Genomic DNA, 56802 nt, shown 5'->3' on the forward strand with positions numbered 1-56802 from the left:
GTCAGGATAATCTGGAGCAACCAAAGCGAATCCACGTCGTCATCGACGAGAAGGATGGTAGACATTTCAAGAGTCCGAAGATATTCCGTTTTTCCGCAACGCCCATGCCTGCCGACCTGTCTGAGGCCCGCGTCGCTTTCGAGTTATGCCTGCTTAGTGATGCCTGCTCAGGTGGCCGGGCCGATCTGCGGCATGAGAATTGCGCGGGACAGAGCGCGGTTTCACACCTTCCGATGCTAACGACCGCTACGCGTCGAGGAGAATGCCATGCGAGGGAGTCCAATTCCCTAGGGGAACGAAGGCAAATCCGGGAGCGGTTCTTGCTGCTTTCAGACGAGTCCGCCTGTGCCCGGATCGAGCCGGCTCGATTCATTGGCGCGCCCTCCAGGTGGCACCTCATGAAGCGAATATTGCGAGCCTGTTCCCAATAAAGCTTGCAACGCTGTTTGCGTCGGAGATCATGCCGCGTCGCGGAACGGCGCGACACGGACGGACTGTCGGCGCCGACTGACGGTTAAGGAGACATCTGTCATGGACAACGAGAACAAGGTGAGCCACCCCTACGACCGTCGCCGGTTTCTTGCTGGCGTCGCTGCGGTTGCGGGCAGCGTTGCGCTGACGGGTTGCGGCGGTGGAGGCGGAGGCGGCTCAAGCAAACCGAACGGCAGCGCACCTGCGTCGTCGACTGTCGATGTTCCCTCACCGGACGGCGGCGACCGTTACAGCCTTGCGCGTCCGGCGTTACCGGAACCGTCCAGTTCCGGCATCGATTTCATCGTGCTCGTGACGATGGAGAATCGCTCCTTCGACCATTTTCTGAGCTGGGTGCCCGGCGCCGAGGGGATGCCCGCGAACCAGCAGTTCAAGGACGCATTTGGCACGGCGCAGACCCCGTTCCTGCTCTCCGCGAACCCGTCGTATGGCTACCAGGCGTGCGCCTTTCAGGATCCCAATCACAGTTATCAGGGCGGTCGGACGCAACTGGCTTCCGGTGCGATGAACGGATGGCTGCTGACGCCCGATACGAGCGAGGCGCAAGGCGATCTGCTGCCTATCGGCTATTACGCATCCGCGGATCTCGCCTTCTTCAACGCTCTTGCAGGAAGCTACACGATCGGTGACTTTTACTTCAGTGGCGTGCTGACCAGCACTTATCCCAATCGCATCTATCTGCACAGCGGGGCGACCGACCGACTCACCGACACGGTCGATACGTCGACGCTGCCGACGATCTGGGACAACCTGAGTGCGGCGAACGTCGGCTGCAACTACTACTATCACGACGTGCCGTTCACGGCGCTGTACGGCACGCGCTATCTTGGCATTTCACATCTGTTTTCGGACTTTCTCTCCAATGCCGCGGCGGGCACGTTGCCGCCGTTTTGCATGGTCGACCCGATGTTCGCTGGAGAAGAGCAGGGTGTTTCCGCCGACGATCATCCGCACGCGGACATCCGCAACGGCGAAGCATTTCTCGCGCAGGTCTACAACGCGCTGAGCGCGAGCCCGAACTGGAGCCGCACGCTGATGATCGTCGTCTATGACGAATGGGGCGGCTTTCTCGAACATGTGGTGCCACCGATACGGCCGATCAGCAACAACGAGCTCGCGCTCGGCAACGATGGAACGCTCGGATTCCGCGTACCGCTTGCACTCCTCGGTCCGCGCGTTCGCGCGGGCTCCGTGACGCGCTATCCCTTCGATCCGAGTTCGATTCACGCGCTCCTGCAATGGCGTTTTGGGCTGTCGCCGCTCGGCGTGCGCGGCAGCGATTCCGCGACGTTCAATCTCGCTTACGCGCTAGACTTCACCGACGCGCCGCGCACTGATGCGTCGGCAATCACGGTTGCTCAAGGCCCGTTCGGAGGCCTGTGCTCGGGTGCGGCGGCGCCCGCGTCATCGAGCTCGGTATCGTCCGTCGATAATTCGCAACTCGCTGTCAACCCGACGGCGGACCGCTTTGCGGATCTGCGTGCCAAGGCGGCCTCATTGGGATTCAAGACGGGATCGTAACGCTAGGTCACAGTCAGTCTTACCGATACGTCCACCACCGATGCGCAATGAACGTAACAGGGGGGACGACGCAGACCACCATCGCAATGCCCAGTCCCGCACCGCCTCCCGCGACTGCCGTGGCATGAGATACCAGCGCTGTCAGCGTAAGGCCGCCTAGAGAAACAATGGCGAAGCGCCAGACATTCGCCAGAGCAGGAACAGACGAAAAGCTCCAGAAGGTGTTCAGCAGGTAAGAGCCTCCGGTCGAACACGCAAAGGCGAGCGCGTTCGCTAGCGCCGGCCCGGTACCGGCGTACTCGATCAAAGTTATGGCGACGGTGACGTGCAGACCGGTGACAAGCAGGCCGGACAGGCCAAATCGCAGCAACTTGATCCGTTCGGTCCTATTCACCTGCGTCTTCCCGAGGCTTGCGGAGAATGGCGAGCAAGGACACCCCGTAGGGCAGCGCGCCGTGCGCAAGCCAGTGACGTTCAGCACTGAATATCCTGTAAAGCGTGGCGTTGACCGGTTGGACCGGAACGGCGTCGCCTGTCGATCTGCTGCGCCCAAGACGGCGATCGAACCAACGCGCGGCCACTGCCAGGGGGAACAGCAGCGTGTTGAAATACGTCACGCGTTCGACTTCATAACCGGCCGCAGCGATACATTGCGTCAGCGAGTTGCGGCTGTAGCGCCGGTAGTGCCGCAGAAACACATCGTGAGCGCTCCACAGACGCTGGCAGGCAGGCACCGTCACGACGATGGCGCCGCCTGGCGCCAGCAACGATTGCATGCGCGCCAGCGAGCCGACGTCGTCGGCGATGTGTTCGAGACAGTCGAAGAAGCAGATCAGGTCGAAGCGCTCGCTGCTATCGCTGCCAAAGGGCACATCATCAGGACAACGCCCGGCGCGGATAGTGAAGCGGCCGCTGGTCTTTTGCGAGCACAACATGCGCGCCGTGCTGTCCATTTCGAGACCGCTTACGGTACCGAATTCGGCCAGCATGTCGAGGTTGCCACCCGTGCCGGAACCCACTTCGAGTACGCGTGCCTTGGCCGGCAGGGCCAGACGGCGCAGTACGGTTTGCAACACGTCGCGCCGGCCGCGGAACCACCAGTGTTCGGCTTCGGTTTCGGCCATTTCCAGATAGGCATCAGGGGACATCACGGGCTCCTTGCGCTGATAACAGGCTGATTGAGCGGCTCATTGACCGACGATCCGCACGCTCGGCACCACGCGCCTGCGGACGACTTCGGGACGCGGGGCATGTACCGTGCGTGTCGGGATGCGGTCGCGATGCAGGACACTGACCTTGCTCTTGGCCTGATAGCGCCGGCGCACGAGATAGACCGGGCGCTTTTTCGACTCGTAATAGATGCGGCCGACGTATTCGCCCACCACACCGATACCGATGAGTTCGATCCCGCCCATAAACAGCATCAGGGAGATCGTGGATGCGTAGCCGGGTACCGGATTGCCCGACCACAGCGTACGGCCGACGATAACGCCACCGTATATAAAGGCCAGTGTGGCAATCACCAGGCCGATATAAGTCCAGCTTCGCAACGGCACGGTGCTAAAGCTCGTGATGCCTTCGAGCGCGAAATTCCACAGCTTCCATCCGGAGAACTTCGAGTGTCCGGCGCTGCGCGCCTCGCGTTCGTATTCCACGATGACGGTCCGATAGCCGACCCATGCAAACAGGCCTTTCATGAAGCGTCGGCGTTCAGGCAGGCTGCGCAGCGCGTTGACGACCTGGCGATCGATCAGGCGAAAGTCGCCGACGTTTTCTGGCAGCTTGACCTCGGAGAGCGCGTTGTGCACGCGGTAGTAGAGCGCCGCGGCAGTGCGTTTGGCGAACGTGTCACAGGCCCGGTTGGTTCGTTTGGCGGCCACGACCTCGGCGCCCGCGCGCCAGTGTTGCACCATCACGGGGATCAGGCTCGGGGGATCCTGCAGGTCCGCATCGATCGGGATCACGGCGTCGCCGACCGCCTCGTCGATGCCGGCCGTCAAGGCCGCTTCCTTGCCGAAGTTGCGCGTCAGGTCGATGACCCGGATGCGCCTGTCCTGAATGCTGGCGGCGACCAGCTTGTCGAGTGTCCCGTCGTTGCTGCCGTCGTTGACGCAGACGATTTCGAAACGCGAGTCTTCGATCGATTCGAGTATCGGCACGACGGCGGCGAAGAACCGGTCGACTGCCTGATGCTCGTTGTAGAACGGCACGACGAGCGAAATCAATGGTTTGCTGATATGTGTGGACATGACATTTCCCCGTTTATCCCTTTTGTCTTTCGTATGTGATGCAATGCGTCGGCATTGCATGGTCCTAGTTGCGGCAGCTTGTGCGATGACTGCAGGTTCATGACGACACCTCCTCGGCGATTCGCGCGCGACGCAGGATAAGCAGCAGCGTCAGTAGCAGGACGACCGGTCCGATTTGCGGCAATTCGCTCAGGCGGTTGAAGAACTCATAGGCAGGCAGCAGCCAGGCGAGTACCAGCACCGCCTGTTCGCCGCGTCGCCATCCCTTATCGAATCCGATTGCCGTGAGACAGGCGATGGCGATGCCGAGCCACGCCAGTTCGTAGTGCCACACGTAGGGGTTCGCGAGCAGAGTGGCGACGGCCAGACTCGCGCCGCGCAGGCGGGCGTCGCGTGTGGACCTCCAGATGTGACACGCTGCTGCTGCTACGATCAGTGCAACGCATGCTTGCGCCGCATAAGCCAGGGCGACGGTTGCGCCGCCTTCGCGCAGAACCGCGAACGTGGTGGGCGAGGAGAGCCAGTAATGACGCCCATGTTCGAGTATCAGTTCGCGTGCGAGTCTGGTGTCTGCAAGGAACAGTGGCAGCGACTGCGTGCCGCAGATCATTACGCTAAGCGCACCGAACAGCGCCGCGCTCAGCGTGGCGACGCCAAAGGCGCACCACGCACGCGCCGCGATCAGCACGAACGGCAACAGAAGTGCCATTTGCGGCTTGATCGCGAGCAAGCCGATACACAGTCCCGCGCGAACCGGGTGGCGGGCGATCCAGTGGACGGCGAGCGCAGCAAGCGCCGCGGTCAGGAGCGAGTTTTGCCCGAAGACAGCTGGCACGAAGACGCACGGACAGGCTGCCACGAGCAGCCAGCCAAGGCGTGAACTGCCCATGCTGGAAGCGAGCCGGGAAACGGCAAGCGTGGCGACGACGAACAGTAGCGCGCTGACACCAACGAATAGAAAAAAAGCGACGACAGGCGGCACCAGGGCGAGTGGCTTGACGAGCACGAGGAACGTCGGCGGATACAGCCACGGCAGAAAGCTGCCACGCGGAAAGTGGAACAGTGTCTCTTCGATTTTATCGAAGGAGGTGAAGTCATAGACCTGCCATGCCGTGCCGTGCAGGGCCGCATACGACGCCGACCAGAAAACCGAAAAATCGATACCCGGCTTCGTGAAATCTCCAGCGGTGAAGCCGTTGCTCGCTCTGGCCCAGGTCACCAGAAACAGGGCGTACAGCACCAGCATCGCGACGCTGTACACGACCACACGTTCAGGAGTGAGGAAGCTGTGAACGCCGTTTTCGCCGCTACGATTGTCTGGTTGTGAAACGTACATGATCCCTGCCTTCTCTGTTATCCGGATGTGATCCAGTGGACCATCCAGTCACGCTGATCATTGATCCAGATTCCTAAACGTCGATCCAGAACGTTGCGTGAAGTACCTCGTTCGCGCGTGACCGGTTAACGCATTGTTGGAAGAAAATTAATCGACTTGCAAGGTCGCGTTTTCCTTCGTGAAGTGCGAGAGCTGTCAAAGGCCGCTCATTGAGGTGAAAACGGAAGCGCCTATGTGCGCAAGCGCACGTTCCGTTCTCAGGGCTGCGACAGTTTGTGCGGATGCCGTTCGCGAGGCGTGCCCGTTTTCATCGGAATTGACGCCTGCGATGAATCAGGGTATGTCCTGAGCAAATCGCTCAAAGCCTTATCCCGTGGGACTCTTCGGCGATTCCACCGTCGGCCGGTGAGGCTGAAAAATGTCGCGGACGCAAGACGTTCTGTGCGGAGGCCGGGGGGGGCTGGCCCAGGCCATCGGGCTGAGAGCCTTGTATTTCCTGCATTTGCATGTGGCTGGCCCCACCCTTGCTATGGAGAGAGTGCGGAAGTCGACGGCGTGACGACCGGACGATTCGAAGAAGCAACCAGACTGGAAACGAATCGCCACGCAAGCAACCCTCGGGGTTGTCCCGCTCAGTTCGAAGCTGCGGAGCTCAACCGGCAGCGCGAACGCAGGTAGGACACAGGGTGTGTCGTCGACTGACCGCCAGTTTTCTCGTAGTGCCGGTAGTACGTTCCCTCAAACCAATCTTGGTTAAGGGCATTTATTTAGACATCCGAAGGAGTAGGTCATGACGAAATTTATCGCTCACGCAGCACGCTTTGTCCGCGACGAAGATGGCATCTCGGCCATCGAATATGCTCTTCTCGCGTCGCTAATCGCCCTCGCTATCGTCGGGACTGTCAGCACGCTTGGCACGACCCTGAGCGGTATTTTCACCAAAGTCGCGGGATCGATCTAGTGCACCCGCCGGCGGACGAACGTGGGCTTTCGGTTCGTCCGTCGACTTCCGGGTGTCTCTGAACCCGGGATGGTCTTTCAGATCGGGGCGCGCCTTGCGAGGCGCTGCCACCGACAACGGAAGACTGAATTCTATTCGGTGTGTAGCGGGTCGCATTGCTACCGCCATGGCGTGAAAAATCAGTCCGACGGATCGAGGCCTCTCATGACACTGCCACCCCTGCCGCCGCAACCCGTGCCGCTGTGCGTCATCGTGCTGGTCATCGTGGCTGCGAGCACCGATATCACCACGCGGCGCATTCCGAATCGCATCCTCGCGATCGGCCTCGTCGCGGCGCTCTGCGTGCAGGTCTGGTTACACGGACCGCTAAACGGCGGCATCGAATGGCTGGCGGGTGCCGCGTTTGGCTTCGCGCTGTTGTTGCCGTTCTATCTGCTGCGCGGCATGGCCGCGGGCGACGTCAAGCTGATGTTGACGATCGGTGCATGGGTGGGCCCCGCGATGACTTTCCGCATCGCGCTCGCCACCTTTCTGATCGGCGGGGTCTGGTCGTTGGCTCTGGTGGTGAGCCGCGGTCGCGTCCGTCAACTGATCGCCAATCTGCGGCAGACCGCGAGTTCGTGGCGCTCGGTGCCCTTGCGGGCGTCTGAGAGTGGCGTCGCGTTACCCGCATCGGTTGGGGCGATCCCTTACGGCGTCGCAATAGCGGCCGGAACACTGGGCGTGTTGTTCGCGGCCACCGTCTAGCCGCACGGCTTTTATCTAGATATGTAACGGAGTAAGTCATGAAAAAGTTTATCGCTCAGGCAGCACGTTTCGTTCGCGACGAAGACGGCATCTCGGCCATTGAATATGGTCTTCTCGCCGCGCTGATCGCCCTCGCCATCGTTGGGGCTGTCGGCACGCTTGGTACGAACCTCAGTACTATTTTCACCAATGTCGCGGGATCTGTTTAGCGCGCCTGGTCGGCCGTCTATGTTGAACCACGCAGGAGTGTTGCCATGAAAAACAGTCGCGCTTTAGTCATGCTCGCGTTTGCCCTGCTAGCGGGCCTCGCTGCCGTGGTACTGGCCTCGCGATGGCTGCTGCAGACCTCGTCGAGTGCCGTCACGCCGGTGGCTGTGGCCGCGGGCGCCGTCAATCTGGGCGAGCCGCTGACGCAGGGCCAGCTTCGTACGATCAACTGGCCGACAGGGAGCGTGCCTCCCGGTGCCTTCACAGATGAGAAGGCGCTTGAAGGGCGCGTGGTGCTGGCGAGTCTTGCGCCGGGCGAGCCGGTGCTCGAATCGAAGCTTGCGCCGATCGGCACGAAAGGCGGCTTGTCAGCGGTGATCGGCTCGGGCCACCGGGCGATTACGGTGCGCGTGAATGACGTGGTCGGTGTCGCCGGTTTCGCGTTGCCGGGCAACTACGTCGACGTGATCGTGAATACGCAGCAAGCCGGCAAGACAGATACCCAGCAGAGCATCTCGAAGATCGTACTCGAGAAGATCCTCGTCCTCGCGGTGGCCCAGCAAGTGAGCCGCGACGACACAGCGCCGAAAGTCGTCAACGCGGTCACGCTCGAAGTGACGCCCGATCAGGCCGAGAAGCTCGATCTCGCGCGCAGCGTCGGCACGTTGTCGCTGGTTCTGCGCAACCAGGTCGACAAGCAGACACCCTCGACGGATGGTGCGACGAAACTCACGTTGTTCGACATGCCGGCGTCGGCGGCGGTGGTCGAGCCGGTCCATCCGGTGCGTACGCACTATGCCGCTCGCCCGGCCCCGAAGCGCGACTGTGTCGGTGTGCTGTCGGGCGTGACGGGCAGTGTCGAATGTTTTTAGGTCGGCCGTGGCGGGTCTGCTAACCAGGCACGCGACCGGCACAACACAGGCAAGAACGAAAGTCTCGGGCTACACGCATCGAGCAACGGGGGCATAAAGACATGAAAACAGAACTGGGGTTCTCATCGGGCAGCCACGCGCATCGCCGCTCGCTGAGCGGCACGGTACTCGCGGCGGCACTGTGCGCCGGCATGGTCGTCGCGCAGAACGGCGTCGCGCAAGGGATCAATGGCATGCCCGCGACCGGCAAAGGTGGCGCGAACGCACCGTTGCCGGTGGGGCAAGGGCCGGTGCCGATGATGATCAGCATGGCGCCGATGCCGTCCGGTCCGGGGGCCAGCGGCAAGTCGGTCGGCGCCGTGCCGTTGAGTGGGCCTAACTGCAGCGGGGAGATTCGTGATGAATCGAGCGTCGCCGTAGCGGTGGGCAAGTCGGTGCTTGTGCCGCTCGCCGAGCCGGCGCGCAACCGCACGCTCGGCAATCCCACCGTCGCGCAAGCCACGCTGGTGTCGCCGCGCACGCTTTACCTCGTCGGCATGACGGTCGGCACGACCAACATGATCGTCCAGGGACGCAGCGGCCAGTGCCAGATCATCGACGTGATCGTCAATATCGACGCTGACGGGTTGCAGAGAACCCTGCAGCAACTGTTGCCGGCCGAACGCGGCATCAGGGTGTCGACCGCCGCCGGCAACCTCGTGCTGGCGGGCCGCGTGTCAGGTGCGCAAGCTGCCCAGCAGGCGATGGAGATCGCGAATGCCTATGCCGGTGCGCAACCTACCCAGCAGCAGCAAGCGAGCACCGCGAACTTCGGCAACACCGGTTCCAGTCTGACCCAGCAAAGCTCGAGCGTCAGTAAGCCTTCCGAAGTGATCAACATGATGACGGTGGATTCGCCCCAGCAGGTCATGCTCGAAGTGAAGGTTGCCGAAGTGTCGAAGACGCTGCTCAACCAGCTTGGCGCGGCGGTCAACATCCAGGGCGGTTTCGGCTCATGGACGGGTGCGCTGGTGAGCAGCCTGCTTGCCGGCGTGGGCAACGGCATTGCGGTCAGCAAATCGAACAATCTGCCGTTCAACGTGGCGGTCGACGCCCAGAAAACCGACAGCCTCGGCAAGATTCTCGCGGAGCCCAACCTCGTGACCCTCAGCGGACAGGAGGCATCGTTCCTTGCAGGCGGCAAGGTCTTTATTCCGGTGCCGCAAAGCAACGGGACCGGCGGCTCGACGATCACGCTTCAGGAAGAAGAGTTCGGCGTTGGCCTCAAGTTCACGCCCACGGTGCTGGCGGGCAGCCGGATCAACCTGAAGGTGGCGCCTGAAGTGTCCGAACTGTCGCCGACGGGGGTCACGGTCACCTCGACCGGGACCAGCGGAGCGGCAATCCTGCCGCTCATCACGACGCGCCGTGCCTCGACCACGGTGCAGATGAACGACGGCGAGAGCTTTGCCATCGGCGGGCTGATGCAGAACAACATCACCGGGTCGCTCAAGGCAATCCCCGGCCTCGGTGAGGTGCCGGTGCTGGGCGCGCTGTTCCGCAGCACGTCGTACCAGCAGGATCGCACGGAACTCGTTTTCATCATCACCGTGCATCTCGTCAAGCCTCTGCCGGCCGACAACTATCCGCTGCCGACCGACAGTTTCCACGCGACCTCGGACGCCGCGGTCTATGCGACCGGCAACATGGAAGGCCGTCAGCCGCAACCTGCCGCCCCGGCCTCCGCGACGCCGAACGCACCGCAGACGCAGCCGCCGGCACCCGCACCCGCACCGGCAGCAGGGTCGAACACGCCGGCTGCGCTGCCGCCGCGTGATACGCAGGCCGACCGGCCGGCTCCGGTCGTGATCGGTTCGCCCGACGGTACGACGGCCCCCGTGGCAACACCACTGCCCGCCGCCGCAACGCCCTCCGTAACCGGGGCCGTGAGTCCCGGGGGGAATCCCACTACGGCGAAGCATGCCGCAGCTGGCAGCCAGCAGATGGTCGCCAAAGCGGGCGTGACCACTCCGGCAGATGAACATTGATGCGTGGCTAGGGGAATCTCATGAAACTCGAACATCTTGGTTTGACGGGTCGTGCGGCACTCATGCTGACCTTGGGCGCGGCGCTTGGCGGTTGCATGACGAGCACGCCCGTGTGGGACGCGCATTTCGGCGAAGCGGCGCGTACCGCCAGCCAGATGCAGATCATCGATCCGCACGCGGCCGAGCATTCGCCGTCGACACCGGGCGTCGACGGCAAGGCGGCCGTGGCGGCTCAGGACACGTATGACAAATCGTTCCAGCAGCCTGTCACCAGCCCGAATGCTTTCGTGATCGGCATTGGTAGCGGCAGTGGCGGCGGGTCCGGTGGTCAGTGATCGCCCAATGTGCGGGAGACCATCGTGCTTCGCGATGACCTTGCGCTCCCGGCTGACGGCAACGTCCTTCAGTCACCTTCGTTTGTCCAGTTGAGAACATCATGATCAATGTATTGGCTCTCTCTGAAGACGGCACGCGGCTCGCGCAGATCGTGCGTCAAACCGGCGAATGCGGCGATTGCCGTACCACCCGCGCGAGCGGCAAGCCGTCGCTGCTCAGCGACCGGGGGGATAGTCTCGATGCGTTCGATGTCCTGATCGTCGACGCAGCGTCGCTCAATGACGCCGAGCTCTCCGCTTTCGAAAAGCTCCACCATGCACACCCGCGACTCACGTGCATACTCGTGATTCCCGACACGTCGTCGCAGACGTTGATCGCGGCGATGCGCGCGGGCTTTCGCGATGTGCTCGGCTGGCCCATCGATCAGCGAGCGCTAGGCGAAGCATTGCGGCGCGCCCAGGCCCAGTGCGTGCCGGGCAACGCGCGCGACACGCAGATCCTGTCCTTCATGTCGAGCAAGGGCGGGGCGGGAACCAGCTTTATCGCCTGCAACGTCGCGCACGCGATTGCCAGTCTCGCGCAAAAGCGGGTTTTGCTGATCGATCTGAACCAGCAGTTCGCCGATGCGGCTTTCCTCGTGTCCGACGAGACGCCGCCCTCGACGTTGCCGCAGATCTGTTCGCAGATCGAGCGCATGGATCTCGCGTTCTTCGATGCGAGCCTCGTGCACGTCAGCGACAACTTTGACATCCTGGCGGGCGCGGGCGATCCGATCAAGGCAGCAGAACTCAAGGAAGACCGTCTCGAATGGATTCTGGGCGTTGCCGTGCCGCGTTACGACTTTGTGCTCTTCGATCTCGGACAGACCATCAATCAGCTGTCGATGCTGGCGCTCGACAGCAGCGACCAGATCCATATCGTGCTGCAAGCGAGCATGGCGCATGTGCGCGCCGGCCGCAGGCTTCAGGAAATTCTCGGCTCGCTAGGTTATGCGTCCGACCAGATGCGGCTGCTGCTGAACCGCTACACGCGCCACGCCGAACGCGCCCGGGCGGCGCTCGAGCAGGTGCTGGGCATGCAGGCCTGGCAGGTCATTCCGGAGGACCCGGTCGCCGTGTCCGATGCCATGAACCAGGGACTGCCGATTTCGAAGACCGCGCGCAACTGCGGTGTCTCACGCAGCCTGCAGACGCTCGCTGAGAACATCGTGAGCGGCGCATCGAAGTCGGACCGGGGGCATGCCAGAAGCGCGTCCTTGTTCTCGCGGCTGCTCGGCCGTCAGGCGCAGCCGAAACTTGAAATGATGTAAGGCCAAAGGGGACCATCATGTCGCTTCGTGAGCAGATTTCCGCGCAACGCATCCAGCCTTTGGGCGAGTCTTCGGGTCAGTCGAATCCACAAGCCGGCATGATGCGTGCCGCGTACCAGAAACTGAAACGCGAGATTCATCAGGCCGTGCTCGACCGCGTCGAGCTTGAACGCCTTTCGCGGCTGCCCCCTGAGCAGGTTCGCCAGGAAATCTCCGCGCTGATTGGACGCATCCTCGAGGATCAGAAAGCACCGGCGAACGATCTCGAACGCCGGCAGCTCGTCGTCGACGTGCATGACGAGATGTTCGGCTTCGGACCGCTGGAGGTGCTATTGCGCGACCCTACCGTGTCCGACATTCTGGTGAATACATACAGCCATACGTACGTCGAGCGAAGAGGGCGTCTTGAAGCCACCGATGTGACGTTCTATGACGACGCGCATCTGATGAAGGTGATCGAGAAAATTGTCTCGGGCGTTGGACGGCATATCGACGAATCGAGCCCAATGGTCGATGCGCGCCTTCCAGACGGCTCGCGCGTCAACGCCATCATCCGGCCGTGCGCAGTCGACGGCCCGCTGCTGTCGATACGGCGTTTCGCCGCCAACCCATTGCAGGTCTCCGACCTCGTCGAACTGCAAAGCCTGACGCCGCCGATGGCCGAAGTGCTCGATGCGTTGGCGCGCGCCAAGGTGAATATTCTCGTGTCGGGCGGCACGGGCAGCGGCAAGACCACGCTGCTGAACGTCCTGTCGGGCTTCATTCCCGGCGACGAACGCATTGTCACGATCGAAGATGCTGCCGAACTGCAACTGCGCCAGGAGCATGTGCTGCGGCTCGAGACGCGTTCGCCGAACATCGAAGGGCGCGGCGAGATCACCCAGCGCACGCTGGTGCGCAATGCGCTGCGGATGCGCCCCGATCGCATCATTCTCGGCGAAGTGCGCGGGGCCGAGGCGCTCGACATGCTCAACGCGATGAACACCGGGCACGAGGGCTCGCTCTCGACGATCCACGCCAACACCCCGCGAGACGCGCTGACGCGCCTTGAAAACATGATCAGTATGGGTGGGCTTTCGTTGCCGACCAAAACCATGCGTCAGCAGATTGCTTCGGCGATCTCGGTGGTCGTGCAGGCCACGAGACTGACCGACGGCCGGCGCAAGATCGTCAGCATTTCGGAATTGACCGGTATGGAAGGCGACATGATCAACATGCAGGAGATCTTCGTCTTCAAGCGCTCCGGCGTCGATTCGAAGGGAATCGTTCGCGGGCATTTCTGTGCGACTGGTGTACGGCCGAAATTTGCCGAGCGGTTGCAGGCGTTCGGTGTCGCACCGTCTGACCAGGTCTACGACCCGGCGCGGCACTTCGAAACGACATGATGCGCACGGCATTGGAGCGTAATCCGATTGCCTGCTGTTTCAGGAGACTCGCATGACACCGATTTTCTATGCGTCGATCATTCTGCTGTTCGTGGCCGTGGCGCTGGCGCTGGAAGGCGCCTACGAATACTGGAACAGCCGGCACGGACCGGTCGCGCGCCGGGTCGATTCGCGGATTCGCGCCGTGTCCGCAGGCGGACACGTCAGCAAGGAGCAGCTCTCGATTCTCAAGTCGCGCATGCTGGCCGGCTCGTCGGGGCTGGCGAGGTTCCTGCAGAGTGTGCCGCGCGTGCATACGATCGATCTGTTTCTGCAGCAGTCGGGCCTGAAGTGGACTGTCGCGCGACTCATTGGAACCTGCCTCGTCTTGCCGCCGATCGTATTGCTCGTGGGCGCATTGTTCGGGGTGCCGCTCGTTTTCGCGGCAACTAGCGGCGCGTTTTGCGCCATGTTGCCGGTCCTGTATGTGCAGCACCGGCGCAACAAGCGCATCCGCATGCTCGAACGGCAGTTGCCGGACGTTTGCGACATGCTGGCCCGCGCGTTGCGCTCGGGGCACGCCTTTACCGGCGCAATCGACATGGTGAGCACCGAGTTCGCGGAGCCGATGAGCGGCGAGTTTCGCATCACGTTCGATGAGATCAACTACGGCGTCTCGATCGGCGAAGCCCTGGCGAACCTCGCCACGCGCGTGCCGATCCGCGACCTGCGCTATTTCGTGATCGCCGTAGTGATCCAGCGCGAGACGGGCGGTAACCTTTCGGAGGTACTGGAAGGCATCGCCGTGCTGATTCGCGAGCGATTCAAGCTGTTCGACAAGGTTCGCGTCCTCTCTGCTGAAGGCAAGATGTCCGCCTGGGTGCTTGGATTACTGCCGTTCGGCACGGGGGCGCTGATGATGCTGGGCAATCCGGGCTTCCTCGATGTGCTGTGGCAAGACCCTGCGGGGATCAAGATGGTCGAAGTGATGCTCGTGTCCATGGTGTTCGGGATGTTCTGGATGCGGCATATCGCCAGGATCCGGGTCTAGTTGCGCCTGTTGACCGTAGAGCGCACCACACAATATCGAGGAGGGGTCATGCAGACGCTAAACACCACGCAGATTCTGTTGCTGATCGGTGTGTTCGCCGTTGTGTTCGCCGTCGCGTTCGGTGCGATGCATGTTTTCGCGCCGCGCGACTTGCGGCGCCGGATCGAGCAGGCCGGCGGCACGAATATCGCGTTCGGGGCGGACAAGAGCCCCGAATTGCCGGAGATCGCCTGGTTCGAAAAACTCGCGGAGATTTCCCAGCCCTTTTCGAAGTTGTCCGTTCCGAAGGAAGGCTGGGAGAAGTCCACTCTGCGCCTGCATCTGATGAATGCCGGCTGGCGTTCGCCGAGCGCCGCGCCAATCTATTTCGCTGCCAAGACTGCCATGGCGATCGTGTTACCGCTGCTGGCGATGCTCTGGCTTGTCGGTTCGTCCGTGGCAGCGACGACCCACGAGCGCTTGATGTTCCTCACCGCACTTGGCGCAATAGGTTACTACGTGCCGAATCTCGTGCTGACAAAACGCATTACCTGGCGCAAGCGCGTACTGGTGGAAGATTTTCCCGACGCGCTCGACCTGATGACCGTCTGCGTCGAGGCGGGACTGGGTCTGGACGCGTCGCTCATGAAGGTGGGCGACGAAATCAGGATGCGCAGCCCGGTGGTCGCGAGCGAGCTTGAACTGATGCTGCTTGAAATGCGATCCGGCTTTTCCAAAGAAACGGCGTTGCGCAATTTTTCGCTTCGCACGGGCGTCGAGGACATTGATTCGTTCAGTTCCATGCTGATTCAAGCGGAACGCTTTGGTACGGGCATCGGCGCTTCGCTGAGGGTGCTTTCCGACACGCTGCGCACACGGCGGCGGATGCGCGCCGAGGAAAAGGCCGCCAAGATCGCACTGAAAATGCTGTTTCCGCTCATCTTTTGTATTTTCCCGGCGCTCCTCGTGGTGCTGATGGGGCCGGCCTTGATCCATGTCTACAGGGTTCTGTTACCCAGCATGACTGGCTAGAGCCGGTGACGGCGGCGCGATGGCGTCGAAGGTCCGGGTCGATAAAGAAAGCAGTTCGCATTCCTGACGTGTTAAGCGTACATGTGCGATAAGGGAGGACATATGAAACGGAAAAATCAGCGTGGGGCGACAGCCGTGGAGTTCGCCCTTGTGCTCCCGATATTGCTCGCATTGCTGTTCGGCACGGTGCAGTTCGGCTGGTTGATGAACAACTACCTGGCCCTGACGAATGCGGCCTCCCTGGGTGCTCACCTGCTCGCATCGGAGCGAGGCTACGCCACGCCCTATACCGATACACAGCGGGCCATATTGGCGTCGACGCCGGCGTTGACTAGCGCGCTGACCATCAGCATGAGCGTCGGCGGCACATCGTGTACCAGCGATAGCACGTGCGCAAGCGCGCTGGGAACCTCCACCCAGGCACCGACAGCCGGAACGGAGGCGAGTGTGTCGCTCGGTTACCCGTTTTCGCCGCTCTTCACCGGTGCTTTGTACAGTCTCAAGTCCATCATGCCGTCGAGTTTGACTGCGACGATGTCCGAGCTCGTGCAATGAACCGCGGCCAACATTATCTCGGGCAACGCGCCGGTCTGGTTGGCAACCGTCGCGATCTTTTGAGTGGGGGGCGACCATGTCGCTAAAAAGGCAGAAAGGGGTAGCGGCGGTCGAGTTTGCCGTCGTCGTGCCGGTGCTGCTCGTGATCGCGGTAGGCCTCGCGCAGTTCGGCTGGCTGCTCAGCAATTACGTGATGGTCGCCAACGCCGCATCGGCGGGCGCCCGCTATTTTGCAGCGCAGCGTGGCACGGCGACACCCTATAGCGGTACGCAAACTCAGGTGCAAACGTCGGCTGCGGTGCTGAACAGCGGCAACCTGTCGATCACGGCTTCGGTAAACGGTGGCAACTGCACGAGCGATACCGCTTGCGCAGCAGATCTGACCAGTGCCGCAAGCGGCGCGGCGGTAGCAACCGCGGCTGTGACCGTTACCTACAGCAATTTTTCGCCCCTGTTCACGGGGTCTTTGTTCGGTCTCTTTAAGATGATGCCATCCGCGCTCAATGCCACAGCAGCGGAGCGAGTGCAATAGGGCGACCGGGTCAATAGTTTGAGAGGGCGTGAGATCATGAGAACAAACCTTAAGCTTCGTGGCGCGCCGGCAAACCAGCGCGGCGCCGTCTCCATTGTGGTGGCGCTTTCTCTGGTCGTCCTTTTGGGATTCGCGGCGCTTGCCGTCGACTACGGCTATCTGGCGTACAGCCAAAGGCGCTTGCAGAGCGCCACCGATGCCGCGGCACTCGCCGGGGCGGTGGATCTCTGGACCAAACCATGGGCTACCGCCGCCAGCGACGCACAAGCATTCACGGCCGGGCAAGGCAACACGATGCCGGGTGGCGTCAACCCGGCGACCGCTACGGTGACCGGCTTGACCTTGTCCAGCGTCACGTTGCCGTACAAACAGGCGGTGTCCGGATACAACGGCATCAAGGTGACGCAACAGGCGACTGTGCCGCTTTTTTTCGCCAACGTCTTCGGCATGAAGTCGCAGACGATCAGTGCGACCGCGGAGGCAGGCGCGGGGGGCGGGGCTGAGCCCGCGCTCTACAACGTGATGATCATCCTCGACACCACGAAATCGATGAGTACCACCACCGACAGTAACTGCCTGAATTCAAAAGGCGTGGCGCAGACGCGATTGCAGTGTGCCCAGGCTGGCGCATTGAAGTTGCTGACCGGCTTGACCAATGCCGGCGACAAGGTCGGCTTGATGGCATTTCCGCCGCAAACATCGTCAACTTACAATTTCACGTGCTCAGGGAAGTCGCCGACCATTGCCAGCAGTTATTCGGAATCGGGTGCCAGCTATCAGATTGCTTCCGCGAGCTCGGGTTACCTTGGCAGTACTGGGGCAGCGAATACCAGTTCCGGTATCGTGCAGGCGCTCGGTGGCGGCAGTTGCGGCGGCCTCCCGGCGCCGGGCGGGTTGGGCACGTTCTACGCGCAGGCGCTCACGGCGGCGCAGACTTCTCTGGCTGCCACGGCCGCTACCGAGACTCCGCCCGGGCAGAACGTGATCATCCTGCTTAGCGACGGTATCGCGACGTCCACGACGAGCCAGCTGGGCAGTACCTATAGCAGTACCTATGGAAGCGAGTGCCAGGCAGCCATCAACGCGGCGGCTACCATCAAGAGCAGCACGGGTACTTTGATCTACACCGTTGCTTATCTGGGTGGCGAGGCCGCGTCGGCGCCGAGTTGTGGTGACACTGGTGACAAGCTCACTGCCTGCAATACGATGGCATCGATAGCGACGAACTCGTCGTATTTCTACTCCGATACGTGTGCGAATGCCGCCGGTGGGACCAACAGCCTGAATACCCTGTTCGGACAAATCGCATACAGCCTGACAAAGCCGCGGCTGATACCGCTGAGTGCGTCGTAAGGTGTTGTGGCAAAGGTAGAGGTGCAGGGCTGGTTGACCCGGGCGACATGGTCAGCTTCGCGGCGGCAGGGCGCCGCGAAGCCCGACTCATTTATTCGTCGTCGGCAGCGTGTTGAGCAGCGGTGCCTGACAACACACGCGAACGGATCACTTTCACCCGTTGCTGCATGATTTCGCGCGCCTTGACGCCGTCTCGCGCTTCGATCGCATTCAGTACCGACTTGTGTGAGCGGATCACGCGTGCGGCGATCGCGTGCGTCGTGTTGGGCGCGAGTAGCGGTTGCAACACAAAACGCAGCGCACGGAATTGCGCAAGCAGGACCCGGTTGTGCGACGACTCGACGATCGCTTCATGAAAGCGCAGTGACGCATCCGTGAACGCAAGTGGATCGTCGCGCAGTTTGTCGAGTTCGACCAGGATTTCGCTCAGCTTCTTGAGGTCTTCCTCGGTGGCGTTCTGTGCAGCAAGTTCCGCTGACGTGACTTCAATCGCCATTTGCGCGTCGAAGATTTCCTCGCCGGTGACGCCGATCAGATGCAATTGAATGGCCAGCGCGTCCGCGAAGCGTTCCGGATTACCTTGTGCAATCCACGCGCCACCCTTCGCGCCCATACGGATCTCCACGATGCCGACGGCTTCGAGCGTGCGCAATGCGTCGCGAGCAGCCATGCGGCTCACGTTGAATTGCGCGGACAGCGACGTTTCGCTGCCGAGGAAATCCCCCGTCTTGATCTGACCGGAAAAGACGGCTGCGCGCACCTGCGAAACGATGCGCCAGGATAAGGTTTCCGTCTGCACCGGTTCCCACAGCGGCGTAGTTTCGACAGTACCTTTTTTCAATTCGGATCTCCGGACCTGAGCGTTGCGACGTGATGAGCCGAAGCCGCACGCGCGCGTGGTGCGACCCCGAAAGACTGATCGCGATGTTAGCATAGCCGTCGAATAATCATACGGTTATACAATTCGCATGGGCTGCCGGGCTACCCGGCGATCACAAATCGAGCACCAGGCACTCGCTTCGGCTACCCGAGCAGCAAATCATCATCGACCGGTTCGCCGCCTGTTCGCCCTTTGTCAGCACCATGTCTCGATGATCCGGCACGCCTGAGAGCACCCGCGTTTCGCACGTGCCGCACACGCCCTGTGAGCAGGAATAACTGACGTCGATCCCTTCGTCGATCAGTGCGTCCAGAATCGTCTTGCCGGCGTTTACCTGAATCAGGCGGCCTGAGCGTGCGAGTTGCACGTTAAAACCGCCGGACGTCGCGGGCGCTTCGCCAGCGGCGAAGTATTCAACATGAAAACGCGCGCCGCTGCCACACGTTGCAGCGCTTGCTTCGAACGCATTCAGCATGGCCGTCGGGCCGCAGCAATAGAAGTGCGTGCGGTCGTCGTGCTGCGTCAATACGGTGGCGAAATCGAGCCGCTTTCCGCCCGGTTCACCGTCGTGATGAAACTGGACACGCGAGCCGTATTGTCCTAACGCACCGGCGAATGCAGTAACCTCGCGGGTTCGCGTGCAATAGTGCAACTCCCACGACCGCTCCAGCGCTTCCAGGCGCTGAATCATGCCCATGAGCGGCGTGATGCCAATTCCTCCCGCGATAAGCACCGTATGCGCGGCGTCCTCGACCAGCGGGAAATTGTTGGCGGGCGCGCCGATCGTCAGGACGGCGCCGACACGCAGTGCGTCATGCATCCACGACGAACCTCCGCGGCTCGACGGATCGCGATTCACACCGATCACATAGCGGTGCGTCTCCGCCGGCGAATTGCACAGCGAATAGCTACGGATCAGCCCGTTGGGCAAGTGGAGATCGATGTGAGCGCCGGCCGTGATGCCGGGCAGCGGCGAGCCGTCAGGTGCGTGAAATTCATACGTGTTGATGGTAGGCGCCTCATATCTGATCGCGCGAAGTTGCACCTGTAGCGTATCCATAGCTTTCTTCATGTTGACTCGTCCTGAGTTGTCTCGCCACGCAGACACAAATTCTGTTGCGCGCGCTTCGATGTGTAATATATATTATCGAAACACCGTCGGCAAGCGCGAGACGGAAGTCGATCGAACCGATGAATGCTTCTATAATGTATAATGTGTATTATCATTAGATCGATGATGAAGGCGGCGGAAATGACAGCCGGCCGAGACTGCCGAAGTGCTCGTGTAGCCGGCGCAGCGGCCGGGCGATAACAATGGAGACTTGAAGAATGCTGTCCCAAGCGAAGAACGAACTTTTGACGAAGGTCGGGCCGGGCGAGCCGATGGGCGAATTGCTGCGCCGTTACTGGATGCCGATTGCCGGGGTGAGCGAGTTCGACAAAGTGGCTGTCAAGCCGGTGCGCCTGCTCGGCGAAGACCTCGTGCTGTACAAGGATCTAAGCGGCAATTTCGGGCTGATCGACCGCCAGTGTCCGCACCGCCGCGCCGATCTCGCGTACGGCTTCGTCGAAAAGTGCGGGCTGCGCTGTAACTATCATGGCTGGCTCTACGACCAGGGCGGAAAATGCACGGAGCAGCCGTATGAGGACGTGGCGAATCCGCAGTTGAAGCTGAAAGAGCGGGTGAAGATCAAGGCGTATCCGGTCGAGGAGAAGGCGGGTCTTCTGTGGGCGTATCTTGGGCCGCAACCTGCACCGCTCGTGCCGAACTGGGAGCCGTTCTCCTGGAAGAACGGCTTCGTGCAAATCGTGATATCCGAAGTGCCGTGCAACTGGCTGCAATGCCAGGAGAACTCGATCGATCCCATTCACTTCGAATGGATGCACAACAACTGGACCGCGCGCCTGAACGGACAGACCGGCCCGTACTCGCCCGCGCATAAGCAGCTCGATTTCGACGAGTTCGACTACGGGTTCATCTACAAACGCCTGCGCGGCGACGCGGATGAAAATGATCCGCTCTGGTCGATCGGCCGTGTGTGCCTGTGGCCGAATGCGTTCTTTCTCGGCGAGCATTTCGAGTGGCGCGTGCCGGTCGACGACGCCCGCACATTGAGCGTGACGTGGGCTTTCACCCGCGTGCCGAAGGAAAGCGAGCCCTATGAGCAAAAGAGCGTGCCGACGTGGCACGGTCCGGTGACCGATCCGCAGACCGGCCGCTGGATTACGAGCCATGTAATGAACCAGGATTTTGTCGCGTGGGCGGGGCAGGGTGTGGTGGCTGATCGCACAAAAGAGAATCTGGGCAGCAGCGATCGTGGCATCGTCATGCTGCGCCGGCGCTTCTTCGAGGAACTGGACGTGGTCGCGAACGGCGGTGAGCCGAAGGGCATCATCCGCGATCCGAAGCACAATGAATGTGTGGAATTGCCAATTGCCGCACGCGCTACGTTCGTTGAGGGTATGACGCGCGCGGAGATCGCGAATCATCCTTTGTGGAAGCATCACCTGCAGGATTTCCGCTTTCAGGCAGGCCAGCCGGAACATGTCCGGCGAGCTTTTCTCGAAGCGATGGGCATGGAGCCGTGACGGCCGCGCTACAGTAACGGTGCGAAAACAGCACACGGCGGCGCTTTGCGCCGACCGGATATCAGATATCGGAGACGCAGATGGTTACCAGAAGTTACGACATTCAACTTGGCCTGTTCATCAACGGGGCGTGGCGTACCAGGAGCCGCGACACCCGGCCCGTCATCAATCCCGCCGACGAAACGGTGCTCGCCCACTTGCCGCTTGCCACGCAAGCTGACCTTGACGACGCACTCGCCGCGGCGGCGGCCGGGTTTGCGACGTGGTCGCGCATGAGCGCGTCCGAGCGGGCTGCCATCATCGACAAAGCCGCCGCGCTGATGCACGAACGCGCAGACGAAATCGGCACGCTGATGAGTTTTGAGCACGGCAAGATGCTGGCCGACGGCCTGCAGGAAGCGCACAGCTCAGCCGACATCGTCAAGTGGTTTGCGGAAGAAGGGCGTCGCGCCTATGGGCGTGTGGTGCCTGGCCCGCTGCCGAATTCCCGCCAACTCGTACTGAAAGTGCCCGTCGGACCGGTGGCGGCGTTCACGCCATGGAATTTTCCCGTACGGATTCCCGCACGTACTGTCGCGGCCGCGCTCGCGGCGGGTTGCTCGGTGATTCTGAAGGCTGCCGAAGAGACGCCTGGATCCACCACGGCGATGGTGCGCTGCTTCCAGGATGCGGGTTTGCCGCCGGGGGTGCTGAATCTGGTCTTCGGCGAGCCGGCGCAAGTGTCGGAATATCTGATCGCCTCGGACGTCATCAAGGCCGTGGCATTCACCGGGTCGATTCCGGTCGGCAAGCATCTCGCGGGTCTCGCCGCTACGCACGGCCTGAAGAAACTGGTGATGGAGTTGGGCGGCCATGCGCCGATGATCGTCTGCGACGACGTCGACGTGGCGCGTATTGCCACGATGACCGCCAATGCCAAGTTTCGCCAGGCCGGGCAAGCCTGCATTTCGCCAACGCGCTTCTATATTCAGGAGGGCGTGTACGGTGCCTTCATCGATAAGTTTGTCGAAGTGGCCGCGAAGCTGAAGGTCGGCTCGGCCTTCGAGCCCGACACGCAGGCGAGCCCGGTTGCCAACGCACGCCGGCTCGCCGCGGCGGACGAGTTCGTCAAGGATGCGGTGTCGCATGGCGCGCGCTTGCTGCTCGGCGGCCAGCGCCTGAATCGTCCCGGTTTCTTCTACGCGCCAACCGTGCTGGCTGACGTGCCAGAACAGGCGCGCATCATGAATGAAGAACCGTTCGGTCCGGTGGTGCCTTTCAGTTCATTCAAGACCGTCGAAGAAGTGCTCGAGCGGGCTAATCGATTGAAATATGGACTTGCGGCCTATGCGTTCACCGGTTCGGATCGGCGCGCGCTGCAACTGTCGAATGGTCTCGAGGCCGGCATGATCGGCATCAACAGCATGCTGGTCTCAGGGCCGGAAGTGCCGTTCGGCGGCGTCAAGGAAAGCGGTATTGGCTCCGAAAACGGCATTGAGGGCCTGCAGGCCTACCTGGTCACGAAGTTCGTTCAACAAGCCGTGTCCTGAGCATAGTGCAGAAGCGGCGATCGAAACATTGATCGCCACTGGCCAATCTCAAATAAGTTATATATATTATATTTAACAAAGATCCCCTGACGCAGTGAGTGCTTTGAGTACCGTTCGAAGCCTGCTCATGGACCAGTCAATACGATTCGTACGACTAATGAAAGAAAATCTCCTGCACGATGCCAGGCACGCGCGGACTTCGACAGTCTGGGAATCCGTGCAAACGGAAAAGCTGTCATGGCGCGTCGCATCGCAAGTGCGTGCCGCGCTATTTTCGAAGCAGGTGAAGGCGGGCGACTTTCTCGGCAGTGAGGCCTCGCTGGCGCAGCAGTTTAACGTTAGCCGTACCGCCGCCCGTGATGCGCTGAGAACGCTGGAAGCGGTCGGCATCGTCGAGATCCGTATGGGCGCGAAGGGCGGCGTGTGGATTGCCGGTGCGAACCCGGAGCGCTTTGCCGACGCGCTGTCGATACAACTGAGCCTCATCGGCGCCGGCGCGAGCGAAGTGTTCGATGCGCAAATGGCGATCGAAGTGATGGCCGCGGAGAAAGCAGCGGAAAACCTGACTGTCGTGCATCGCACGGCACTGCGTGACGCATTGCACGGCGCGGGAGACGCACGCAAGCAACTCGAGACATTTACTGACGCGTCGCTGCGCTTTCACGAAGCACTCGTCGAAGCTTCAGGGAATCGGGTTTTGCTCGCGCAGTTCAAGGCGCTGCGTTTTGTGCTGACGCCTTTGCTCGCCACCTATACGAGTGCGGACACGGCGAATCGCGTGATCGCTTCGCATCGGCGTCTGTTCGACGCGGTGTGCCGCGGCGAAGTCGAGATGGCTCGCCGCCTGATGCAGGAACGGATCCAGATCGTTCGCACAAGCTTCATTCCGATGACGCCGGCGGCATACATCCAACCCGACCCGGAAGCGGTCCGGGCTTGAACCCACACTATTTAACGGAGACCTTCATGATCATCGATGCGCACGCGCACGTCACCGCGCCGGATTCTCTTTACGTCTGGAAGTCCGGTCTTGTTTCCCATCGCGGCGCGCACGGCCGTGGCACCGCACAGATCAGCGACGACGAAATGCTGGCGGTACTCAATGCACCGACATTCGGCACCAAATCGCACGTCGAGCAGTTGCGTGACATCGGCACGGACCTGCAGTTGATCTCGCCGCGTCCGTACCAGATGATGCATAGCGAAAAGCCGGCGAAGATTGTCCACTGGTTCACCGAGGAAACCAATGACATGATCGCGCAGCAGGCGCGGCTCATGCCGCAGACGTTTCGCGGCGTCGGCGGTTTGCCGCAGGCGTGGGGCGAGCCCGTCAGCGGATGTTTGCCGGAACTGGAGCGTTGCATCAAGGAACTCGGCCTCGTCGGCGTGCTGCTGAATACCGACCCGAGCGAGGGGCTGGCAACCAACGAGGTGCCCGACCTCGGCAGCGAATACTGGTATCCCCTGTATGAGAAGCTCGTCGAACTCGATGTGCCCGCGTACCTGCATTCGGCGGGATGCCGTTCGGACCGTCACAACTATTCGCTGCACTTCATCAACGAAGAAACGATCGCGGTGATGGCGCTCGCGCGTTCGCGTGTGTTCAAGGACTTCCCGCAGTTGAAGATTGTCGTCTCGCATGGCGGCGGCGCGGTGCCGTATCAGTTCGGACGCTTCCAGGCCCCCTCGCTGCGGCCGGGACGCGCAAGCGAACCGTTTCTCGACAGCTTGCGCCGTCTCTACTACGACACGGTGCTGTACTCGGAAGAGGCGCTGCGTCTGCTCATCAAGACGGTCGGCGCGGATCGCTGCATCTTCGGTGCGGAGCGGCCGGGGGTCGGCACGGTGAAGGATCCGCAGACGGGCCGCTGGCTGGATGACATTCGTCCGGTCATCGAAAGTTTCGAATGGCTCAGCAGCGACGAAAAACGCATGATTTTCGAGGGTAACGCGCGCAAGGTGTTCCGTCTCGACCTGCCGGCTGGCACAGCCGCGACACGTTGAAGCCCTCGGTTATGAAAAACACGTTCAACGGGAGCGCGGCATGGCAACGATGATCGGCGCGATCGCCACATCCCACGGCCCCTTGCTGTCGATGCCACCTGATCTCTGGCATTTGCGGGCCGGCGCGGATCTGAAGAATCCGTCGCACTGGTTTCAGGGGTGCTCTTACGACTACGCGGCGCTGCTGGACGCGCGCGCACCGGGCTTTGCGGCGGCGGTCACCGATGCGTCAAAGCAGGAACGCTATGCCGCTTGCCAGCGAGCTCTCGATACGCTTGCCGAACGCTTCCATGCGATGAAACCTGATCTCGTCATCGTGCTCGGCAACGATCAGCGCGAGGTGTTCAAGGACGACCTGACGCCGGCAATCACGATATTCGGCGGTGAGCAGATCGAGAACCTGCCGCTGTCGGAAGAACAGCGCCGCCGTCTGCCGCCGGGTGTCGCGGAGGCGGAGGATGGCCACTGTCCGCCGGAAGGGGCGGTTTATCCCGGCGCGCCGGATCACGCGTTGACGCTGGTGCAGTCGCTTGTCGATGACGGTTTTGATATCGCCGTTTCGAACCGGTTACCAAAAGGCGAGGATCGCCAGCACGGCATTCCACACGCGTTTGGTTTCGTCTATCGCCGGGTGATGCGCGATGCGCCACCGCCGTCGGTGCCCGTGTTTCTGAACGTCGGCGTGGCGCCGAATCAGCCTCGCGTGGCGCGCTGCCTGGCGCTCGGCCACGCGCTCGGTGCGGCGATCCGGCGCTTGCCGGCCGAACTGCGGGTGGTGGTGGTCGCCTCTGGTGGCATGAGTCACTTCGTGGTTGACGAAGCACTCGATCACCGCGTGCTGACTGCGCTCGCCGAGGGCGACGAAGCCACGCTGTGTGATATTCCGGAGTCGCATTTCAACGGTAATACCTCGGAAATCAAGAGCTGGTTACCGCTTGTCGGCCTTGCCGCGAGCGCGTCGCTGAAGATGAAGCTGATCGACTACGTCGCATGTTATCGCTCGGAAGCCGGGACAGGCTCGGGGATGGCGTTTGCCTGCTGGGAGTGAGCAGCAGCGGCGATAGCGGCAAAAAAAGGCGAATATGAGGAACGGAGCAGACACGCATGAAAAAAGCAGATGACAACACTCGACGCCTGCAGCGGCTCGACTGTTGCGCAGTATCGGATGCACTCGACAAGCTCGGTTTGACCGGCACGGTCACCGGCTTGCCGCAACGTTCGACCGAGCGCCGCATTGCCGGCAGGGTCGTGACCGTGAAACTGGTAGAGGCCGCGCAGATAAGCGCGGCCTCGCATAACGGTGCGCCGCGCCATCTCGGCACGACGGCCGTCGAATTTGCCGGCGCGGGCGATGTGATCGTGGTCGAGCAGCACACGGGGCTCGACGCCGGCAGTTGGGGCGGCATTCTCTCGCTCGGCGCGTCATTGCGCGGCATCGAGGGCGTGATTGCCGACGGCCCCGTGCGCGATATCGATGAAGCGCGGCAATACGACTTTCCAGTTTTCGCGCGGGCATTGACGGCGTTCACCGCACGCAATCGCGTTGCCGAAGCCGGCACCAATGTGCCGATCACGGTTGCACAGGTTCGCGTCAATCCGGGCGACTATGTGATCGCCGATAACAGCGCGGTGATCTTCATTGCTGCCGCGGACATCGAGCGTGTGCTGGCCGCCGCCGAGTTGATTGCCGGCAAGGAAGCGGCGATGGCGAAAAAACTGCTGAACGGTGTGCCCATTGCCCAGGTGATGGGTGCGGACTACGAATATATGTTGCAGGACAGGGGATAAACATGAGCGACAAGAATGCGCAGCGCGCACAGCGCCTCGATACCGCGACACTGAGCGATGCACTGGATCGCCTCGGCATCGTCGGTCAATGTACCGGCATCAAGCCGCGCGATGCGAGTTTCCGTCTGAGCGGCCGTGCGTTCACGATTCTTTACGGACCGCCGACAACGCCGCCCGGCACCGTTGGCGACTATATCGACGACGTCCCGGAAGGCGGCGTGATCGTGCTGGATAACGCCGGCCGCGAAGACTGCACGGTCTGGGGCGACATCCTTACGGAGATCGCGCATCGGCGGAAAATCGCCGGCACCGTCATTGATGGAATCTGCCGCGATGTGAGCCTGTGCCTGTCGCTGGGTTACCCTGTGTTCAGCAAGGGTCACTGGATGCGTACCGGCAAAGACCGCGTGCAAGTCGAAAGCATGCAGGTGCCGGTCAACATTGGTAACGCGCGTGTGTTGCCGGGCGACCTGGTCGTTGGCGACGCGGATGGCGTGATCGTGATTCCGCACGCCCACGAAGACCGCGTACTCGCTGCCGCCGAAGAGATTCACGCAGCGGAGCAGGCGATTCGCGAGGCGGCGCGGCAAGGTATGCGGCTCGACGAGGCGCGCCAGCAGCATCGCTATCACGCGCTGCAGAGCAAAGTGAGCGTCTGAGCGCCGACGCTCACGACGCCACGACACGCGAGCCATCAGAATATCCATCAGGAGACACCATGTCGTACCCTTTCATCGATTCGCCGCTGGTGACCGCTTCGATCGAGCGGCCGGCCGCCGAAGTGATCGAGGCGGCCCGCGCCTTTCCGTCCGCGACCTTGCTCGAAGCGGCCAACAAACTGGGCGCGCTGCCGTCGGCGATCAAGCCGGTCAGTCCCGCATTCCGTGTCTGCGGCCCGGCGGTTACCGTGCATTCGCCGGCTGGCGACAATCTCTGGTTGCATCGTGCGCTGGTCGTCGCGCAGCCGGGTGATGTGCTGGTGGTGTATACGAGCGACTACTACGAAGCCGGCTACTGGGGCGAGGTCATGTCGACGGCGGCCAAGGAGCGCGGGGTGGCAGGCCTCGTCATCGACGGTTGCGTTCGCGATGCCGAGCTGCTCGCGCGCATCGGTTTCCCGGTGTTTTCGCGCGGCCTGTGCATTCGCGGCACGACCAAAGATTTCGCGGCACGCGGCTGGATCAATCATCCGCTGCGTATCGGCGATGTCGCAGTGCGGCCGGGCGACCTGGTGGTGGGCGATGCGGACGGCGTTGTGGTACTCGCGCAGGAAGCGGTCGGCAGCACCTTGCGCGCCGCGCACGAACGTGAGGATAAGGAAGCGGAAATACTCGCGCGCATCGCCGCGGGTGAATTGACGCTCGATATTTACGGCTGGAATCGCTAGACGCGCGGTCCGGTATCGAAGAGACAGAGGAGCAATCGCAATGAGCAATCAAACCGCAGGCGGGCATGAGCCTACGCTTTCCGAGCGCGCCGATGTGCTGGAACACGAGATGATCGCGGAGCTGGACCGGCGCGTCGTGAAATCAGTGATCTACACATCAGGTGACCGCGATCCGACGCAGGCCATTCCACCGCCGCCGGGCACGGGCCACTTCATGATGGGCGACGATCCGCGCCTGCAGAAGATGCCCGCGAACCCCACCTTGATCGACTTCTTCAAGTACCGCTTCGGGCCGGCCAATCACGTGCTGCAAAGCGCGACGCACGCGTTGAAAGCCGGGCAGAACGAGAAGATCGTGCTGGCCTGTCTGTTACATGACATCAGCGTGGCCGGTTTCATTCGTGGCGATCACGGCTATTGGGGCGCACAGATGATCGCGCCGTACGTGGACGAGGAGGTCAGTTGGGCCATCCAGTATCACCAGGCGTTGCGTTTTTTCGCGGATGAATCGGTAGGTTATGGGTATCCGGACGCGTATCTGCGCTATTTCGGCAAGGATTACGAGCCTGAGCCGTATATCCAGCGCGACTACGAGTACGCGCGCAATCACAAGTGGTACATGTCGAGCCGTTCGATCACGTTGCACGACATCTATTCGTTCGATCCGAACGCAGTGGTGAGTCTCGACGATTTCGTCGACATCATCGGACGCAATTTCCGGCAGCCGAAGGAAGGACTCGGCTTCGACGGCAGTCCGTCGGCACACATCTGGCGCACGATGATCTGGCCGACGAAGTTCCTTTAATAGCAGGCGGCTGCGCCTGGTGCGCCCGCGGCGCGCCACTCATCCTCATTCCTCTATCGAAGTCAGCAAAGGTGTTCCCATGACAAACGAATTGCGTCCTGTCGCTCCCACCTACATCGGCTCGTTGAAGCCCTATCAGGCAGGCAAACCCATCGAAGAAACGGCGCGCGAGTACGGGCTGCCGGAAGCCAGCATCATCAAGCTCGCCTCGAATGAAAATCCGCTCGGCATGCCGCCGAAGGCACGTGCGGCCATCGACGCGATCGTCAACAGCGGGGCACGCTACCCCGATCCGAACGGTCATGCGTTGAAAGTGGCGCTGGGCCAGAAGTACAACGTCGAGCGTAACTGGATCACGCTCGGCAACGGTTCGAGCGACATTCTCGAACTCGTCGCACGTGCCTTCCTGCAGGCTGCGCAGCCGGACAGCGATTGCAATGCCGTGTCGTCGCAATACGCATTCATGGCGTGGCAGAACGCGGTCAAGGCAACCGGCGCGCGAATGGTCGCCGTGCCCGCCAAAGACTACGGCCACGATCTTGACGCCATGGCGCTGGCGGTCAACGCGGCGACGCGCGTGGTGTATCTCGCGAATCCGAACAACCCGACCGGCACGTTCTTCAGCGTCGGCGAACTGACCGCGTTTCTCGATCGCATCCCGGCCAATGTCGTTGTGCTGCTCGATGAGGCCTATAACGAGTATCTCGAACCGGGTCATCGTTACGACAGCACCGAACTCGTGCGGCGCTATCCGAATCTGGTCGTGTCGCGAACCTTCTCGAAGGCATTCGGGTTGGCTGGACTACGGGTCGGTTTCGCTATCGCGACGCCTTACGTCACCGATCTTCTGAACCGTGTGCGGCAGACGTTCAATGTCAATTCACTGGCACAGGCTGCGGCCATTGCCGCACTGAACGACGACGACTACCTGAACGAATCGTATCGCCTGAATCGCGAAGGGATTGAGCGGTTCTACGAGGTCTGCGACGCGCTGCGGCTCCCGCATGTGAAAAGCCAGGGCAACTTCGTCGTGATCAAGGTGGGCAATTCGGCCGCGCTGTTCGATGCGCTGCTCAGGCGCGGCATCATCGTCCGCAAGGTGGTGGACTACGGGCTGGGCGAGTGGCTGCGTGTCACGGTCGGATTGCCGCAGGAAAACGAAAGGTTCTTTACGGCGTTGCGTGAACTTGTGGTGGTCAACGCGTGAGATAGAAACTCACCTAAATTAAACTATATTATACTTTCGAGATAGAGCCCGGCCACGGACTGCCCGCAGCATCCGTGGCCACGAACAGGCGAATACAAGTCCTGTCGCTCGAACTCATCCCCGTTGGAGCGAGACAATCCATGCTTGAGTTTATTCTGCGGAGACTGTTCCAGAGCGTGCTTGCGCTTTGGGCGATGTCGCTGCTCGTGTTTGCCGGCGTCTACGTTGTGGGCGACCCGATTGCGCTGATGGTCCCCGACAGCGCCACACCCGAGATGCGCACGCGCATCATTGCATCGCTCGGACTGGATCAGCCGTGGTGGCTCCAGTACTGGCATTTCCTCAGCCACTCGTTGCGCGGCGACTTCGGCACGTCGTTCCTGACCGGCGCACCGGTTGCGCAGATGATCGTCTCGCGGATGCCCGCAACGCTCGAGTTATCGGTGATTGCCATGCTGATGGCCATTGTCATTGGTATACCGCTTGGTATGGTCGCCGGATTGCGCCCCGAGAAGCTCTCCTCGCGCATCATTACCGCATCGTCGACGATAGGTTTCAGTTTGCCGACGTTCTGGGTCGGCCTGATCCTGATTCTCGTCTGCTCGGTGATACTTAGCTGGCTGCCTTCAGGCGGACGCGGCACCACGACGTCATGGCTCGGCATGCAGGTGAGCTTTCTGACGCTCGACGGCTGGAAGCACCTGCTGTTGCCGGCGCTCAATCTCGCACTCTTCAACATCGCGCTGATTATCCGGCTCGCGTATTCCTCGACACGCGAAACCGCACTGACCGACTACGTCAAGTTCGCGCGGGCCAAAGGGCTGAGCGCATCGCGCATTGTCGGCGTGCATATCCTGAAGAACATCATGATCCCGCTCGTGACGGTGATCGGTATCAACCTCGGCGGGTTGATCGCTTTTTCGATCGTCACGGAAACTGTATTCGCATGGCCGGGCATGGGCAAACTGCTGATCGATTCGATCAATGCGCTCGATCGCCCAGTGGTCATTGCCTATCTGCTGACCGTCGCAGCGATCTATATGCTGATCAACCTGATCGTCGACATTCTGTATTCGCTGCTCGATCCGCGCATCTCGGTGACGGCGGAGGTGAATTGACATGGCACCCATCACAGGAACGACCGTGGCCGAACCGCGCGCCCAAACTACTGGTTCCACCGCTTCCAACATGACCGCCGCCAAACCGGTGAAACGTCCGCATCGGTTTGCACGCATGGGCGGGCAACTGAGCGCGCTATGGAGCGAATTCAGCCAGAGCAAACTCGCGCTCACAGGGCTCGTGCTGTTTATCGCGATTACTGCGCTGGCGGTGTTCGCACCGTGGATTGCGCCGCAGAATCCTTATGACCTCGCCCAGCTCGACCTGAGCGATTCACAGCTTCCGCCGCTTGCGCATGCGTCGATGGGGGCACATATCTACTGGCTCGGCACTGACGATCAGGGGCGCGACATGCTGTCCGCGATTCTCTACGGCATGCGCACGAGCCTGTACGTGAGCCTCGTCTGTACCGTGCTCGCGTTGGGCATCGGTGTAGCGCTGGGTCTGATCGGCGCATTCTATGGACGCAAGGTCGACGCGCTGATCATGCGGCTTGCCGACATCCAGCTTTCGTTCCCTTCGATTCTGATTGCGCTGGTGTTTATCGCGGCATTTGGCAAAGGGGTCGACAAGATCATCTATGCACTCGTGCTGGTGCAATGGGCGGTGTATGCGCGTACGGCGCGAGGTTCCGCGCTCGTCGAGTTGCGCAAGGAGTATGTGGAGGCGGCGCGTTGCCTGAAACTGAGCGACACGCGGATCATCTTCCGCCATGTGCTGCCCAATTGCGTGCCGCCGCTGCTGGTCGTCGCAACCGTGCAGATGGCGACCACGATCTCGCTTGAAGCGACGCTGTCGTTTCTGGGTCTTGGGTTGCCGATTACGGAGCCGTCGCTCGGTCTGCTGATTTCGAACGGATATAACTACCTGCTGTCCGGTTCCTACTGGATCAGCGTGTTCCCGGGCGTCGCGCTGCTGTTGCTGATGCTGTGCCTGAATCTCATGGCGGATCGCCTGCGCGATGTGCTCAACCCGAGGTTGAAGAAATGACTCAGCCCGCATTGCAGGTCAACAATCTGTGCACTCACTTCACGACGCCGCGCGGCATCGTGAAAGCAGTGAACGGTGTGAGTTTCAGCGTCGCGCGGGGCGAAATTCTGGGCGTAGTCGGTGAGTCCGGTTCCGGTAAATCGCAAACCGGCTATTCGATCATGGGTCTGATCGATCCCCCGGGCAAGGTGGTGAGCGGCAGCATCAAGCTGGCAGGTGAGGAACTGGCCGCATGCACCGAGGCGCAATGGCGCAAGATTCGCGGCAACCGGATCTCGATGATTTTCCAGGATCCGATGATGACGCTCAATCCCGTGCTGCGTATCGATACGCAGATGGTCGAGGCGGTGCTCGCGCACCGGCCGATGAGCCGTCGCGCGGCGCTCGACGAAGCGCGCGCGGCGCTTGCGCAGGTCGGTATCCCGGCGCCGGACGAGCGTCTGAAGTGTTATCCGCATCAGTTCTCCGGCGGCATGCGTCAGCGCGTCGCGATTGCGATTGCGCTGATCAACCGGCCCGAGGTGGTGATCGCTGACGAACCGACTACCGCGCTCGACGTCACCATTCAGGCGCAGATTCTCGGTGAGATCCAGCAACTGTGCCGCAACTCGGGGACGGCGCTGATCTGGATCACGCACGACCTGTCGGTGGTCGCGGGGCTGGCGGATCGCGTGTGCGTGATGTACGGCGGCCGGATCGCCGAATACGGCAGCGTCGATCAGGTGCTCGATACGCCGCGTCACCCTTATACGCGCGGCTTGATGAATTCGATTCCGAGCCGCAATCCCAAAGGCGTGATGTTGCGGCAGATTCCCGGTGCGCCGCCTTCGCTGCTCGCGTTAGGCGGTGGCTGTGCGTTCCGCACGCGCTGTTCATCCGCGGTGCCCGAATGTGCGCACGAGATTGCCGAATCGATTGACCACGACGGCCACATGGTTCGCTGCATCCGGCCCGTCGTCGATGAACATGAGGAGATCGCATGACCCCGCTGCTCGAATTGCGTCATGTTACGAAGACGTTCGCACCGAGACAGGATGCGACGGGCCGCTTCGTCCGCGCTATCACTGGACGGCAGCCGCCGAAGGGCGTGCGAGCGGTCACCGATCTGAGCCTGAGTGTGAGCGCTGGAGAAGTGGTCGGACTGGTCGGCGAATCCGGCTGCGGTAAATCGACGGTCGGCCGGCTGGCGGCCGGCGTCTACTGGCCGACGAGCGGCAAGCGCTACTGGCAGGATACGGATATGGCGTCGCTCGGCCGGCGCGAGCGCAATCGCGCTGAACTGGATATCCAGATGATCTTCCAGGATCCGTACGCGTCGCTCAATCCGCGCATGCGGGCCGCGGATATTGTGGCGGAAGGGGCGCACGTGCATGGCTTCATCCGTAAAGCAGATACGCGCGATTTTGTCGGCGCGCTGTTTGAACGGGTGGGCCTCGATCCGGATTCGATGGACCGCTTCGCCCATCAGTTCTCGGGTGGCCAGCGCGCACGTATCGGTATTGCGCGTGCGCTGTCGGTGAGTCCGAAGTTCCTCGTTTGCGATGAATCGGTGGCGGCACTTGACGTGTCGATTCAGGCGCAGGTGTTGAACCTGTTCATCAAGCTGCGCGAAGAACTCGGTTTGACGTATCTGTTCATCAGTCACGATCTGGGCGTGGTGCGCCATATCGCGGATCGCATTGTCGTCATGTATCTCGGCAAGATCGTGGAATCGGGACCCACCGAGCAGGTTTATCAGAATCCACAGCATCCGTACACGCAGGCTTTGCTGGCGGAAGTGCCGTCGCTCGATAAGCGCAAGAAGACCTTCTACGCAATCAAGGGCGAGATTCCGTCGCCGATGAATCCGCCTTCGGGGTGCCATTTTCATCCGCGCTGCCCGCACGCGTTGCCCGTCTGCAAGGAGGTCGTGCCCGAATTGAAGCGCGCTGTCGATGGGCAATTCGCTGCGTGTCATCTGATCGACTGAAGTCAACGGCACGCTTGAAGTCTGGCCCGGTGTGAGTCGTACAGCAGCGATGCTGGAGGTTCACACCGGGTTTTTTCATGGGCGGCGCATAGACGAGGCAGTGAGTTCGCGCGAGCCTTAATTCCAGCGGCACAAAAAAAAGCCGGCTTGCGCCGGCATAAATGTGTGACGCTCGACTCTCGCCATCGAGCGGCACGTCTCGCGATCAATCGATCAGAACTTGTGGCGTATGCCAACACCCGCCACGACCTGCTTGTTGGTGCTCGACGTCGGCAGCGTCAGAATGACCGCACGCGTACCGTCACCGCTCGCCAGTTGATAGTTCACCTGGGCATACAGGTCGGTGCGCTTCGACAGGAAGTAGTCGATCCCAACCGACGTCTGGCCCCAGTGCGAACTCTCGAGCTTCGAATAGGTGTACCCCGCGCCGGCGACCAGCGCCGGTGTGAAGTGGTACAGCAAGCTGCCTTCCAGGGTGCTCAGTGTGGCCGAATTGCCCATGTACGAAATCCGCGTGCCGGTGTAGTTCGCCATGATGCCGACTTTGCCGATCGAATAGCTGCCGCCGAGCCCCCATGTCTTCATGCTGTCGGCCACAATCGGGTTGCCTGTTAGCGGCTGGCCGAATAGCGTGTTGACGCCCAGATCGTTGGTCGGATTGATGCTGAAGTTATTGATATCCGTATAGGCTGCGCCGAGACTGAGCGGGCCACGATCGTAGGTCAGGCCGAAACTCATCGAGCTGTTCTGATGGAAGTTGCCCGCCGTATTGCCGAAGCCGTACATCGCGCCGGCGGTGAAGCCGCCGAAGTTGTTGCTGACGAATTTGACCGTGTTATCCAGCCGGTCGCCCGATACGCGGTCGTAGTCACCCGGATGGAACGCATACACGCCGGCGACGTAGGCGATCGAGTAGTTGCCGATGATGTCGCCCATGAAGTCGTACTGATGGCCGAGCGTCAGCGTGCCGATCTGGTTCGCGAGACCCACGTAAGCCTGGCGTCCGAACATGAGGCCACCCTGACCCATGCTGCCGTCGTTCAGGTTGAAGCCGTTTTCAAGGCGAAACAGCGCTTGCAGGCCACCACCCAGATCTTCGGCGCCCTTGAATCCGAGCCGGTTGCCCTGTGGGACACCCGTGTCGAAGACCCAAGCGGAATGGCCGCCGCTGTTGCTAACGTAGCTGATCCCCGAGTCGACGATCCCGTAAATCGTCACGCTGCTCTGCGCCTGTGCACCCGCTGCAAAAGTACAAAGTGACACGGCAGCAAGCGGTGCGGCGAGGGTCTTTCTCATTGTTTGTCTCCTTTCCATGAATAGTCTGCGCTAAGTTCGTTAAAGATGCCGCATGTTTTGCGAGGCTTCGTGCGCAGTTGTTCCTGTCTCGCAACGTGTTGCAAGTGCAACCATTTCGTTGGGTGAACGAAAGGCCGCGCGGTGGTCCTGCAGCGCCCGTCATCAACTTGAGCAGTGCTTGACTTCGATAGAAGTGTATAACGATAATATAGTTATACAGAAGGCATTTTGAGGCGATGAAGATGCTCGTAAACACGAAGTGACGACGCCGCACACTTGCCGTTACTGCGCGTGTTCAGTTCGGTGCGCTGGTTTCAGATGGAAGCCGATAACGGCTTCCTCAATAAAGCGGGTACCCTTGCGGGTTCTGCACATATAGGAGACGGAGATGGGAACAACTTTGCGGGGCTGGGGCCGGCTGGCAGTCATGGCCGGTGCGTTGGCCGCGAGCGTGTTCGTGCAGCAGAATGCAGGTGCAGCGGAATTCAAGTACGGGGTCAGCGCAGACGTCACGTCGCTCGATCCGCAGTTCGCCAACTTGCCGGGCAACCGCAACGTGGCGCGCAATGTGTTCGAGCCGTTGATCGACATGTCGCCAGACGGCCGGTTGCAGCCCGGGCTCGCCGAGTCGTGGAAGCCGCTCGACGACAAGACGTGGGAAATCAAGCTGCGCAAGAACGTCAAGTTCCAGGACGGCTCGTCGTTCACGGCGGACGATGTGGACTATTCGCTCGCGCGTCCTGACACGCTGACCAATTCGCCGGCTACGTTTGGCGTCTTCACGAAAGACATCACCAAGGTGGAGGTGGTCGATCCGTACACGGTCAAGCTGACCACGGCCCGGCCGCTGGCTGTGCTGCCAAACTATCTGTCGATGATCTTCATGCTGTCGAAGAAAGACACGCAGGGACTCAAGAGCGAAGACTTCGAAACCGGCAAGGGTCTCGTCGGCACGGGGCCTTACAAGTTCTCCCGCTTTTTGCGGGGCGATCGCGTCGAACTCGTCCGCAACGACGCTTACTGGGGCGACAAGCCGGCCTATGACAAGGTGACCGTGCGGATTCTGCCGAATGCGGCGGCGCGCGTGGCGGCCATTCTGTCGGGCGACGTCGACGCGGTGATCGACGTACCGAGCGCGGATGTCGCGCGCATCAAGGCTGACAAACAGCTTGCCGTCTACACGAAGCCCAGCACCCTGATGGTCTTCTGGGTGATGAATCAGCTAAACGACAACGCGCCGTATGTGACGGACAACAACGGTAAGCCCCTGGGCAAGAATCCGTTCAAGGATGTGCGCGTGCGCCGTGCGTTCTCTTTGGCGATCAATCGGCAGGTGCTGGTGGACCGCGTGCTGCAAGGCCTGGGCGTGGCGACGCAGAACAGCGTGCCGAGTACGATGTTCGGCTACAACCCGGCGCTGCCGCCCGATCCGTACAAGCCGGATGAAGCGAAGAAGCTGCTGGCCGAAGCCGGCTATCCCGAGTGCTTTTCGCTGACGCTCTTCGCGCCGAACGATCGCTACGTCAACGATTCGCAACTGGCGCAGGGTGTCGCGCAAATGCTGACGCGCATCGGGTGCAAGACCAAGGTCGAGACGCAACCGATGGGTACCTTTATCTCGCGCGTGAATCAGCTGCAACTGGGCTTCTTCATGATCGGCTGGGGCGCGGATGCGGGCGACATGGGCGTGCAGCTCGAATCGCTGTTCTCGAATCCGACCAACAATCCGTTTCGCAAGATCAACATCCAGACATACGATTCGCCGAACTTCTGGAAGCCGTTGAACGCGGGGTTGGCAACGGTCGACAATGCGAAACGTGAAGCGCTTTACCAGCAAACGTCGAAGGTGCTACACGATGAAGTGGGCATCATTCCGACTCATCTGCAGGTTTCGACCTTCGCCGCACGCAACGGGATTCATATCGTGCCGCGCGTCGATTCGCAGATGTACGGGTTCGACGCCGCACCGGCGAAGTAATCGGTGAACGCCGCTGTGTGTCTCTAGCGAAGCGGCAAGAGCGGCACGAGCGGCGAACGAATCGGCGAGCATGGGCTCGCCGATTCGTTTTATCCCAATGTCACGCGCGTGTTGTCGTTGAAGTGCGAAACGAACTTGTCGAGCAACGCGAGAAATTGCGTGCGCTCGGCAGGATCGAACGGCGCGAGCAGCGCTTCGACCGATTTCTGCGCGTAGCGCTCGCATTGGCGGAAGCATTGCCGGCCGGCTTCGGTCAGCGAGATTTCCACTTTGCGCTGGTCCGTTTCGCTTTTTGCTTTTTCGAGCAGGCCGCGCTCGCTCAGAATCTTGACGACCAGTGCGGTGGTCGAGCGGTCGAGGCCGATCAGACGTGCGATGCCAATCTGCTCGAGCGGGCCGCTGTGGAAGAGGATGTACAACACGCCATACTGGCTAGGCGTCATGTCGAGCGCGGCGCAGGCTTCGATGAAGAGGTCGGTCGAGATCTGGTGAGCACGCCGGATCATGAAGCCGGGACGGGCGTACAGACGGTCGAGCGGAGTCTGGCGCGTATCGCGCGCCACAGGGTTCTTTGCCATGGACTCGTATCAGGAAGTGGGCCGCCCGCGGTCGGGCGGCAAGTGTGACTGGCCGATATTATCGCGCAGTGCGGACGGGATGCTGAAGAGTGGGGCGGATGACGGGCGTCATCCGCGCAAATTACTGTGCGTCAGGCTGCTGCCCAGGCGCGGCCGCAGCGAATGCCGGCAACTGCATGCAGCGCTGCGCGATGCGGCCAAGCACCGGGTAGGCACTCAGATCGACGTTAAAACGTTGCGCGTTGAAAACCTGCGGCACGAGCGTGAGATCGGCTAGCGTCGGTTGGTCGCCGTAGCAGAACTGACCCGTCGTGTGACTGTGTGCAAGCCTGGTTTCCAGCGCGGCAAAACCCGTGTGGACCCAGTGGTGATACCAGGCGTCTTTCGCTTCCTGTGTCAGCCCGGCCGCATCGCCAAGGTATTTGAGCACGCGCAGGTTGTTGAGCGGATGGATGTCGCACGCGATGTCCAAAGCCAGTGCGCGCACGGTGGCGCGGCCGAGCGGGTCGCGCGGCAGTAGCGGTGGCTCGGGATGCAGTTCGTCCAGGTACTCGATGATCGCCAGCGACTGATGGAGCGACACCTCGCCGTTCCTGAGCACAGGGACGAGCGCCTCTGGACTGAGCGAGCGATAGGCGGGCGTGAACTGCTCACCGCCGTCGCGCGACAGATGAACGGGAATGTAATCGAATGGCAGGCCCTTCAGGCCTAGCGCAATCCGCACCCGGTACGAGGCGGAGCTGCGAAAAAAATTGTGAAGCTGCACGGAATATCCTCGATGAACGGAGCGTGACGAGCGTTACGCTCCGTTGTGACGTGAGTCGTTCAGACCACTTTGACCTGGAATTCGCCGAGACCGTCGATGCCGCCATGCATCGTATCGCCCTTGATCACGGCGCCAACGCCTTCTGGTGTGCCGGTATAGATCAGATCGCCCGGCACCAGTTCGAAGAAGCGCGACAGATATGCGATAGTTTCCGCGACCGACCAGATCAGTTGCGAGACGTCCGCGCGTTGCTTCGACGTGCCATTGACGTTCAGCCAGATCGCGCCGTCCTTCAGATGGCCCGTCTGTTCAGCGCGATGCAGTGGGCCGATCGGTGCGGAGTGATCGAACGCCTTGCCAATATCCCATGGGCGGCCCATTTTTCGCATCTCCATCTGCAGATCGCGGCGCGTCATGTCGAGTCCTAGTGCGTAGCCAAACACGTGATCGAGTGCTTCGTCGGCGGAGATATCTTTCCCCCCCTTGCCGATTGCCGCGACCAGTTCCATTTCGTAGTGGCAGTTGTCCGTCTCGGACGGATACGGAAATTCTCCAATTGTTCCCGGCGCGACATGGACGATAGCGTCGGCCGGCTTGCAGAAGAAAAATGGCGGCTCGCGGTCCGGATCGAAGCCCATTTCTCTCGCATGGGCGGCGTAGTTGCGCCCAACGCAGTAGATGCGCCGGACGGGAAATGCCTTGTCCGAACCGGCAACCGGGACCGTTACCGCAGGCGCGGACTCAAAGACCAGATTCATTGAATATTCTCCAGGTGTGATTGTGTGTGGTGCTGACCAGCGCGGTCGTCAAGGCGCGCGTTACGCGTCCAGTTTTTCTTCGCGAAGAATGTTGAGCGCGGTTTGCACAGGCCGGTCCGAGAAGCTGAACAGCACGGCATCGTCGTTCGCGTGCAGCGTGAAGGTCTTCCATGACGGCACGACGAAGTGATCCTTCGGACCGAATTCGAAGCTTTGCCCGTCGATGACCACGCGCCCGGTTCCCTCGACGACTGAATACACGGCGCCGTCGGTGCTACGGAACGGTTTGCCTGAGAAACCAGCCGGCAGGTACTGCATGAACGTGGCAAGGGTTGGCATCGGCCAGCCGCCGGTTGCAGGGTTGACGTAGCGCAGCTTGACGCCATGCCATTCATCGAGGTCACCATCGCGATAGAGGCGCTCGAGCACTTCGCGCGTGCGCTCGTAGGGGTAGCTGAAAATGGGCGACGTCGGCGATGACGGCTGATAGTCGACCGGCAACAGGTTGTGTCCATAGCGCGCGAGCGCATTGCCTTCCGGACGGGTAACGCGTTGCGACATGGCCGTGCTTTTTTCCTCGAAGCCCGCGTCGAAGAAGCGAATCATTGGTATATCCAGGCCGTCGAGCCAGACGACGGGTTCGCTGTGGCCGTCGACGCCCTCGTTGCCGTGATCGTGCCAGGTCCAGCCCGGCGTAATGATGAAGTCGCCCGGCATCATGGTCGTGCGTTCGCCGTCGACCGCCGTATAGGCGCCACGGCCATGCACGATGAAGCGCAACGCCGATTGCACGTGGCGGTGGGCCGGCGCGACTTCGCCCGGCAGAATCAGCTGCAATCCGGCATAGAGCGATTGCGTCACGCTGGCGTGGCCGGGCAGCGCGGGGTTCTCGAGCACGAGCACGCGGCGCACGGCTTCCTCGGCCGTGATCAAGGTGCCGGCCCGTTCGATGTAGGGCAGCACCTCGCGCCATTTCCACAGCGCGGGCACACAGGGTCCATTGGGCTGATGCGGCACCAGTGTGCTAAGCGATTCCCACAGGGGAATCATGTTGAGTTCGCGGATCTGCTGGTAGAAAGCTTTCCTTTCTGACGTGGGAAGGCCGGTGTTCATTGCTTGTCTCCTGTTCTTTTCTGGAAACGCCGTGTCTCGTCGAACGGCGTAGGTCTATCTGGCGATACATGACGGCGCTCTGGTGAATAATCAGCAGACGTATGTCAAAAGATATTGAATCTTGATCGTCGTGTCAAATGAATTCCGTTGTCCGGATGAACCGCTTGACGAAGCCGGAATGGCTCACTATATTTCGGCAGACGTATGCGTAAATGACGGTGGTCACGCAGCGGAAGAGGCGGATTCAGCGGCGCGTTGCTCCGCGCATATCACGAAAGAGGAGACAGATGAAAAAGGATACTGAGGTCGTCATCGTTGGTGCGGGGATTGGCGGGTTGACGCTGGCGCTGACGTTGCACAAGGCAGGCATCGCGAGCCGCATTTTCGAAGCGGCGCCGGAAATCAGGCCGCTCGGCGTTGGGATTAACCTCCTGCCGCATGCAACGCGTGAACTGGCGGAACTCGATCTGCTCACCGAGTTGGCGGCGGTCGGTGTGACGACGCAGGAGTCCGTGTTTTTCAATCGTCACGGACAATTGATCTACCGGGAGCCGGCTGGTCGATTTGCCGGTTACGATCATCCGCAGTTCTCGATCCATCGCGGCGATCTGCAGAGCGTATTGCTCAAGGCGGTGCTTGAGCGTCTGGGGCGGGACAGCGTGGTGACAGACCGCCGCTGTCTCAGCGCAACCCAGGACGAGACGGGCGCCATCGCACGCTTTACCGATAGCGCCGGCAACGAGCATCTCGCCAGCGGCGCGGCGATCGTAGCGTGCGACGGCATTCACTCGGCGATTCGCAAACAGTTCTACCCGGACGAAGGCGCGCCGCGCTATTCCGGTTTCAACATGTGGCGCGGAACGATCGTCGCGCCGCCGTTCCTGACCGGCGGCAGCATGGTGCGTGCCGGCTGGCTGACGCACGGCAAGATGGTCATTTATCCGATCCGCGATAACGTCGATGCCGCCGGCAATCAGTTAGTGAACTGGGTCGCCGAAATCGAGGCGCCGCAACCCGCGCGCCGCGACTGGAATGGACAAGGGCGTCTCGCCGATTTCTTCCCGGCATTCGCAGACTGGCATTTCGACTGGCTGGATGTGGCCGCCATGATCGAAGCGACGGAGACGATTCTGGAGTATCCGATGGTCGATCAGGATCCGCTGCCGCGCTGGACGTTCGGCCGCATCACGCTATTGGGCGACGCGGCGCATCCGATGGTGCCGCGTGGCTCGAACGGTGCCGGGCAAGCGATTCTGGACGCGCGTTTTCTGGCCGACCGTTGTGCGGAACTGGGCGTTTGCGAGGAGGCGCTGCTTGGCTATGATCGGGCGCGCGTCAAGGCGACAGGCGATGTCGTGCTGATGAACCGCAAGGCGCCGCCCGACCGGATCTTGCAGGTGGTTTACGAGCGCACGCAGGGGCAGCGCTTCGAGCGGATCGAGGATGTGGTCAGCGCGGAGGAGTTAAGCCAGATCGCGAACCAGTACAAAACGGTCGCTGGTTTTCATCTCGACGATCTGAAAGCCAGGCAACGGGTGGGATGACGCCTGCCTCCGATATATGTATAAACGATATATACTGTTTATACAGTTATCAATTCGGAGGTAAATATGACAACACCCGTGACGCAGGAGCCTACCAAGAAGGCGTTCCATTTCCCGAAGAGCTCGGCTAAGCACGCAACAGACAGCGCGGCGCCGGCGGCCGCGCCGGAACAGCCGGCGGAAGCGGCGCCTGTCGTCAAGAAGGCGGCCAAAGCGAAGCGTTCGGCGGCTGCGGAAGCGACGCCTGCCGTTAGAAAGGCAGCGAAAGCCAAGCGCTCGGCAACGGCGGAAGTGGCCCCTGTCGTCAAGAAGGCAGCCAAAGCGAAGCGTTCGGCAACCGTGGAAGCGGCCCCCGTCGTCAAGAAGGCGGCCAAAGCGAAGCGTTCGGTAGCAGCGGAAGCAGCGCCGGTCGTCGAGAAAGCGGTCAAGGCGAAGCGTTCGGTAGCGGCGGAAGCAACCCCTGTCGTCGAGAAGGCAACCAAGCCGAAGCGCTCGGCAGCCGTGGAAGCCGCGCCTGCCGCCGCTCCAGAAGCAAAGAAAGCGAAGCCGCCGAAGGAAGAGAAAGTCGTGCGCGACAGCTTCACGATGCCGAAATCGGACTACGACAAGATCGCGTCGCTCAAGCAGAAGTGCCTCGACGCCGGCGTGCCGGTCAAGAAGAGCGAGTTGTTGCGAGCCGGTTTGTTGATGCTGGAATCGGCCACGCCGCAGCGCCTGCTTGCCGCGGTGTCGTCGCTCGAGACGGTGAAGACGGGGCGTCCCGCGAAGGGCTAAACCTGGCATTGTGGTTCGATGCAAGATTTAGCTGGTGTCGTGCCCGCCCGGGCGGTGTCGGACTGCAGCGCATCCGGCTGCAATTTCTCGAGCCGCAGGGACGGGTACGAAGCATCATCATGACACCGCCACATGGCTGGAAGGTGACGGCCAAATTACGCCGACCCGCCAGCAGTTTCCCAGCCAATCGGCCTTGCGAGTTGATCGCACCGTGCACGAACAGTGTGCGCACGCGGAGGGGCAAGCCGGTTGTAAGTACATTTCGACACGCGAGCGAAATGCGGCGACGACACAATCTGTAAGCACTGACGCTTACTGCGCGCTAATGTCAGCGCCATCTTCATGCTCTAGACGACTGGTCTAATTGAGGCCATAATCCGGTTCCTATGAGAGCTAGCCATCCCCACATTCGCCGGCATATCCTCGACGCCGGGCGCGCCCTGATTGCGCGCAAAGGCTTTGTCGCGGTCGGGCTGAACGAGATTTTGACAACTGCCGAGATCCCGAAGGGGTCGTTCTATCACTACTTCGGCTCGAAGGAATCGTTCGGCACCGAGTTGCTGCAGCAGTATGTCGCCGACTACGCGACACGTCTTGACGAGCTGTTCGGTCAGCCCGGTGTCAACGGCCGTGACAAGCTGCTGAGTTATTGGGCCGCCTGGCAACAGGCGCAACTCGATCAGGACGGCGACGAAAAGTGTCTGGTGGTGAAGCTGAGCGCGGAAGTCGGCGACCTGTCCGATGAGATGCGCATCGTGCTGCGCGATGGCGTTGACCGTTTGATGACGCGTCTGGCGTCCGTGATCGAAGAAGGCCAGACAGACGGATCGCTTTCGCCGGAGATCCGGGCTAAGGAAGCGGCCGAGCTCCTTTATCAGATGTGGCTCGGCGCGGCGCTTGTCACGAAGCTGCGACAGGATGGAAGCGCGATGGCGCAGGCCATGGCTGTCACCGTCAGCGTACTTCGCGCGCCTTGACCGTGTCGCGGCGGAGGCCGAGGCCGTGGCTCTATTGAAGCTTCTTGAACAAAAACACCAGCCGAAGCGCTTATAGAGGCGCTCGCTGAAGAATCACTCGCAGAAGAGTCATTCGTAGAAGAAGCGCTCACAGCATCACTCGTAGAACTACTCGCAGAACCACTCACTCCGTGCAGAACGGAGTCCTTACCGTTGCACATTCCAGGAGATCGATTGTGCGTAGCGTTATCTATTCCTCTTTCGGCAATCCCACTGACGTGCTGCAAGTCGCGGACCGCCCCACGCCGAATCCTGGCGCCGGGCAAGTGCGCATCAAAACCACCATGTCGCCGATCCACAATCACGATCTGTGGACGATTCGCGGTCAATACGGCTACAAGCCGAAACTGCCCGCCGTGGGCGGCACTGAAGTTGCCGGCGTGATCGACGCGATCGGTGAGGGTGTCGAACACGTGAAACCCGGTCTGCGCGTGGTGGTGGCCGGCATCTACGAAGGCTGGGCCGATTACGTTCTGGCGCCGGCGGCAACGGTCGTGCCGCTGCCCGATGCGATCAGCGACGAAACAGGCTGTCAGTTGATCGCTATGCCGTTGAGCGCGGTGATGTTGCTGGAATATCTGCATCTGGAGCCCGGTCAGTGGTTCATCCAGAACACGGCGAACGGCGCAGTCGGCAAGACCCTGGCGATGCTGGCTAATGCGCGCGGCATCAACGTGGTCAATCTGGTCCGGCGCGAGTCGGGCATTGCGGAATTGGCCGAGGTGGGTATCGGCAATGCGGTGTCGACCGACAGCGACGGCTGGAAGAAGCAGGTTCGTGGCATCGTCGGCGATGCGCCACTGGTAGCGGGTGTCGATTCGGTGGGTGGCGATGCCAGCGGCGACATCTTCGGTCTCCTTGGCGAAAACGGCACCCTGGTTTCGTTTGGCGCCATGTCCAATGAGCCGATGCGCCTCAGCTCCGGCGATGCGATCTTCAAACAGGCGACCGTCAAGGGTTTCTGGGCGACCAAGGTGTTCGAGGCCCCCTCGGGCGCGGACAAAGCGCGAATGATCGGCGAACTGCTGAAGCTCGCTGCATCGGGCGAGTTGAAGCTGCCGGTCGAAGCCGTCTTTGACGTCGAGAACGCGGTGCAAGCGGCTGCGGCGAGCGACAAGAGCGCGCGCAAGGGCAAGGTGCTGCTGCGGTTTAAGTAAGCAGAGGGGCTTTTCGTTGCATCGCGTGCGGCGCCGTGCAGCGAAGTACCGTCCCAATGCCAGTTCGTAAGCTATCTCCAACGCCTGCCGGTCTGAGTCTATCGATCGGATACACAGCAGGCGTTGGCCGCATTTTTTCTCGTCGACTCCAAAGCCCCATCCATGATCGAAGTCCATCACCTCAATGAATCCCGTTCGCGCCGCATTACCTGGCTGCTCGAAGAACTCGGCCTCGACTATAAGCTGATTCAGTACCAGCGGAATCCGCAGACCCGTCTTGCTCCGCCGGAACTGATGGCGATTCATCCGCTGGGCAAGGCCCCCGTGATTCGCGACGGGGAGAAGGTGATTTTCGAGTCGGGCGCGATCGTCGACTATCTGATTCGCCGTCATGGTAATGGCCGCCTCGCTCCGGCATACGGAACCGACGCGTACGACCGTTACGCGCAGTTTCTGCACTATGCGGAAGGATCCGCCATGCTGCCACTGATGCTGAAGGTGTACACGGCACGTCTTGGCGAGGGTGCGGCTCCGTTGCAACCGAGAATCGACAGTGAGTTGCAGAACCACCTCGGTTTCCTGAATCAGGAATTGGCCGGCCGCGACTACTTCATGGGCGATGAATTGACGGGTGTCGATATCCAGCTTTCGTTCGTGGCCCAGACGTGCCTGAAGTTTTGCGGACGCGACGCGTTCCCGAATATCACGGCGTTTGTCGATCGCATCGAGGCGCGCCCCGCTTACCAGCGCGCGATGGAAAAGGGCGGCGCGTAAGCGTACTTCAGCCGGCTATCACGCCGGTTCGCTCAACGCCGGTTCATTGACGGCATGTTTGATAACTGCCTCCATCAAACCTCGAAACCGGGCATCTGGACTGACGAGCAGGCGCAGGCCTTTGCGCCGGTCGTCGCGTGGATCAAGGGAGTGAAGGCGTAAAAAAGCGCGCGGCAGGGTGTGAATTCCACACACCCTGCCGCGCGCTATTTGCAGTTCAAGCCTGCTGCGGATTGATTATCCTTTGACGTGCTCCGTCGAAAGCCAGCCCCCGCTTACGCCGATCTGCGCCACCTGTTTTGCCACTGCGTCGGCCAGACGCTTCGCGTCCGCCGAAACACCGGCCTTCTTGGTTTCGGATACACCGTGCAGGGCGCCACCCACAGCCGCTGAGGTCGCGACGCTGCCGACTGCCGCGCCCACGCCGGCTGTTTCTGCCATGCCGGGTGCCTTGCCGCTGTCGCCGGTGGCATTGAAACTTTGCACCAGCCGCGCGGTGCCGCCCGCCGGTTTGTACAGAATCTGCACGGAGCTGCTGACCTGGCTCTTGCCTGCGCCCAGGCCGATCAGCACGCGGCGGCGGCGATTGCCCTGGTCGATCGTGTCGAAGCTGCCTTGTACGAGCAGGACGTTCTGATCGGCGGGGGCGGGGATGTCCGAGCGAATCGCGCGCAGACCCATCGATTGCAATTGATGCACGATTTCGTCGGCGACCTGCTCACGCACAGCGATCGCATCGGCGGATTGTTTTTCCGCGGCGGACGAGCCGTCGAGCTGCGATTTCAATTTCTTCAGCATGCCGCCGTTGTCCAGTTTCACCTGGTCCGGATTGCTGTCGAAGGTGTAGACATAGATGTTGTCCGGGCGCACTTGCGGCTGTGCGCTGGTCTGGGTCGCATTGCTGATGCTGCCGCCGGCGCAGCCGGTCAGGAGCGCGCTGCCGCAGACCATCGCGACGCATGCAAAACGGGCGGCATTCTTTTTGAGGAAACTCACTGAAGTCAACATATTCATCCTGTCGTCGGCACGCGGTGCCGTTGTGTTCGAACGTATATCTCGATGATTAGGCAACCGTGGGATCGTTCATCATCGGGATCGCGTTCGCACGCGCATTTTCACGAAAAGCACCCTTGATCGCATGCGTCTTTTTTCGTACGCACCGGCAGCGAAACGAAGTATGGGCGAGTCACTTCCCGAACTCCATTCAACAATTATTTCGCGCTATGTCACCGCGAAACAGGCCGCGTCGAGATGGGTTCGGGAGAGGGTGAAAGCGACGGCAGGGGGCGTCAGTTCAAGGCGAGTCTGATGATGCAGAACAGAATGAAGGCAAGAAGGGCGGCGGCGACGGCCATGTTCAGCGGATAGCGCATTGTTCACCTGGCACTAGCGTTGCGGTGCTCTTATCCTAATCATCTGAGGGAAGATGAAAAGTGGGCAGCGAGGCGGCTATGTGCGAAAGCCAACGCAGCGCGCTGAACGGCTGCGCTGGTTTTTTGGCGGGAGCGCTTCCAACTAATCTTGCGTCGGGACGGATTGCTGTGTCCGTCTCCATGGCCTGGAATGACAGCGCCCAAAAGCGAACGAGTGTGCGCGTCGGCACGATGAAACCGAGTGTGTGCCGCGGCATACGACCGCGCACACGCACCGCGCACATCGTGCGGCGTTCGAACGCGTGATGATCGAGTCCGCGCCTTACTGCTGTGGCGCAGACGGTTGCATGCCCGCCGGCATGCCATGCGGCAGCCTGTTCGCCGCGACGAGGTCTTCCGACAGACTGGTACGCAGCGTAGCAATCGCCTGGTCCGTATTGGCCGGCTTCAACTGTTCGCGGGCCAGCGCGTCGTACACATAGTGGCGCAGCATCGCATCCTGCGTCTTGTTCAGCACCTCGTGATACACGGCCACGATCTCGCCTTCACGCCCGCTCATGGCATAGAGGCGGCGCAACTGTTCCAGATCGTTGATCACCGCGAAACCCGGACCCATCGGCCCATGCCGTCCAGGCGGCCCGTCGCCGCGATGCGGCTCCCTCTGCGCGTGCGTAGATTCGGACGACGGGGGTGCCGCTTCCTGTGCCAGCGCGCCAGTCGCGGCCACGCTCAAAAAGGCGGCGAGTGCCGCGCTCATCCATCCTTTTTTCATGATTTCGCTCCCATCGAGACAGCGCCGGCGCGACAGTGCGCCAGCACATCGGCAACGATAGTCGACCTGCCGTTTCGTCGGGTTACTGAAGCGGCTTCGAAACTTACCGGGCCTTGCTTGCCGTGTGGCCGAACCCGCAAAACATGTCGGCAAGAAGACGGTCGACGCCAGGGTGTGCCCGCTGGCGCAATGTGGCCGGATGGCGCATGATTGAAGCAATGTGCCGTCCGACCCCAGAAGCCGCAAGCCTCTGCGGGAGGTGCGGCGCACGCGACGCCACGGGTGCATATGCCGGAGAAACCCATCGCGGCGATGCCCCGCGGGCGAGTATTCAATCGTTAAGGAGGATTTCGCATGGACCGACCTGACGCCGCCAATCCGTTTGGCGATTTCACCAAAATGCTGGAGCAGTTCAAGCTCCCCGGCTTCGACGTACCCGCCATCATGGAAGCACGACGCAAGGATGTGGAAGCGCTGGTTCAGGCGAATCAGACGGCCTTCCAGGGCATGCAGTCGCTCGCGCAGAAACAGACCGAGATGCTGCGTACTACGCTGGGCGAATTGCAATCGCTCACAGGGCAGTTGTCGGCCGGCGGCGCCGCGCCTCCGGCGAAAGCCGCCGAACTGATCCAGCAAAGCCTGCACAAGTCGCTCGCCGATATGCAGCAGTTGGCGCAAGCCGCGTATCAGACGCAGGCGGAGTCGTATGCGGTGATCGCAAAACGCGTAGAAGAAAATGTGCAGGAGCTCAAATCGCTCTTGCAGCAGCAGAAGAAGTAATCAAAGCGGCCGCATCGAATCGCTCGATCCGGATCCGGCGCGGCTTGCGGTATTTGCAACGAATCCGCAATGAATTCGCAATGAAACAGTAATGAAGTACCCGGTGCCACGGATGACGATCAGGTTATCCGCGGCATTTTTTTTCGCCTCGAATCAGACCCATCCCGCGATTTTCTCTTCACACAAAAGCAGTCTGCACGCGCCGTAATTGTCGGATGAAACAGGCCGGTAGGCGCGGATTATTCAGCAGACGCTTACATTGATCGTCACATGCTGCACGCATCGATATTTTTCTGCTGTGGCCCCGCTATTTTTTGAGGGTGTTCGCTTTAAACAGCTCGAAGCAGAAAAACCTGCACCGAAGCACCGCCCCTTGGTGATCCTGTCCTCAAATTTCAAACGGTCTGAAACGGCACTGCGCTCGCGAAAGGTTTAAATCGTCGCGCAAACGATTGCCGTGCCACGTCGCGATACCTAAAGTTTCGCGCCGCCACTCCGTAGACGCATTCACGCAACCCAACCGGTGTGAATGCAGGTCCGGCACCACCGGTCAGGAGTGCACCCCTGAATTCCCGCTCGTGATGGGCTCACCCGCCGGTCACGCGCGTTTCACCTCGAAGGAAATCTCTTGAAACCGATGCTTACTAAAAGCATTGCTCGCGCAATGCTCGGGGCTAGCTGCGCGCTGTCGTTTGCCGCGCACGCCACGCTCGGCCAGAACGTCAGCACTGTCGACAGCGATCAGACACACCTGCGCGCGGTTGCGCACACGGCGACTACGCAAAGCGCGTATTCCGTACACCTGATGGCAATGCCTTCCGGCACGCTGGTGCGGGAGTACGTGGCGTCCAACGGCACCGTGTTCGGTGTCGCGTGGCAAGGCCCGACGCTTCCGGATCTGAAATCCATCCTGGGCACCTCGTTCGACCAATACGTCGCCGCTACCGCAACGCGGCGCGGCACGCCGCTCGCGGTGTCCAGCAGCGATCTGGTGGTCTACTCCGGCGGGCACCTGCGCGCGTTTGCCGGCTATGCGTATCTGCCGCAAGCGGTGCCTGCGGGCGTCGATGTCGGCGTCATCCAATAACGGAGCGGATCATGCGTCGACCTTCTTCGTTCGTGACCTTGTTGTGCGCGGCGCTGCTCGCGTTGCTCGTCAGTGCCTGCGGTGGCGGAGGCGGCGGCTCCGGCGGGTCCAGCTCCTCAGCGAGTTCCGGCAGTACGACGAGCCTGTCGGCCGGTCCCACCGTCACCAATGCTTCACCTTCGCCGCAAGTAGTGGCCGCCAACGCGGTCCTCGTATCGGTCGACTCCGGCGTGAGCAACGTGCCGAACATGCCGTTTGTCAGCGTCACGATTTGCGTGCCCGGCACGACCCAGTGCCAGACCATTGATCACATGCTGGTGGACACCGGTTCATGGGGCGTGCGCGTGTTCGCTTCGCAATTGCCCGCTTCGATGACGCTGCCGCAGCAGAAAGACGCCTCGGGCAATCTGGTCGCCGAATGCATGCAGTTCTTCGACGGCTACACATGGGGTTCGGTGAAGCTCGCGGACCTGCAGATTGCCGGTGAAAAAGCGGCCTCGCTGCCGATCCAGGTGATCGATCCGAACTACGCTTCGCTGCCGTCCGATTGCGCCACCTACGGCGCGTCGCGCAACACGCCGTCTACCTTGCAGGCCAATGGCATTCTGGGCATTGGCGTGTTCAAGCACGATTGCGGCGCGAACTGTGTGCAGAAGGCGGTGGCCGGCACGTATTACGGTTGCAACAGCACGCCATGCACGTCGATTCCGCTCGCTGAAGCGCTGCAGGTCGCCAATCCGATTCCGTACTTCGCGACCGACAACAACGGTTCGATGCTGAGCCTGCCGATGGTGTCGGGTGGCGCGCAGACCGTCAGCGGGCAACTGGTGTTCGGCATCGGCACGCAGAGCAACAATTCGCTAGGCAGCGCGCAGGTGATCGGCGTGAGTCCGTCGAATGGCACTTTTACGACGGTGCAGAACGGCACGACGTATTCGAGCAGTATTCTGGACAGCGGCTCGACCGGCCTGTTCTTCCAGACCAGTGCAATGCCTGCCTGCGCGAGTCCCGATAACGCGTACTACTGCCCGGTGTCGACCGAGTCGTTGAGTGCAATGATCCAGGGGGTGAACGGCACGACGAGCACGGTGAACTTCAACGTCGGCAATGCGACGACGATTTCGCAGACATACAGCGGCGATTCGGCGTTGCCGCTGCTGGCGGGACCGGCCTTTGTGACGTCGTCGATTTTCGACTGGGGCCTGCCGTTCTTCTACGGGCGTAACGTGTATGCCGCTGTCGAGCAGCAGGTGACGCCTGGCGGGACGGGGCCTTACGTCGCGTATTGAGCGATAGCCAGGTTTGGCTCTGATGGAAAGAAGCCCGCTGCCGGTTTGTTCGGCAGCGGGTTTTTTTGTGGGTTATCGAAGCGTGTCACCTGCGGATAGTGCAGTTAGACTAACGCCGGCGTGCGGCCCGCCTGGCGGGCGCTGTTTTGCTGGCGGTGGGCCCGGATTGCAACGGTGGCTCTGACGGCGCGACTCTCTCCATGGCGGGCGCCTGCGCGGGTTCTGGCGACATGACAGGTTGCGCGACCGGTTGTGGCGCAGACAGCGGCGCTGCTTGCAAACTGGGTTGCACGCCCGGTTGCGCCACTACCGCTTGCAACGCGCCAGCCTGCGCCGTCTGCAACGGCGCCTGCACTGCCCCGGCATGACCGGCCGGCGTCGCCACTTCGCACGGTCGTGTTTTATCGCCGAATGCCGCAATCACCCGATGCACGAACCGCAGCTTATCCACCACCGGCGAGGCCAGCGTGAACGGATAACCGTCAGGCATGCCCAGACTGCGGTTCAGGCTGTTCAACGCATAGGTGAGCGGAAACCAGCGCTTCATCAGATTGTCGAAACTCGCGTCTTCCACCGGCGTGCGGTCGGTCAGCGTCGGCTCGCTCGGGTCGTCGGGCAACAAGGCGAGGCCGTACGAGGTCGAGGTATCCAGCACGTCGACGATCAGCATGTAGTGCGCCCACGTCTCGGCCCAATCTTCCCAGGGATGCATCGTCGCATAGGCGCTGATCGTCGATGCCTGCCAGTCCGCCGGTGCGCCGTCGCGGTAGTAGGCCGTCAACGCCTTGCCGTAGTCGGCGCGCTCGTTGCCGAACAGCTTGCGGAACGGCTTGAGCCAGCGCGGATCGTTCTCGATCAACTGGCTGAAGTAGTAGTGGCCCGTCTCATGGCGGAAGTGGCCGAGCAGCGTGCGATAGGGCTCGCCCATCGCGCTGCGCACCTTTTCGCGGTAGGCGTCGTCGGCTTCGGCGATGTTCAGCGTAATGAGGCCGTTGTCGTGGCCGGTCATGACGCGCGAACCATCTTCGCCGTCCTCGAGGAATTCGAATGCCAATCCATGCTCGGGATCGGCCTGGCGCGATGGCACGTCAAGGCCGAGTGCGGCCAGCGTGTACAGCAGACGCCGCTTCGCCATCTCCAGCCGGTACCAGTAGAGCCGGTTATCCGGCGTGCTCAGATTCGGTATGGTCTGCGTGAGCTGGCAGGCGCGGCAGAGCGTGTCGGGCGAGTCGGCGGGGATCATCCAGTTGCAGACATTTTCGACGGCGTAGTTGTGGCACTGCCGGAACAGCGCGCCCTCGGCCCGCGGATGCAGACTGCGCCAGCGTTCGTCATCAGCTTCTTCGAAGGCGCTGATTTCGGCCAGTTCGGGTACATATCCGAGCAACGACTCGCACCGTTCACAACGAACGTTTTCGTAGAACACAAGATGCGAGCAGCGATTGCAGTGGAAGGTTCTCATCGATCGAGCCCTGAGAGGTAGGGGCAGTCATGGAGCAGCAGGGGGCGCTTTGCCGGCAGGCCGTACGCCGGTCGCGGGGCATCCTTAAGCGCCTGTAGAAGCATCTGCAGGCGCGAAGGCGATGCGCAATCTTCATGCCGCATTTGCCAGACGTCACTGGTTTAACGCACATTACGTGCATGATCGTGCATCGGCGCTGCGCCGCTTTGGTGCGCGGCGTCCGAAAAAGCAGTGGAAAGGCGCGTGGATCGATCGACCGGACGGTCGGCCGACGCGGCAAACTTCGTAGCAGGCGCTAATCCGGGCAGGTCAGGCAGTTCACGCGGTTTTTCGATCAACGGCATGAAGCTTGCTTTTTGGCGGGCTGCCATCCTTTGTCCAGGAGTCCGGTGTGTCCATACGCGTTGCGTTGAATCATGTCACACATTACCGCTACGACAGGCTAGTCGCGCTGTCGCCCCAGGTCGTGCGGCTCAGGCCTGCGCCGCATTGCCGGACCCCGATTCTGTCTTATTCGATGCGGGTCGAACCGGCCGAACACTTCATCAACTGGCAGCAGGACGCGTTTGCCAACTATCAGGCGCGCCTTGTCTTCCCCGAGAAGACGCGCGAATTCAAGGTGACCGTGGATCTGGTCGCCGAGATGGCCGTCTACAACCCGTTCGACTTTTTTCTCGAACCGTCGGCGGAACAGTTTCCGTTCGAGTATGCGCCCAGCCTCGAACTGGAACTTGCGCCGTATCGCGTCAAGCGCCCCATGACGCCACGCTTTGCCGAGTTCGTCGCGAGTATCGACCGCAAGCCGATGATCACGGCCGACTTCCTCGTGGCACTGAATCAGCGGCTGCAACGCGAGATCCGCTACCTGATCCGCATGGAACCGGGCGTGCAGACGCCCGAGGAAACGCTGGTGAGCGCCGCGGGCTCGTGTCGTGATTCGGGGTGGCTGCTGGTCGAGACGCTGCGGCAATTGGGGCTGGCGGCGCGCTTCGTCTCCGGCTACCTGCTGCAACTCGCGCCGGACGTCAAATCCATCGACGGCCCGAGCGGCACTGAAGTCGACTTCACCGATCTGCACGCATGGTGCGAGGTGTACCTGCCGGGCGCGGGCTGGATCGGCCTCGATCCGACCTCCGGCCTGCTCGCCGGTGAAGGCCATATCCCGGTCGCCTGCACGCCCGAACCCGGCAGCGCGGCGCCGATCTCAGGCGCCGTCGACGAATCCGAAGTCGAGTTCGAACACACCATGTCGATTGAACGGGTTCTGGAGACGCCGCGCGTCACCAGGCCGTTCAGCGAGGCGGTGTGGAGCGACGTGCTGAAAATGGGCGAGCAGGTCGACCAGCGCCTGACCGAAATGGACGTGCGCCTGACCATGGGCGGTGAGCCGACCTTCGTGGCGGTGCGCGATCGCGACGCCGCCGAATGGAACACCGACGCGCTCGGCCCCACCAAACGCGGCTACGCGGTCGCGCTGATGGACAAGCTGCGCTCACGTTACGGCGCCAACGGTTTTCTGCACATCGGCCAGGGCAAGTGGTATCCGGGCGAGCAACTGCCGCGCTGGGCGATGTCGCTCTACTGGCGCGCCGATGGCGAGCCGTGCTGGCAAGACCCCACACTGTTCGCCGACGAACGCGAGCCGGGTACCTACACGGCCGACGACGCGCAGCGTTTCCTCGCTCATCTGACGACCAAGCTGGGGCTCGATAAGGACTGCATTCAGCCCGGTTTCGAAGACGTCTGGTACTACCTGTGGCGCGAGCGCCGTCTGCCGGTCAACGTCGATCCGCTCGATGCGCGTCTGGACGACGAGCTGGAGCGCGTGCGTCTGCGGCGCGTGTTCGATGCGGGCCTGGGCGGCGCGACCGGTTTTGTCCTGCCGCTCGCGCGCGAGCGCGATGTGCCGAACGAGGCGCCGAAGTGGGTCAGCGGCCGCTGGTTCTTCCGCGACGAGCGTATGTTCCTGATTCCCGGCGACTCGCCGATGGGGTATCGCTTGCCGCTGGATTCGCTGCCGTGGGTGTCGAAGACCGACTATCCGTACCAGCACGCGCACGATCCGTTCGCGCCGCCGGTGCCGTTGCGCCCGGCCGCGCAATTGCGCATGCAATACGACGGCGATGGTGAGTCCCGCCGCACCCTGAGCGCGGCCGATGCGCGGCATGCGGCGGCGTTGTCGACGTCAGCGGCGGATTTGCTAAGCGGCATGGCGGGCAGCGGTGTGCTGGCCTTTGCGCCTCAACCGGGCGATGAACAGGCACCCACGCGTGGGCAGTCGTCGAAGGAAACGCTGCGTACGGCGATCTGCGTGGAAGCGCGCGACCCGAAACGTGCCGCCGGTCCGAAAGCAGAAACCGAAGCGTTCGGCAGCGGCCGTTCGCTGCTACATGTGTTCATGCCGCCGCTCACGGAACTCGACGACTATCTCGACCTGCTCGCCGCAGTCGAAGCGACGGCGGCCGAGTTGCAGATGAAGGTGGTGCTCGAGGGCTACCCGCCGCCGCGCGATGCGCGCCTGAAAGTCTTGCAGGTAACGCCGGACCCCGGTGTGATCGAGGTGAACATCCATCCGGTTTCGAACTGGAGGCAGCTGGTCGACAACACGGAGTACCTGTATCAGTCGGCGCACGAAAGCTATCTGAGTAGCGAGAAGTTCATGACCGACGGCCGGCATACCGGAACCGGCGGCGGCAACCACTTCGTGCTCGGCGGCGCGACGCCTGCCGATAGTCCTTTCCTGCGACGCCCCGATCTGCTCGCGAGTCTGATCGCGTACTGGCACAACCATCCGTCGCTGTCGTATCTGTTTTCCGGGCTCTTTATCGGGCCGACGAGCCAGGCGCCGCGTGTCGATGAGGCACGCAACGATCAGGTGTATGAACTCGAAGTGGCGTTCCGCGAGTTGCAGCGGCAGATCGATCTGCTCGGCGGCCGCGAAAGCGCCAACCTGCCGGCGTGGATGATCGACCGCTCGTTGCGCAACATCCTGATCGATGTGACGGGCAACACGCACCGTGCCGAGTTCTGCATCGACAAACTCTATTCGCCCGATGGTCCGACCGGCCGCCTCGGCCTGCTCGAATTGCGCGGTTTCGAAATGCCGCCGCATGCACGCATGAGTCTGGTGCAGCAGTTGCTGCTGCGTGCGTTGGTGGCGCGCTTCTGGCACACGCCGTACACGCAGCGGCTCACGCGCTGGGGCACGGAATTGCATGACCGCTTCCTGCTCGGCACCTTCGCGAAGATGGATTTCGACGACGTGCTCGGCGAACTCAACCAGGCGGGCTTCGCCTTCGAGAGTAGCTGGTTCGCGCCGCACTTCGAATTCCGCTTCCCGCTGGTCGGCGAGACCACGGTGAACGGTGTCTCGCTGACCATTCGCAGCGCGCTCGAACCCTGGCACGTGATGGGCGAGGAGGGCTCGCCGGGTGGCACGGTGCGTTACGTGGATTCATCGGTGGAAAGGCTCGAAGTGCGTGCGCTCGGTTTGAACGACAACCGCCATGTGCTGACGGTCAACGGGGTGCCGGTTCCGCTTCAGCCGACCGGCCGCGTCAGCGAATATGTGGCCGGCGTGCGCTTTCGCGCCTGGTCGCAACCGTCGGCGCTGCACCCGACCATCGGCGTGGATGCGCCGCTCACCTTCGATCTGGTCGACACGTGGACTGGCCGCTCGGTGGGCGGATGCCAGTATCATGTCGCTCATCCGGGCGGGCGCAACTATGAGACCTTCCCGGTCAACGCGTACGAGGCGGAAGGCCGGCGGCGCTCGCGCTTCTTCGCGTACGGTCATACGCCGGGGCCGGTAGCGGTCGATATCCCGTCGCGCAGCCTTGAGTTTCCGTTCACGCTGGACCTGCGGTACTGGTAACCTGGTAGACTGAAAAGCGGCAGCATACTTTTAAGAACGACACGACCTTGGCCTTTCAATCGACTTTTCCCTTCGAAACGTCCGCCGCCCGCGCGGACGCTTCGTCCTTATTGCGGCTGTTGCCGGCCTACGAGGGACATTGGGACGAGTTACGCGATGCCTCAGGCGCGTTGCGTGAACCGTGGCGCCAGTTCTTCGAGCGGCTCGGCGAAGACGGCATC

General features: G+C 61.6%; 52 protein-coding genes and 1 pseudogene (1 of these 53 only partly in view). 39 read left to right on the top strand and 14 right to left on the bottom strand.

Features of this window, described 5'->3' with window-relative positions; all coding sequences use genetic code 11:
- Positions 1-531: 531 nt before the first annotated feature.
- Positions 532-2013, top strand: a complete 1482-nt coding sequence (locus PQQ96_RS17015; protein ID WP_408293909.1) for an alkaline phosphatase family protein — start codon at positions 532-534, stop codon at positions 2011-2013.
- 19 nt (positions 2014-2032) lie between these two features.
- On the opposite strand, the gene PQQ96_RS17020 is transcribed toward PQQ96_RS17015, so the two are convergent.
- The 4 genes from PQQ96_RS17020 to PQQ96_RS17035 form a co-directional block, all read right to left on the bottom strand.
- Complete coding sequence (locus PQQ96_RS17020) at positions 2033-2407, bottom strand: GtrA family protein (protein WP_408293912.1); 375 nt, start codon at positions 2405-2407, stop codon at positions 2033-2035.
- A complete protein-coding gene (locus PQQ96_RS17025) occupies positions 2400-3161 on the bottom strand; it encodes a class I SAM-dependent methyltransferase (RefSeq protein ID WP_408293915.1) in 762 nt (253 codons plus the stop codon). Before PQQ96_RS17025 ends, PQQ96_RS17020 begins: the two co-directional genes overlap by 8 nt.
- Positions 3162-3200: 39 nt before the next feature.
- Positions 3201-4262, bottom strand: coding sequence for a glycosyltransferase family 2 protein (locus PQQ96_RS17030; RefSeq protein ID WP_408293918.1), 1062 nt, complete (start codon positions 4260-4262; stop codon positions 3201-3203).
- A 97-nt stretch (positions 4263-4359) separates the two neighbouring features.
- Positions 4360-5598 carry a glycosyltransferase family 87 protein gene (locus PQQ96_RS17035; protein ID WP_408293921.1) on the bottom strand — a complete coding sequence of 413 codons (1239 nt, stop codon included), beginning with the start codon at positions 5596-5598 and terminating at the stop codon, positions 4360-4362.
- Positions 5599-6388: 790 nt separating this feature from the next.
- On the opposite strand from PQQ96_RS17035, the gene PQQ96_RS17040 reads away from it, so the two are divergent.
- The 13 genes from PQQ96_RS17040 (at position 6389) to PQQ96_RS17100 (ending at position 17923) form a co-directional block, all read left to right on the top strand.
- Positions 6389-6559, top strand: coding sequence for a Flp family type IVb pilin (locus PQQ96_RS17040; protein WP_408293923.1), 171 nt, complete (start codon positions 6389-6391; stop codon positions 6557-6559).
- Between the two features lie 204 nt (positions 6560-6763).
- Entirely contained in the window at positions 6764-7306 is a 543-nt protein-coding gene (locus tag PQQ96_RS17045; RefSeq protein WP_408293926.1) for an A24 family peptidase, read from the top strand.
- 38 nt (positions 7307-7344) lie between these two features.
- Complete coding sequence (locus PQQ96_RS17050) at positions 7345-7515, top strand: Flp family type IVb pilin (protein ID WP_408293929.1); 171 nt, start codon at positions 7345-7347, stop codon at positions 7513-7515.
- Positions 7516-7560: 45 nt separating this feature from the next.
- The gene (gene cpaB, locus PQQ96_RS17055; RefSeq protein WP_408293931.1) at positions 7561-8385 is read left to right on the top strand and encodes a Flp pilus assembly protein CpaB; all 825 of its coding nucleotides are present in this window, start codon (positions 7561-7563) and stop codon (positions 8383-8385) included.
- Between the two features lie 101 nt (positions 8386-8486).
- Positions 8487-10412 carry a type II and III secretion system protein family protein gene (locus PQQ96_RS17060; protein ID WP_408293934.1) on the top strand — a complete coding sequence of 642 codons (1926 nt, stop codon included), beginning with the start codon at positions 8487-8489 and terminating at the stop codon, positions 10410-10412.
- Positions 10413-10432: 20 nt separating this feature from the next.
- Entirely contained in the window at positions 10433-10747 is a 315-nt protein-coding gene (locus tag PQQ96_RS17065) for a hypothetical protein (protein ID WP_408293937.1), read from the top strand.
- A 101-nt stretch (positions 10748-10848) separates the two neighbouring features.
- Positions 10849-12057 carry a CpaE/TadZ family protein gene (locus PQQ96_RS17070; protein WP_408293939.1) on the top strand — a complete coding sequence of 403 codons (1209 nt, stop codon included), beginning with the start codon at positions 10849-10851 and terminating at the stop codon, positions 12055-12057.
- Between the two features lie 17 nt (positions 12058-12074).
- Positions 12075-13442 (top strand): TadA family conjugal transfer-associated ATPase, encoded by a 1368-nt coding sequence (locus PQQ96_RS17075; protein WP_408293942.1) that lies wholly within the window; start codon positions 12075-12077, stop codon positions 13440-13442.
- Positions 13443-13494: 52 nt separating this feature from the next.
- Positions 13495-14472 carry a type II secretion system F family protein gene (locus PQQ96_RS17080; RefSeq protein ID WP_408293945.1) on the top strand — a complete coding sequence of 326 codons (978 nt, stop codon included), beginning with the start codon at positions 13495-13497 and terminating at the stop codon, positions 14470-14472.
- A 48-nt stretch (positions 14473-14520) separates the two neighbouring features.
- Positions 14521-15483: a type II secretion system F family protein gene (locus tag PQQ96_RS17085; RefSeq protein WP_408293948.1), complete on the top strand. Its 963-nt coding sequence runs from the start codon at positions 14521-14523 to the stop codon at positions 15481-15483.
- Positions 15484-15585: 102 nt separating this feature from the next.
- Entirely contained in the window at positions 15586-16038 is a 453-nt protein-coding gene (locus PQQ96_RS17090) for a TadE/TadG family type IV pilus assembly protein (RefSeq protein WP_408293951.1), read from the top strand.
- Between the two features lie 76 nt (positions 16039-16114).
- Positions 16115-16570 (top strand): TadE/TadG family type IV pilus assembly protein, encoded by a 456-nt coding sequence (locus PQQ96_RS17095; protein ID WP_408293954.1) that lies wholly within the window; start codon positions 16115-16117, stop codon positions 16568-16570.
- A 36-nt stretch (positions 16571-16606) separates the two neighbouring features.
- Positions 16607-17923 (top strand): pilus assembly protein TadG-related protein, encoded by a 1317-nt coding sequence (locus PQQ96_RS17100; RefSeq protein ID WP_408293957.1) that lies wholly within the window; start codon positions 16607-16609, stop codon positions 17921-17923.
- 91 nt (positions 17924-18014) lie between these two features.
- On the opposite strand, the gene PQQ96_RS17105 is transcribed toward PQQ96_RS17100, so the two are convergent.
- Positions 18015-18764 carry a FadR/GntR family transcriptional regulator gene (locus PQQ96_RS17105; RefSeq protein WP_408293960.1) on the bottom strand — a complete coding sequence of 250 codons (750 nt, stop codon included), beginning with the start codon at positions 18762-18764 and terminating at the stop codon, positions 18015-18017.
- A 151-nt stretch (positions 18765-18915) separates the two neighbouring features.
- A complete protein-coding gene (locus PQQ96_RS17110) occupies positions 18916-19875 on the bottom strand; it encodes a PDR/VanB family oxidoreductase (protein WP_408293963.1) in 960 nt (319 codons plus the stop codon).
- A 257-nt stretch (positions 19876-20132) separates the two neighbouring features.
- Here PQQ96_RS17110 and PQQ96_RS17115 point away from each other — a divergent pair, with 257 nt between their 5' ends.
- The 14 genes from PQQ96_RS17115 to PQQ96_RS17180 all read left to right on the top strand — a co-directional run bounded on the left by PQQ96_RS17115 (position 20133) and on the right by PQQ96_RS17180 (position 34190).
- The gene (locus PQQ96_RS17115) at positions 20133-21392 is read left to right on the top strand and encodes a Rieske 2Fe-2S domain-containing protein (RefSeq protein ID WP_408293966.1); all 1260 of its coding nucleotides are present in this window, start codon (positions 20133-20135) and stop codon (positions 21390-21392) included.
- A gap of 80 nt (positions 21393-21472) precedes the next feature.
- Positions 21473-22921 carry an NAD-dependent succinate-semialdehyde dehydrogenase gene (locus PQQ96_RS17120; protein ID WP_408293969.1) on the top strand — a complete coding sequence of 483 codons (1449 nt, stop codon included), beginning with the start codon at positions 21473-21475 and terminating at the stop codon, positions 22919-22921.
- 157 nt (positions 22922-23078) lie between these two features.
- On the top strand, positions 23079-23861 hold the full coding sequence (locus PQQ96_RS17125; RefSeq protein ID WP_408293971.1) for a FadR/GntR family transcriptional regulator: 783 nt from the start codon (positions 23079-23081) through the stop codon (positions 23859-23861).
- 26 nt (positions 23862-23887) lie between these two features.
- Positions 23888-24925, top strand: a complete 1038-nt coding sequence (locus PQQ96_RS17130; RefSeq protein WP_408293973.1) for an amidohydrolase family protein — start codon at positions 23888-23890, stop codon at positions 24923-24925.
- Positions 24926-24965: 40 nt separating this feature from the next.
- Positions 24966-25973 (top strand): DODA-type extradiol aromatic ring-opening family dioxygenase, encoded by a 1008-nt coding sequence (locus PQQ96_RS17135; RefSeq protein WP_408293976.1) that lies wholly within the window; start codon positions 24966-24968, stop codon positions 25971-25973.
- Positions 25974-26029: 56 nt separating this feature from the next.
- Complete coding sequence (locus PQQ96_RS17140) at positions 26030-26713, top strand: RraA family protein (protein WP_408293979.1); 684 nt, start codon at positions 26030-26032, stop codon at positions 26711-26713.
- A 2-nt stretch (positions 26714-26715) separates the two neighbouring features.
- Positions 26716-27372, top strand: a complete 657-nt coding sequence (locus PQQ96_RS17145) for an RraA family protein (RefSeq protein WP_408293982.1) — start codon at positions 26716-26718, stop codon at positions 27370-27372.
- A gap of 59 nt (positions 27373-27431) precedes the next feature.
- The gene (locus PQQ96_RS17150; protein ID WP_408293985.1) at positions 27432-28100 is read left to right on the top strand and encodes a 4-carboxy-4-hydroxy-2-oxoadipate aldolase/oxaloacetate decarboxylase; all 669 of its coding nucleotides are present in this window, start codon (positions 27432-27434) and stop codon (positions 28098-28100) included.
- Between the two features lie 40 nt (positions 28101-28140).
- Positions 28141-28905, top strand: coding sequence for an HD domain-containing protein (locus PQQ96_RS17155; RefSeq protein ID WP_408293987.1), 765 nt, complete (start codon positions 28141-28143; stop codon positions 28903-28905).
- A gap of 79 nt (positions 28906-28984) precedes the next feature.
- A complete protein-coding gene (hisC, locus tag PQQ96_RS17160; protein ID WP_408293990.1) occupies positions 28985-30112 on the top strand; it encodes a histidinol-phosphate transaminase in 1128 nt (375 codons plus the stop codon).
- A gap of 140 nt (positions 30113-30252) precedes the next feature.
- Positions 30253-31230, top strand: a complete 978-nt coding sequence (locus PQQ96_RS17165; RefSeq protein WP_408293993.1) for an ABC transporter permease — start codon at positions 30253-30255, stop codon at positions 31228-31230.
- 1 nt (position 31231) lies between these two features.
- Entirely contained in the window at positions 31232-32221 is a 990-nt protein-coding gene (locus PQQ96_RS17170; RefSeq protein ID WP_408293996.1) for an ABC transporter permease, read from the top strand.
- On the top strand, positions 32218-33204 hold the full coding sequence (locus PQQ96_RS17175; RefSeq protein ID WP_408293999.1) for an ABC transporter ATP-binding protein: 987 nt from the start codon (positions 32218-32220) through the stop codon (positions 33202-33204). The genes PQQ96_RS17170 and PQQ96_RS17175 overlap by 4 nt, the downstream gene beginning before the upstream one ends.
- Positions 33201-34190 carry an ABC transporter ATP-binding protein gene (locus tag PQQ96_RS17180; protein ID WP_408294001.1) on the top strand — a complete coding sequence of 330 codons (990 nt, stop codon included), beginning with the start codon at positions 33201-33203 and terminating at the stop codon, positions 34188-34190. The genes PQQ96_RS17175 and PQQ96_RS17180 overlap by 4 nt, the downstream gene beginning before the upstream one ends.
- A gap of 213 nt (positions 34191-34403) precedes the next feature.
- Here the strand turns inward: PQQ96_RS17180 and PQQ96_RS17185 are convergent, their stop codons facing one another.
- On the bottom strand, positions 34404-35486 hold the full coding sequence (locus PQQ96_RS17185; protein WP_408294004.1) for a porin: 1083 nt from the start codon (positions 35484-35486) through the stop codon (positions 34404-34406).
- Positions 35487-35874: 388 nt separating this feature from the next.
- Between PQQ96_RS17185 and PQQ96_RS17190 the strand changes: the two genes are divergently transcribed.
- Complete coding sequence (locus tag PQQ96_RS17190) at positions 35875-37464, top strand: ABC transporter substrate-binding protein (protein ID WP_408294006.1); 1590 nt, start codon at positions 35875-35877, stop codon at positions 37462-37464.
- A gap of 89 nt (positions 37465-37553) precedes the next feature.
- On the opposite strand, the gene PQQ96_RS17195 is transcribed toward PQQ96_RS17190, so the two are convergent.
- The 4 genes from PQQ96_RS17195 to gtdA form a co-directional block, all read right to left on the bottom strand.
- Positions 37554-38042: a MarR family winged helix-turn-helix transcriptional regulator gene (locus PQQ96_RS17195; protein WP_120307132.1), complete on the bottom strand. Its 489-nt coding sequence runs from the start codon at positions 38040-38042 to the stop codon at positions 37554-37556.
- A 121-nt stretch (positions 38043-38163) separates the two neighbouring features.
- Positions 38164-38808: a maleylacetoacetate isomerase gene (gene maiA / locus PQQ96_RS17200; protein ID WP_408294009.1), complete on the bottom strand. Its 645-nt coding sequence runs from the start codon at positions 38806-38808 to the stop codon at positions 38164-38166.
- Positions 38809-38867: 59 nt separating this feature from the next.
- Positions 38868-39566 (bottom strand): fumarylacetoacetate hydrolase family protein, encoded by a 699-nt coding sequence (locus tag PQQ96_RS17205; RefSeq protein WP_408294012.1) that lies wholly within the window; start codon positions 39564-39566, stop codon positions 38868-38870.
- 60 nt (positions 39567-39626) lie between these two features.
- Positions 39627-40679: a gentisate 1,2-dioxygenase gene (gtdA, locus tag PQQ96_RS17210; RefSeq protein WP_408294014.1), complete on the bottom strand. Its 1053-nt coding sequence runs from the start codon at positions 40677-40679 to the stop codon at positions 39627-39629.
- Between the two features lie 287 nt (positions 40680-40966).
- On the opposite strand from gtdA, the gene PQQ96_RS17215 reads away from it, so the two are divergent.
- From PQQ96_RS17215 to PQQ96_RS17235, 5 genes are all read left to right on the top strand, one after another.
- On the top strand, positions 40967-42223 hold the full coding sequence (locus PQQ96_RS17215) for a flavin-dependent oxidoreductase (protein ID WP_408294017.1): 1257 nt from the start codon (positions 40967-40969) through the stop codon (positions 42221-42223).
- Positions 42224-42289: 66 nt separating this feature from the next.
- Positions 42290-42997, top strand: coding sequence for a hypothetical protein (locus tag PQQ96_RS17220; protein ID WP_408294020.1), 708 nt, complete (start codon positions 42290-42292; stop codon positions 42995-42997).
- 386 nt (positions 42998-43383) lie between these two features.
- A complete protein-coding gene (locus PQQ96_RS17225) occupies positions 43384-43974 on the top strand; it encodes a TetR/AcrR family transcriptional regulator (RefSeq protein ID WP_408294023.1) in 591 nt (196 codons plus the stop codon).
- A 215-nt stretch (positions 43975-44189) separates the two neighbouring features.
- Positions 44190-45170, top strand: coding sequence for a zinc-binding dehydrogenase (locus PQQ96_RS17230; RefSeq protein WP_408294025.1), 981 nt, complete (start codon positions 44190-44192; stop codon positions 45168-45170).
- 162 nt (positions 45171-45332) lie between these two features.
- A complete protein-coding gene (locus PQQ96_RS17235) occupies positions 45333-45944 on the top strand; it encodes a glutathione S-transferase family protein (RefSeq protein ID WP_408294028.1) in 612 nt (203 codons plus the stop codon).
- Between the two features lie 237 nt (positions 45945-46181).
- Here the strand turns inward: PQQ96_RS17235 and PQQ96_RS17240 are convergent, their stop codons facing one another.
- Together PQQ96_RS17240 and PQQ96_RS17245 are read right to left on the bottom strand one after the other, a co-directional pair.
- Positions 46182-46952, bottom strand: coding sequence for a DUF4410 domain-containing protein (locus tag PQQ96_RS17240; RefSeq protein ID WP_408294030.1), 771 nt, complete (start codon positions 46950-46952; stop codon positions 46182-46184).
- Positions 46953-47639: 687 nt separating this feature from the next.
- A complete protein-coding gene (locus PQQ96_RS17245) occupies positions 47640-48089 on the bottom strand; it encodes a hypothetical protein (RefSeq protein ID WP_408294033.1) in 450 nt (149 codons plus the stop codon).
- Positions 48090-48443: 354 nt separating this feature from the next.
- Here PQQ96_RS17245 and phaP point away from each other — a divergent pair, with 354 nt between their 5' ends.
- The 3 genes from phaP (at position 48444) to PQQ96_RS17260 (ending at position 51245) form a co-directional block, all read left to right on the top strand.
- Complete coding sequence (phaP, locus tag PQQ96_RS17250; RefSeq protein WP_408294036.1) at positions 48444-48869, top strand: TIGR01841 family phasin; 426 nt, start codon at positions 48444-48446, stop codon at positions 48867-48869.
- A gap of 637 nt (positions 48870-49506) precedes the next feature.
- Entirely contained in the window at positions 49507-49956 is a 450-nt protein-coding gene (locus PQQ96_RS17255; protein WP_408294128.1) for a DUF2844 domain-containing protein, read from the top strand.
- Between the two features lie 11 nt (positions 49957-49967).
- On the top strand, positions 49968-51245 hold the full coding sequence (locus PQQ96_RS17260; protein WP_408294039.1) for a DUF3443 domain-containing protein: 1278 nt from the start codon (positions 49968-49970) through the stop codon (positions 51243-51245).
- A 397-nt stretch (positions 51246-51642) separates the two neighbouring features.
- Here the strand turns inward: PQQ96_RS17260 and PQQ96_RS17265 are convergent.
- Positions 51643-52707 (bottom strand): annotated as a pseudogene (locus PQQ96_RS17265) (zinc-binding metallopeptidase family protein); the annotation flags it as partial.
- A gap of 391 nt (positions 52708-53098) precedes the next feature.
- Here PQQ96_RS17265 and PQQ96_RS17270 point away from each other — a divergent pair.
- Both PQQ96_RS17270 and PQQ96_RS17275 read left to right on the top strand, forming a co-directional pair.
- Positions 53099-56581 carry a transglutaminase family protein gene (locus PQQ96_RS17270; RefSeq protein WP_408294042.1) on the top strand — a complete coding sequence of 1161 codons (3483 nt, stop codon included), beginning with the start codon at positions 53099-53101 and terminating at the stop codon, positions 56579-56581.
- A gap of 47 nt (positions 56582-56628) precedes the next feature.
- A protein-coding gene (locus PQQ96_RS17275; protein WP_408294045.1) for a circularly permuted type 2 ATP-grasp protein crosses the window boundary here: on the top strand, positions 56629-56802 show its 5' end (the start). The gene runs 2499 nt beyond the window's last position; the window shows 174 of its 2673 coding nt (coding positions 1-174); it begins with the start codon at positions 56629-56631; the stop codon falls past the right edge of the window.

The sequence above is a fragment of the Paraburkholderia sediminicola genome, from assembly GCF_046027825.1.
Classification (GTDB): Bacteria; Pseudomonadota; Gammaproteobacteria; order Burkholderiales; family Burkholderiaceae; genus Paraburkholderia; species Paraburkholderia sediminicola_D.

What these genes read in the sequence shown, in the direction of transcription:
- phaP (WP_408294036.1), top strand. Translation starts at nt 48,444, where the DNA reads ATGGACCGACCTGACGCCGCCAATCCGTTTGGCGATTTCACCAAAATG.
- PQQ96_RS17035 (WP_408293921.1), bottom strand. Translation starts at nt 5,598, where the DNA reads ATGTACGTTTCACAACCAGACAATCGTAGCGGCGAAAACGGCGTTCAC.
- PQQ96_RS17025 (WP_408293915.1), bottom strand. Translation starts at nt 3,161, where the DNA reads ATGTCCCCTGATGCCTATCTGGAAATGGCCGAAACCGAAGCCGAACAC.
- PQQ96_RS17185 (WP_408294004.1), bottom strand. Translation starts at nt 35,486, where the DNA reads ATGAGAAAGACCCTCGCCGCACCGCTTGCTGCCGTGTCACTTTGTACT.
- PQQ96_RS17260 (WP_408294039.1), top strand. Translation starts at nt 49,968, where the DNA reads ATGCGTCGACCTTCTTCGTTCGTGACCTTGTTGTGCGCGGCGCTGCTC.
- PQQ96_RS17175 (WP_408293999.1), top strand. Translation starts at nt 32,218, where the DNA reads ATGACTCAGCCCGCATTGCAGGTCAACAATCTGTGCACTCACTTCACG.
- PQQ96_RS17125 (WP_408293971.1), top strand. Translation starts at nt 23,079, where the DNA reads ATGAAAGAAAATCTCCTGCACGATGCCAGGCACGCGCGGACTTCGACA.
- PQQ96_RS17135 (WP_408293976.1), top strand. Translation starts at nt 24,966, where the DNA reads ATGGCAACGATGATCGGCGCGATCGCCACATCCCACGGCCCCTTGCTG.
- PQQ96_RS17255 (WP_408294128.1), top strand. Translation starts at nt 49,507, where the DNA reads ATGCTTACTAAAAGCATTGCTCGCGCAATGCTCGGGGCTAGCTGCGCG.
- PQQ96_RS17245 (WP_408294033.1), bottom strand. Translation starts at nt 48,089, where the DNA reads ATGAAAAAAGGATGGATGAGCGCGGCACTCGCCGCCTTTTTGAGCGTG.
- PQQ96_RS17095 (WP_408293954.1), top strand. Translation starts at nt 16,115, where the DNA reads ATGTCGCTAAAAAGGCAGAAAGGGGTAGCGGCGGTCGAGTTTGCCGTC.
- PQQ96_RS17040 (WP_408293923.1), top strand. Translation starts at nt 6,389, where the DNA reads ATGACGAAATTTATCGCTCACGCAGCACGCTTTGTCCGCGACGAAGAT.
- PQQ96_RS17180 (WP_408294001.1), top strand. Translation starts at nt 33,201, where the DNA reads ATGACCCCGCTGCTCGAATTGCGTCATGTTACGAAGACGTTCGCACCG.
- PQQ96_RS17120 (WP_408293969.1), top strand. Translation starts at nt 21,473, where the DNA reads ATGGTTACCAGAAGTTACGACATTCAACTTGGCCTGTTCATCAACGGG.
- PQQ96_RS17235 (WP_408294028.1), top strand. Translation starts at nt 45,333, where the DNA reads ATGATCGAAGTCCATCACCTCAATGAATCCCGTTCGCGCCGCATTACC.
- PQQ96_RS17225 (WP_408294023.1), top strand. Translation starts at nt 43,384, where the DNA reads ATGAGAGCTAGCCATCCCCACATTCGCCGGCATATCCTCGACGCCGGG.
- PQQ96_RS17045 (WP_408293926.1), top strand. Translation starts at nt 6,764, where the DNA reads ATGACACTGCCACCCCTGCCGCCGCAACCCGTGCCGCTGTGCGTCATC.
- PQQ96_RS17050 (WP_408293929.1), top strand. Translation starts at nt 7,345, where the DNA reads ATGAAAAAGTTTATCGCTCAGGCAGCACGTTTCGTTCGCGACGAAGAC.
- PQQ96_RS17110 (WP_408293963.1), bottom strand. Translation starts at nt 19,875, where the DNA reads ATGAAGAAAGCTATGGATACGCTACAGGTGCAACTTCGCGCGATCAGA.
- PQQ96_RS17150 (WP_408293985.1), top strand. Translation starts at nt 27,432, where the DNA reads ATGTCGTACCCTTTCATCGATTCGCCGCTGGTGACCGCTTCGATCGAG.
- PQQ96_RS17220 (WP_408294020.1), top strand. Translation starts at nt 42,290, where the DNA reads ATGACAACACCCGTGACGCAGGAGCCTACCAAGAAGGCGTTCCATTTC.
- PQQ96_RS17155 (WP_408293987.1), top strand. Translation starts at nt 28,141, where the DNA reads ATGAGCAATCAAACCGCAGGCGGGCATGAGCCTACGCTTTCCGAGCGC.
- PQQ96_RS17190 (WP_408294006.1), top strand. Translation starts at nt 35,875, where the DNA reads ATGGGAACAACTTTGCGGGGCTGGGGCCGGCTGGCAGTCATGGCCGGT.
- PQQ96_RS17085 (WP_408293948.1), top strand. Translation starts at nt 14,521, where the DNA reads ATGCAGACGCTAAACACCACGCAGATTCTGTTGCTGATCGGTGTGTTC.
- PQQ96_RS17195 (WP_120307132.1), bottom strand. Translation starts at nt 38,042, where the DNA reads ATGGCAAAGAACCCTGTGGCGCGCGATACGCGCCAGACTCCGCTCGAC.
- PQQ96_RS17140 (WP_408293979.1), top strand. Translation starts at nt 26,030, where the DNA reads ATGAAAAAAGCAGATGACAACACTCGACGCCTGCAGCGGCTCGACTGT.
- PQQ96_RS17070 (WP_408293939.1), top strand. Translation starts at nt 10,849, where the DNA reads ATGATCAATGTATTGGCTCTCTCTGAAGACGGCACGCGGCTCGCGCAG.
- PQQ96_RS17100 (WP_408293957.1), top strand. Translation starts at nt 16,607, where the DNA reads ATGAGAACAAACCTTAAGCTTCGTGGCGCGCCGGCAAACCAGCGCGGC.
- gtdA (WP_408294014.1), bottom strand. Translation starts at nt 40,679, where the DNA reads ATGAACACCGGCCTTCCCACGTCAGAAAGGAAAGCTTTCTACCAGCAG.
- PQQ96_RS17215 (WP_408294017.1), top strand. Translation starts at nt 40,967, where the DNA reads ATGAAAAAGGATACTGAGGTCGTCATCGTTGGTGCGGGGATTGGCGGG.
- cpaB (WP_408293931.1), top strand. Translation starts at nt 7,561, where the DNA reads ATGAAAAACAGTCGCGCTTTAGTCATGCTCGCGTTTGCCCTGCTAGCG.
- PQQ96_RS17240 (WP_408294030.1), bottom strand. Translation starts at nt 46,952, where the DNA reads ATGTTGACTTCAGTGAGTTTCCTCAAAAAGAATGCCGCCCGTTTTGCA.
- PQQ96_RS17170 (WP_408293996.1), top strand. Translation starts at nt 31,232, where the DNA reads ATGGCACCCATCACAGGAACGACCGTGGCCGAACCGCGCGCCCAAACT.
- PQQ96_RS17165 (WP_408293993.1), top strand. Translation starts at nt 30,253, where the DNA reads ATGCTTGAGTTTATTCTGCGGAGACTGTTCCAGAGCGTGCTTGCGCTT.
- PQQ96_RS17205 (WP_408294012.1), bottom strand. Translation starts at nt 39,566, where the DNA reads ATGAATCTGGTCTTTGAGTCCGCGCCTGCGGTAACGGTCCCGGTTGCC.
- hisC (WP_408293990.1), top strand. Translation starts at nt 28,985, where the DNA reads ATGACAAACGAATTGCGTCCTGTCGCTCCCACCTACATCGGCTCGTTG.
- PQQ96_RS17015 (WP_408293909.1), top strand. Translation starts at nt 532, where the DNA reads ATGGACAACGAGAACAAGGTGAGCCACCCCTACGACCGTCGCCGGTTT.
- PQQ96_RS17130 (WP_408293973.1), top strand. Translation starts at nt 23,888, where the DNA reads ATGATCATCGATGCGCACGCGCACGTCACCGCGCCGGATTCTCTTTAC.
- PQQ96_RS17060 (WP_408293934.1), top strand. Translation starts at nt 8,487, where the DNA reads ATGAAAACAGAACTGGGGTTCTCATCGGGCAGCCACGCGCATCGCCGC.
- PQQ96_RS17090 (WP_408293951.1), top strand. Translation starts at nt 15,586, where the DNA reads ATGAAACGGAAAAATCAGCGTGGGGCGACAGCCGTGGAGTTCGCCCTT.
- PQQ96_RS17115 (WP_408293966.1), top strand. Translation starts at nt 20,133, where the DNA reads ATGCTGTCCCAAGCGAAGAACGAACTTTTGACGAAGGTCGGGCCGGGC.
- PQQ96_RS17030 (WP_408293918.1), bottom strand. Translation starts at nt 4,262, where the DNA reads ATGTCCACACATATCAGCAAACCATTGATTTCGCTCGTCGTGCCGTTC.
- PQQ96_RS17080 (WP_408293945.1), top strand. Translation starts at nt 13,495, where the DNA reads ATGACACCGATTTTCTATGCGTCGATCATTCTGCTGTTCGTGGCCGTG.
- PQQ96_RS17065 (WP_408293937.1), top strand. Translation starts at nt 10,433, where the DNA reads ATGAAACTCGAACATCTTGGTTTGACGGGTCGTGCGGCACTCATGCTG.
- PQQ96_RS17145 (WP_408293982.1), top strand. Translation starts at nt 26,716, where the DNA reads ATGAGCGACAAGAATGCGCAGCGCGCACAGCGCCTCGATACCGCGACA.
- PQQ96_RS17075 (WP_408293942.1), top strand. Translation starts at nt 12,075, where the DNA reads ATGTCGCTTCGTGAGCAGATTTCCGCGCAACGCATCCAGCCTTTGGGC.